The following is a 57,671-nucleotide window of genomic DNA, read 5'->3' as shown; positions in this document are numbered from 1 at the left end:
CGGTCGCGGTCATGACGCTGTGGAAGAAACTGCCGGCCAAGGCGCAGTTGCTGCCCGGTCCGCTGGCCGCCGTCGGCGCGGCGACCGGTGCCACGGTCCTGTTCGATCTGCCGATCGCCCGCGTGGAGGTCAACGGTCTGCTGGCGTCCGTCCAGCCTCCCGGCTCGGCCGACTTCGGGCGTCTGGCGGAGCTCGGACTGGTCGGGACCGTCGTCGCGTTCACGCTGATCGCGTCGGCCGAGTCGCTGTTCAGCGCGGCGGCCGTGGACCGGCTGCACGACGGGCCGCGCACCGACTACGACAAGGAGCTGATGGCCCAGGGCGCGGGCAACACGGTCTGCGGGCTGCTCGGTGCGCTGCCCATGACGGCGGTGATCGTGCGCAGTGCCGCCAACGTCCAGGCCAGCGCCCGCACCAAGCTCTCCCGAGTGCTGCACGGCGTGTGGCTCCTGCTGTTCGCCGCGCTGCTGCCCGACGCGCTCGGAGTGATCCCGACGGCGGCGCTCGCGGGCGTCCTCGTGCACGCCGGGTTCAAGCTGCTGCCGGTGAAGGAGATCGGCCCGCTGTGGCGTGAGCACCGCGGCGAAGCAGTCGTACTGCTGGCGACGGCGCTGGCGATCCTCGCCACCAACATGTTCGAGGGCGTGCTGATCGGACTACTCCTGGCCGTGGCCAAGACGGCGTGGGACACCTCGCACGTCCACGTCGAGATCACCGACCCGGGCGTGGGCCCGGTGCGGATAAGCATGATCGGCAACGCGACCTTCCTCCGGCTGCCCCGCATCCTCGACGCCCTGGATCAACTGCCCCGTGACCGCAGCGTCGACCTCAACCTCACCGGCCTGCGCCATCTCGACCACGCGTGCATGACCGCCCTGCAGAGCTGGGCCGACCAGCACAACGCGCACAGCGGCCAAGCCGTACGTGTGATCCGCGCCGGCTGATCTCCGGCCACCGGTCTCCTCGTCCCTGCCACGGGGCGAGGAGACCACCCCGACTCATCAGCCCGACAGGGCCTCCGCGAACGCTCCGTCCTGCTGCTGGACTCCGCTGCAGTCGGTCGACGCCCCGTCGGAGGCGGAGGCGGTCTCGTCGCACTGCTTGTCCCGGAAGGTGGCCCACATGGACAGCCAGGCGAGGCTCTTGTCCTCGGCGAACGACCGCACCTGGGCCGCGTCGGAGAGGGTGAAGGTCTCCCCGGCGACATCGTTGACGCCGATCATCGAGGTGAGGGCGAGGCCGTGCCAGGCGTTGTCGTCGGAGAGCGCGAAGACGTCCTTGAGTTGGTCGTGGGTGGCCTTGGCCGCGGAGATGGCGTAGTCGCTCATGTCGCCGGTGTACGAGGTGCCGTAGTCCATCGCCATGATGTTGACGGTGGAGACCATGACGGCGTTGGTGTTCGCGGAGTTCAGGACGGCGAGGCTGTCGTCGCTGAGCCCGTCCGGGAAGACCGGGAGCGTGAAGGACACCTTCAAGTCGGTGCGTTCCTTCTGGAGGATCGCGATCGCCTTGGAGCGCAGGGCGATCGAGGCGGAGTCGGTCAGCGCGTCGCCCTCGACGTCGAAGTCGGCCTGGGTCGAGCCTGCCGCGTCCAGGGCCTTCCCGTACGCCGCGGCAAGCGCGGACGCGTTGTCGCAGACGGTGGCCAGTTCCGTCCCGGTCGCCCCGCCGAAGGAGACGCGCACCGCGGCGCCGGACTCCTTGAGCGCGGAGATCCTGGACCGCACCGCGGAGTTGGTGATGGGGTAGGTGCCGCTCCACTTCGGGGCGCAGTTGCTGCCGTTGGAGAGCACGAACTCCAGGTTGTACGTGGACGGGGCGCCGGCCGAGTCGGTGTCCGCGGCGGTGGTGGCGCTGACGTACGGCTGGAAGGGGGGCGACGAGGCGCTCGTCGCCGCAGAGGCGCTCGACTGCGGTGCGCCGCCCGCGACCGCGGTCCCCGAACCGTCCCCGCCCGACGAGCAGCCCGTGCAGGCCAAGGTCAGCAGGCTGGTGAGCCCGACGGCCGACTTCACAGAACGCCTCACGCGCATGTACCCGCTCCCGATGTCCGGAGTCGGAGCGAAGGGCTCGCTCCGAGGCACCATGATTCGCACACTTGCCTGTGACGTCCGGACAGGGGGCCCATAGCTCAGGCATATGAGCGCGCTCAACAGGTCGGAGCCTGGGGCACGTCCGTGCCGTACTTCGTCAGGGAGCACACGGTCTTCTCGGTGACCTTCCACGTGTCGTCCTGGCGTACGGACTCCCCGGGGTTCTCCGGCCCCACCTTCCGGCCGTCGGAGAACAGGGTGTAGCCGACCCTCGCGCGCAGGTCGGAGACGAAGGTCACCGAATCCACACGCACCCGCAGGAGACGACTCTTCCGATCCTTGGCCAGCGCCTCGATCATCAGCTGGTACTGGCCTCCGTTCTCCGCCACGTCCGCGCGATCCTCGACCGAGGACTCCGGGCTGAAGAAGCGGGCCCAGGACTCGCGGATCTCCTCCTCGGCCCGAGCGGGGTCTTCCGGGGCTGCTGCGGTCGGGACCGGGGACGAGATGATCGATTCCTTGGGCGACAGCGGTCGTTCGGAGGGCGTGGGCGACGAGGTGGTGGCGGGCGGCGGGGGCGGTGTGTCGTCCGTGCCGCAGGACACGGCCAGGAGAACCGTCGAAGCCGCCGCGACGGCGCCGTTCCGCAGCGACCGGCGCCTTCTCCGCGGCCCTGCTGGTCTCCGCTGCCACCGGCATTCCGATCGGCCGCGTCCTCGACAGGCGTGGCCCACACAAGGTCATGACATGCGGCTCGGTACTCGCCGCGGCCGCCGTTCTGGCCGTCGCCGCTGCCCCCAACGTGCCGGTCTTCTACGCCGCCTGGTTCCTCGCCGGCACCGCGATGGCGGCCACCTTCTACCAGCCCGCCTTCGCCGCCGTCACCCGCTGGTGGGGACCGCACCGCGTCCGCGCCCTCACCGTCATCACCCTGGCCGGCGGCCTGGCCTCCACCGTCTTCGCACCCGTCACCGCCGCCCTCGCCGACCACTTCAGCTGGCGCACCACGTACGCGATCCTGGCCGTGATCCTTGCCCTGTTCACCATCCCCGCACACGCACTCGCCCTACGCGCCCCATGGCCACCGCCACCGGAACAACCCACCCACGCCACCTCGCCGGACGAGCAGGACACGGTCGCCCGGTCACGCCCCTTCCTTCTTCTCGCGGCCGCCTTCGCCCTCTCCGGATTCGCGGTCTACGCGGTCGTCATCTGCCTCGTCCCGCTCCTGACCGAACGCGGCGCGAGCACTACAACAGCCGCATGGGCCCTGGGACTTGGCGGCGCAGGCCAGACTCTGGGCCGCACCCTGTATGCACGTCTCGCCAGGCACACCACGGCCGCCACTCGCGCGGTGCTCCTCATCGCCGCGGGCGGCGTCACCACCCTCGCCCTGGGCCTGGCTCCCGGCCCCAACCCCCTCCTCGTGGTTCTGGCCGTCGCCGCCGGCATGGTCCGCGGCAACCTCACGCTCCTTCAAGCCACCGCCGTCACTGATCGCTGGGGTGCCACCCACTACGGCAAGCTCTCCGGCCTACTGGCCGCACCCGCAACTGTCGCCGCAGCGATCGCGCCCTGGGCGGGTGCGAGTCTCGCCGAGACCTTGGGCGGCTACCCGCACTTGTTCACCGTGCTCTCCGTCGCCTCCCTTGCCGCGGCGGTCACGGCCGCCGCCTCATCCGCAAGCGCCTCGCGGCTTTCTCTTGCCGGTAAACGGTTGCCTCGGCGGCGTCCGTCGGATTCGCGCACGTAAAGATTCCTTTCCAACCTGGCTGCGTTGAGCACGAGTTGGACAGGTCCAGCGGAACGAAGAAGCTCCTGGCAGCACGGTGTCACGACCAAGATCCACCGTGCTGCCAGGAGCTTCGCGTGCTTGTCCACCCGTCGGCGATCGACCTGTCCAGCCGCACCCTGCGCTACCTGACCGGGCAACTGGCCGTGCGATGACGCGAGATCGGCACGTGGTGGCGACGCCCGGCAGCCGACCGACAGGCCCTGCTCGCCCTGGCTCATCTGCGGTGCGGTGACAACTACGCCCGGCTCGCCGCCGGGTTCGGTATTGGCGTCGCCACGGTCTACCGCTACATCCCCGAGGCCGTCGACTTCCTGTCCCGCCCGCGCTCCCAGCCTGGCCGAGGGCGCCGACACGGCCGGGAAGAAGGCATTCGTGATCCTGGACGGCACCCTCCTGCCGATCGACCGGATCGCCGCCGACACCACGTACTGCAGGGAAATACAAACGCCACGGCATGAAAGTCCAGGGCCTGACCGATCCGTTCGGCCGTCTGCTGTGCGCCTCGCCTGCCCTGCCCGGCTCGGCCCATGACCTGACGGCCGCCGGACGCCACGGAATCATCGACGCGGTCGCGGCCGAACGGCTCAAGTGCTGGGCTGACAAGGCGTACCAAGGTGCCGGACATCCGGTCCACGTACCGTTTCGAGGCCGTCGGCTCAAGCTGTGGAGGCGGCGCCACAACACCACCCACACGAAGATCCGCTGCGTCGGCGAACAGGCCATGGCCCTCCTGAAGGGCTGACGCCTCCTGCGAAAACTCCGCGCAGTACGACCCCGGATCGCCGACATCGTGAAGGCGGTCCTCGTCCTTCACCGCGCATCAACGTGAGGATGGAAAAGCCTCAATGCCGGTCACGGGTGGACGAGGAGTCAACTCATCGCTATCCCGTCCAGAGCAGGTTCAGTACCGGTTCGGACGAAGTCTCCCGGGAGCGGTCGGGTCGTGCGGTTGCGCCGGGGGCAGTGGGACGGTTGCGTAACACCGTGCCGGACGGGGGTCTGACTCATGACACCTTTGACCGAAGTGTCCTGTCACAGGTATGTCGACTGCCGTTGCGGGATGATGCCTGCTGTCACCGAGCCACAGGGTGTGTCCCAATAGGGGCCTTGCCGTCTTCCAGGCGCCATCACGGTTCAGACCACCCGACCGGGCAGGTGCCAGCCACCCAGCACATCACCACGCGGGAGGCGGACCAGCATGACGACCAGACAGCGCAGCACCTCTTCCACCAGCACAGGCCCGCCCGCTTGGGGCGAGGTCGTCCTGGGGGTGGACACACACGGCGAGGATCATGTCGCCGCAGTGGTCTGCCCACTGGGCCAGATCCTGGGCACCAAGTCCTTTCCGGCCACAGCGGTCGGCTACCGTCGGCTGCTCGCCTGGGCCCGCAAGTCGGGAGTGGTGCGGCGGGCCGGGGTGGAGGGGACCGGTACCTTCGGCGCGGGCTTGTCCCGCTGCCTGCTGGCGCAGCAGGTCGTGGTGTTCGAGGTGAATCGGCCCGACCGCTCGGCCCGTCGTCTGCTGGGGAAGTCGGATCCGCTCGATGCGCAGGCAGCTGCGCGGGCCGTGCTCAGCGGTCGCGCCCGGGCGCGGGCGAAAACTGGCGACGGTCCTGTGCAGAGTGCTCGGATGTTCAAACTCGCCAAGGATTCCGCGGTCAAGGCCCGCACCCAGGCGATCAACCAACTCAAGGCCGTCCTGGTCGTAGCCGACCCCGCCCTGCGGGAACGACTCTCCAGCCTGGGCAACCGCGAACTATTCCGCACCTGCGCGGGCCTCAGCCCGCGCGAGGGCGGGGCCGGCGGGGGCGATGAGGACACCGTAGCTGAGGCCACTCTCATGACGCTGAACCTGCTGGCTCAGCGTATCGAGCAGCTGACCGGGCAGATCGATGAGCTGAATCAGCGACTGACCGGGCTTGTTGAACGACATGCCCCGCAGCTGCTCGCGCCGGTTGGTATCGGCCCGGACTCCGCGGTCACGCTCCTGATCACCATGGGCGACAATCCCGAGCGGCTGAGCAGCGAGGCGTCTTTCGCCGCTTTGTGCGGAGTCAGCCCCATCGAGTACTCCTCGGACGGTCGGAGCTCGCGTCGGCTCAACCATGGTGGCGACCGGCAGGCGAACGCCGCTCTGCACCGCATCGTGTTCACCCGGCTGCGCCACGACCCGCGCACCCAGGCGTACTACGAATGCCGCACCCAGGAGGGCAAGACCCGGCGTGAGATCATCCGGTGCCTCAAGCGATATGCCGCCCGCGAGGTCTTCAACCTGGTCAGGACGGTCTCTACCGACCCCCGTTATAGGGGCGTCCGTGACACCTGATGGTCATTGAGGCCCCCGCCGGGCAGGTGCTGGCAGGGAGCCTCAGTTGTTAGGCGCGGAAGGTGCGGCGATAGGTGTCGGGTGGGACCCCGACGCTGCGGTGGAAATGGCGGCGCAGGGTGGTGGCGGTGCCCATACCGGTGGCCACGGCGATGGTGTCCACGGTGGCGTTGGTGGTCTCCAGCAGTTCCTGGGCGTGGCGGATGCGCTGGGTGTGGAGCCACTGCAGCGGTGTGGTGCCGGTGAGGTGTTTGAAGTGCCGGCCGAGGTGGCGTGAGCTCATGCGGGCCTGGCGGGCCAGGTCTTCCACGGTGAGCGGTTGGTCCAGTCGCTCCAACGCCCAGGGGAAGAGTTCGCTCAGGGGGTGGTTGCCGGGGGCGGGGAGGGGGGTGGCGATGAACTGGGCCTGGCCGCCGTCGCGGTGGGGTGGGATGACCAGACGTCGGGCGATCTTGTTGGCGTTGGCCGAGCCGTGGTCGAGGCGGACCAGGTGCAGGCACAGGTCCATGGCGGCGGCCTTGCCCGCGGAGGTGAGGACGTCGCCGTTGTCGACGTAGAGGACGTCCGGATCGACGGTGGCCGCTGGGTGGCGCCGGGCCAATTCCCGCGTGTGGGCCCAGTGTGTGGTGGCGCGCCGGCCGTCGAGCAGTCCTGCCGTGCCCAGGACGAAGGCGCCCGTGCACAGTGAGGCCACGCGGGCACCGGCCGCGTGAGCGGCGCGCACCGCCTCGACCAGTTCGGGTGGCGGTTCGCGGTCCGTGTCGGCCCAGCCGGGGACGATCACCGTGTCCGCGTGCGCGAGGTGGTCGAGTCCGTGGTCGGGTTCAAGGCGGAAGCGGTTGACGCGCACCGGGCCGTTCCCGCAGAGGGAGAAGTCGTACCAGGGGTCCACGATGTGGGTCAGGTCGGACCCGAAGATCTCGACGGCCACGGAAAGTTCGTAGTGGAGCATGCCATCGGTGATGGCCAGCGCGACAGTGGGCATGTCCGAAACTGTACGTGGCATGTCGTTTCCGACGCTCGTGCGGGGTGCTGCCGCGAGGACAGGATGGGGGTGTCAGGCCGCAGCGGATCAACATCGCAGCGGGCGTCCGGGTGCAGGGGAGCAGTCTCATGGGGTCAGGTCAGCTGGTGGCGGTTTTCGGCGCGTACGGTCACACGGGACGGTTCGTGGTCGCCGAGCTGGCCGCGCGAGGGTTCGTCCCGGTGCCGTCGGGGCGTAATACGCAGGCTTTGGAGGAGCTGGCCGGCGAGCACGGGCTGGAGGCCCGGGTGGCGTCGGTCGGGGACCCGGCTTCGCTGGACCGGGCTCTGGCGGGAACGGCGGCGGTCATCAACTGCGCCGGCCCCTTCGCCTCGACCACCGGCCCCGTCATCGAGGCCGCGCTGCGCGCGGGCATCCCGTACCTGGACGTGGCCGCCGAACTCGAGGCAAATCTCGACACCTTCGCCCACTACCGCGAGCGGGCCCGGGACGCGGGAGCGGTGATCGTCCCGGCCATGGCCTTCTTCGGCGGTCTCGGCGACCTCCTGGCCACCGCGGCGATGGGCGACTGGACCGAAGCCGACGAGGCTCACATCGCCTACGCGCTCAGCAGCTGGCACCCCACCGCCGGCACCCGGCTCTCGGGCGCGGTCTCCCGCGAGCGGCGCGGCGACCACCGCCTGCGCTACAGCGGCGGACAGTGGGAGCGCCGCACCGACCAGGCACCCACCCTGGAGTGGACCTTCCCGGACCCGATCGGGCCCCGGCAGGTGATCGGGGAGTTCACGATGGCGGACGTCGTCACCGTCCCCCAGCACCTGTCCATCCCCGAAGTGACCACCTACATGACCGCCGAGGCCGTCCGCGACATCGCCACCCCCGACACACCGGCCCCGACCGCCGCCGACCAGAGCGGGCGCTCGGACCAGACCTTCCTCGTCGACGTCGTCGTGCGCTCGGGCGGAGCCGAACGCCGGGCCACGGCCGGCGGCCAGGACATTTACGCGGTCACCGCGCCCCTGGTCGCCGAGGCCCTCGAGCGCGTCCTGACCGGCCGCACCAAGACCACCGGCGTCGCCTCCGCCGGGCAGATCTTCGACGCCCCGGACTTCCTGCACGCGCTCGCCCCACACATCACCCTCGACCTGAACCCACAGAAGCAGATCGCCTGACCCCACCCCTCCACCCACGAGGCTGTCGTCTGCTTCCTACGCGCCGAGCGCGCCGCGGCCCCCAGGGCTCAGTCCCTCCAAGTCATCTATTCGGTTGCATAGAACAAGCGCCTCAGACGTCGACCTCGGCAAGAACCCGCTACCCCGCACCTCGAACCGAGGGAGTATCACCGCGATGACCGCCCTGCCCACCCGTGCCACCATGACCTTCGACGGTCGCACCCTGTCCTACCTGGACTACGGCGGCAACGGCCGCCCCCTCGTAGCACTGCACGGCCACCTCTCCGAAGGCGCGTCCTTCGCCGCCCTGGCCTCCGCCCTCGGCCCTGAGTGGCGCGTGATCGCCCCTGACCAGCGCGGCCACGGCGACTCCCAGCGCGCCCGCGAATACACCCGCATCGGCTACCTCACCGACCTCCTCGCCCTCCTCGACCACCTCGGCATCGACCGGGCGGTCTTCCTCGGCCACTCCCTCGGAGCGATCAACGCCTACCACCTGGCCTCCGAACGCCCCGAACTGGTCGAGGCCCTGATCAATATCGACACCGCCGTCGACCTCCCCGACCACGGAACCAGCCCCCTCGCCTTCGTGCTCAACTTCCCCTACACCGCTGCCACCCGCGAGGAACTGGCCGCCGCCTGCGGACCCCTCGCCGCCGTTGTCGGCCCCGTGCTGCGCCCGCTGCCCGGCGGCGCCGGCTGGCGGCTGCCTTTCCACCCGCAGGACACCGTCGACTCCGAGAACCTTGTCCACGGTGACCACTGGAAACAGTGGCTCGCCACCGACTGCCCCGCGCTCCTCATCCATGGGCTGCGCAGCCAGGTCCTGCCCGCCGAACAGGCCCATGCCATGTGCTCCAGGCGCCCCGGCACGGTCTACCGCCGGCTGGACACCGACCACTTCGTCCAACAGGCCGACCCCGAGGGCTTCGCCACCGCGGTCCAGGAGTTCCTCGCGGGCATCTGAACCACCGAGATGGTTCGAAGGCGGCGAGGACCTCGCGGTAGCCGGGCGGCAGCGGCTCGGGCGGTTCGATGCCGTCCTCGGCAGCCAGTTCCAGCATCGTCTCGCGAGTGATGTCCAGGCGTTCCGTGGTGCGTTCGGCGGCGGTGAGTTGTTCGGTGAGGAGTTCGTCCACACCCACAGCGCTCCGTGCTCTCGGCCAACGGTGAAGCCCTCGAACCGGACCACCCGCCTTCCAGCACTACCAGCTGCTTTGTGCGGGGTCAGTCCGGTCGAGCGTTCCTCGGGACGCCGACAGTACCGTCGTCTCAACCGCGGCGGCGACCGTCAGGCCAACGCCGCGCTTAATCGCATCGTGTTCACCCGCCTGCGGGTCGACCCGCGCACCCAGGACTACTACGAGCGCCGCGTCAAGGAGGGCAAGACCCGGCGCGAAATCGTCCGCTGCCTCAAACGCTACGCGGCCCGGAAGGTCTTCCACCTGGTCAAACAGCTACAGCCAGGACCCCGCTCATAGGGGCTGTCGTGACAGATGAGAGGGTCGGGCGGGTGAGTGAGTCACCGATGAACACCCTGCAATACCGCTTTGACGGGCCAGAAGACGCTCCTGTCCTGATCTTGGGTCCCTCACTGGGTACCACATGGCACATGTGGGACCGGCAGGTCCCGGAGCTCGCGAAGACCTGGCGGGTCTTCCGGTTCGACCTGCCGGGACACGGCGGAGCGCCCGCGTATCCGTCGGGCTCCGTCGGCGAACTCGCCGGGCGGCTGCTGGCCACGCTCGACGGGCTCGGAGTGCAGCGGTTCGGGTACGCGGGCTGCGCGTTCAGCGGGGCCCTCGGGATCGAGCTGGCCCTGCGCCATCCGGAGCGGATCGCCTCGCTCGCGCTCATCGCCGCCTCGCCGCGGTTCGGTACGGCCGACGAGTTCCGGCAGCGCGGTGTGATCGTGCGCACGAACGGGCTCGACCCGATGGCGCGTACGTCGCCCGAGCGCTGGTTCACGGGAGGGTTCGCCGCGGCCCAGCCCGCGATCACCGAGTGGGCCGTGCAGATGGTGCGCACCACCGACCCCGGCTGCTACATCGCGGCCTGCGAGGCGCTCGCCGCGTTCGACGTACGCGCCGAACTCGGACGGATCGGCGTGCCGACCCTCGTCCTCGTCGGCTCCGACGACCAGGTCACCGGGCCGGCCGAGGCGCGCACGCTGGTCGCCGGGATACCGGACGCCCGGCTCGCGGTGGTGCCCGGAGCCTCGCACCTGGTCCCCGTGGAGCAGCCCGCCGCGGTCACGGACCTGCTCGTACGGCACTTCTCCACCGCCTGGCAGCCCGCCTTCGACTCGACCACCGGCCAGATGGCGATCCCCGCGGCGCCGGTGAAGCCGGTGCTGGCCGCGCCCCCGCCGGTCGCACCCCTCGCCGAGATCGCCCCGGCCGCCGCGCAGCCCGCGCCGATGGGCATGGGCCGCCCCGATCCCTACGACGCCGGGATCAAGGTCCGCCGCGAGGTGCTCGGGGACGCGCACGTCGACCGGGCGCTGGCGACGGCGGACGAGTTCTCGGGGGACTTCCAGGAGTTCATCACCCGGTACGCGTGGGGCGAGATCTGGGACCGGCCCGGACTCGACCGGCGCTCGCGCAGCTGTGTCACGCTCACCGCGCTGGTCGCCGGCGGTCACCTCGACGAGCTGGCCTTCCACACCCGCGCGGCCCTCCGCAACGGTCTCACCCCGGTGGAGATCAAGGAGGTACTCCTCCAGGCCGCCGTCTACTGCGGCGTACCGGCCGCCAACAGCGCCTTCAAGGTGGCGCAGCAGGTCATCCGGGAGGAGACCACACCCCAGGAGTGAGCCCCCGGACCGGGGCAGGGGCAGGATGGACCCATGAAGCTCACGAAGAAGTCGCACGCCTGCGTCCGTCTTGAGAAGGACGGGCGCACACTCGTCATCGACCCCGGCGGTTTCAGCGAGGAGGACGCCGCCCTGGGCGCGGACGTCCTCCTGGTCACGCACGAGCACGCCGACCACTTCGACGAGGGGCAGCTGCGGGCGGGCCTGGAGTCCAACCCGGCGGCGGAGATCTGGACCCTGAAGTCGGTCGCGGAGAAGATCTCCGCCGCCTTCCCGGGCCGCGTGCACACGGTCGGCCACGGCGACACGTTCAGCGCCGCGGGCTTCGACGTCCAGGTGCACGGCGAACTGCACGCCGTGATCCACCCGGACATCCCGCGCATCACCAATGTCGGCTACCTCATCGACGGCGGCCGCGTCTTCCACCCGGGCGACGCGCTGACCGTCCCCGACCGTCAGGTCGAGACGCTGATGCTCCCGGTCATGGCCCCCTGGAGCAAGATCGCCGAGGTCATCGACTACGTCCGCGAGGTCAAGCCGCAACGCGCGTACGACATCCACGACGCCTTGCTCACGGACCTCGCCCGGCCGATCTACGACCGGCAGATCGGCGCCCTGGGCGGCTCCGAACACCTTCGGCTGACACCGGGAGCGTCGGCCGAGCTCTGAGCGTCACCGCTTTGAGCGGCGTCGGCTTCTCGTCGGCCGGCGCCGTTCCGGCGGTTCGAATCCACCACCCGCGCGCCACCGCCGGACCCGTTGTCGTACCCGCCCGGTAGGTTGTGAGTCATGCGCATCGCGACCTGGAACGTGAACTCGATCACCGCCCGCCTCCCCAGGCTGCTGGCCTGGCTGGAGAGCAGCGGCACGGACGTGCTGTGCCTCCAGGAGGCCAAGGTCGCCGCCGAGCAGTTCCCCACCGACCAGCTCCGTGAGCTGGGCTATGAGGCGGCGGTGCATGCGACGGGGCGGTGGAACGGCGTCGCGGTGATCTCCCGCGTAGGCCTGGAGGACGTCGTCAAGGGCCTGCCCGGCGACCCGGGATACGACGGCGTCGAGGAGCCCCGCGCCATCTCCGCGACGTGCGGCCCGATCCGCGTCTGGTCGGTGTACGTGCCGAACGGACGCGAGGTGGACCACCCCCACTACGCGTACAAGCTCCAGTGGTTCGACGCCCTCAGGACGGCGGTCGCGGGCGACGCCACGGGCAGCCGGCCGTTCGCGGTGCTGGGTGACTACAACGTGGCGCCCACGGACGACGACGTCTACGACGTGGCCGCCTTCGAGGGCCTCACCCACGTCACCCCGGCCGAGCGCGCCGCCCTGGCCGACCTGCGCGAGGCGGGCCTGACCGACGTGGTCCCGCGGCCCCTCAAGTACGACCACCCGTACACATACTGGGACTACCGCCAGCTCTGCTTCCCCAAGAACCGCGGTATGCGCATCGACCTCGTCTACGGCAACGAGTCGTTCTCGAAGGCGGTCACCGACTCCTATGTGGATCGCGAGGAGCGCAAGGGCAAGGGCGCCTCGGACCACGCGCCGGTCGTGGTGGACCTGGACGTCTAGGCCCTGTCGTCAAATTCCCGTCTGCCAGGCGTCGCCCGGCAGACGGGAATTTGACGACAGGGCCTAGGGGACCGACGATCTCCGCGCCACGCGGAGCTGCTTCGCCGGTCCCCGAGCCGAAGTCGGCGGCGTCACACCGTCGGCACGGGCGCCCCCGCGACCACGGGGTGGTCGCGCTCGACCGGACCGAGACCCGAGGCGCCGCCCGGCGAGCCGAGTTCGGCGAAGAACTCGGTGTCCGCCCTGCGGAAGTCCGCCCACTCCTGAGGGGTGTCGTCCTCGAAGAAGATGGCCTCGACGGGGCACACGGGTTCGCAGGCCCCGCAGTCCACGCACTCGTCCGGATTGATGTACATCTTGCGGGGGCCTTCGTAGATGCAGTCGACGGGGCATTCGTCGACACAGGCCTTGTCCTTCAGATCAACGCAGGGCTGCGCGATGACGTATGTCATGAGTGCTCTCCACGGTCCAGGTGTCGTTGCCGGTCAGGAGGGCGGCGAGATCGCCCTTGCCGTTCTGCTCGACGGCGGTGTCGAGCTGGGCGGCCATGAGCGCGTCGTAGGCCGGGCGTTCGATGTCGTGGAAGACACCGATCGGTGTGTGGTGCAGGGTGTCGGGGTCGGCGAGCCTGCTGAGCGCGAAGGCGGTGGTCGGGGACGCGGAGTGGGCGTCGTGGACCAGGATCTGGGACTCGTTGTCCGGGGTGACGGTGACGACCTTCAGGTCGCCGGTGCGCTGATCCCGTACGACACCACGCGCGCCGTCCGGCCCGAAGCGGATCGGCTGTCCGTGGTGAAGGCGGATGACGGCTTCCTCGGCCTGCTGCTTGTCCTTGAGGACCTCGAAGGCGCCGTCGTTGAAGATGTTGCAGTTCTGGTAGATCTCCACCAGTGCCGTGCCGCGGTGGGCGGCGGCTTCGCGCAGTACGCCGGTGAGGTGCTGCCGGTCGGAGTCGACGGTCCGGGCGACGAAGGAGGCGCCGGCGCCGATGGCGAGGGAGACGGGGTTGAAGGGCGCGTCGAGGGAGCCCATGGGCGTCGACTTGGTGATCTTGCCGACCTCGGAGGTGGGGGAGTACTGGCCTTTGGTAAGGCCGTAGATCCGGTTGTTGAAGAGCAGGATCTTCAGGTTGACGTTGCGGCGCAGGGCGTGGATGAGGTGGTTGCCGCCGATCGACAGGGCGTCGCCGTCGCCGGTGACGACCCATACGCTCAAGTCCCGGCGGCTGGAGGCCAGTCCGGTCGCGATGGCGGGTGCGCGGCCGTGGATGGAGTGCATGCCGTAGGTGTTCATGTAGTACGGGAAGCGGGACGAGCAGCCGATGCCCGAGATGAAGACGATGTTCTCCTTGGCCAGATCCAGTTCGGGCATGAAGCCCTGGACCGCGGCCAGGATCGCGTAGTCACCGCAGCCGGGGCACCAGCGCACTTCCTGATCGGACTTGAAGTCCCGGGCGGTGAGGGCGACTTCGCTCCTCGGTACCAGGGACAGTTCCTCAATGGGCATGGAGGGCCTCCGAGAGAGCCTGCGCGAGCTGTTCGGCCTTGAACGGCATGCCGTTGATCTGCGTGTGGCTGTGGGCGTCGACCACATAGGCGGCCCGGATGAGCTTCGCCAGCTGCCCCAGGTTCATCTCCGGGATCACGACCTGGTCATAGCGCTTCAGCACGGTGCCCAGATTCCGCGGGAAGGGGTTGAGGTGGCGCAGATGGGCCTGCGCGATGTTCTCCCCGGCAGTGCGCAGCCGGCGTACGGCGGCGGTGATGGGTCCGTAGGTGGAGCCCCAGCCCAGGACGAGGGTGGTGGCCTCGTCGGAGGGGTCGTCGACCTCGATGTCGGGGACGTCGATGCCGTCGATCTTGGCCTGGCGGGTGCGGACCATGAAGTCGTGGTTGGCGGGGTCGTAGGAGATGTTGCCCGTGCCGTCCTGCTTCTCGATGCCGCCGATGCGGTGTTCCAGGCCGGGTGTGCCGGGGATGGCCCAGGGGCGGGCGAGGGTCTGCGGGTCGCGCTTGTAGGGCCAGAACACCTCGGTGCCGTCGTCCAGGGTGTGGTTGGGTCCCTGGGCGAACTGCACGCGCAGGTCCGGGAGTTCGTCGGTGTCGGGGATACGCCACGGCTCGCTGCCGTTGGCGAGGTAGCCGTCCGAGAGCAGGAACACGGGGGTGCGGTAGGTGACCGCTATGCGGGCCGCTTCGAGAGCCGCGTAGAAACAGTCGGCCGAGGTCTTGGGGGCCACGATCGGTACGGGGGCCTCGCCGTTGCGGCCGTACATCGCCTGGAGCAGGTCCGCCTGCTCCGTCTTGGTGGGCAGACCGGTGGACGGGCCGCCGCGCTGGATGTCGATGATCACCAGCGGCAGTTCGAGCGACACCGCGAGACCGATGGTTTCCGCCTTGAGCAGGATGCCGGGGCCGGAGGTGGTGGTGACCGCCAGCGAGCCGCCGAACGCCGCACCGAGGGCAGCGCCCACGGCCGCGATCTCGTCCTCGGCCTGGAAGGTGCGTACGCCGAAGTTCTTGTGCTTGCTGAGCTCGTGCAGGATGTCGGAGGCCGGCGTGATCGGGTACGAGCCGAGGAAGAGGGGCAGATCCGCCTGCTGGGAGGCGGCGATCAGGCCGTACGACAGCGCCAGGTTCCCGGAGATGTTCCGATAGTTCCCGGCGGGGAACGCCTCCGCCGCGGGTGCGACCTCGTAGGAGACGGCGAAGTCCTCGGTGGTCTCACCGAAGTTCCAACCCGCCCGGAACGCGGCGATGTTGGCGGCCGCGATGTCCGGCTTCTTCGCGAACTTGGCTTGCAGGAACCTCTCCGTGCCCTCGGTCGGGCGGTGGTACATCCAGCTCAGCAGGCCCAGCGCGAACATGTTCTTGCAGCGGTCCGCGTCCTTGCGTGTCAGCCCGAAGCCGGCGAGCGCCTCCACGGTGAGGGTGTTCAGGGGGACGGGATGGACGTGATAGCCGTCCAGCGAACCGTCCTCCAGCGGACTCGTCCCGTAGCCGACCTTCTGCATCGCCCGCTTGGTGAACTCGTCGGTGTTGACGATGAGTTCACCGCCGCGCGGCACGTCGCCGATGTTCGCCTTCAGGGCGGCGGGGTTCATCGCGACCAGGACGTTCGGCGCGTCGCCGGGCGTGAGGATGTCGTGGTCCGCGAAGTGCAGCTGGAAGCTGGACACGCCCGGCAGGGTGCCTGCGGGGGCGCGGATCTCGGCCGGGAAGTTGGGCAGCGTCGCCAGGTCGTTCCCGAAGGACGCCGTCTGTGAGGTGAACAGATCACCAGTGAGTTGCATGCCGTCGCCGGAGTCACCCGAGAAACGGATGATGACCCGGTCGAGCTGATCCGTCTGTTTCGTCACCTGCAAGTGCCTCTCCCTGGGGCGGAAATGCGCGTGCGCGGGCATGCACCCGCAGAGCCGTCGCACTGAACGAGGGTTGGGCGCCCGCTGCGAGCGTAGGGGGATCGCAGAGGAATTTCAATGGGCGTTGAATTGTGTGGGAGGGGTCGGTTGCCGCGCCGATCGGTGAGCCCACCGGATGTCGCTCACGTGTGCTGGTACGGTGCCAAATGCCTGGTGGTGCAAGGGTGTTGAGGGTCGCCGCGGATGCCGCGAAAGCTTTGACCTGAGAAGTCACTGTGTGTAGACTTCATGGCCGAGTGAATTAATGTGAGGGCTCGGCGTCACGCTGTCCCGTCGTCGTGGACACCCGTGTCGGGACCGGGCGGGAAGCACGTCCTTCGGGGGACTCGTGATCGAGAGGAAGTGCCGCCATGGCCGAAAGTAGGGGCACGCCCGGTAGCCGTCAGGTCATCATGCGGTCCGCCGCGGATCTCTTCGCCGAACTCGGTTACCGCAACGCTTCGTTGCGCGCCATCGCCGCGGACGCGGGCTGTGACCCCGCGCTGATCGGACACTACTTCTCCTCCAAGGAAGCGCTCTACGACGCCGTCGTCGCGGAGACGGTCAGGCCGGCCGAGGTGTTCCGGGAGGCGGTCGGGCGGCGGGATCCGGACGCGGCGGAGTGGCTGCTGCGCCATGCGGTGGCCGACTGGGGCGACCCTGTGCAGCGACGGCGCATCCTCGGTGTGCTGCGCTCCGCGCTCGATCTGCCCGCGGCCAGGGAACGGTTGAGCCAGTCACTGGTCCCGGAGGGCGTGGCGGGGGCGGACGAGGTCAGGCTTGCGCTGATCAGTAGCCTGCTGGTGGGCGTCATGACGTCCCGTCACATGGGCTTGCTGCCGCCTGAGTTGACGAAGGACGGCAACTCCGCAGAGCTGGTGCGTGCGCTCGCGCCGGCGGTGGCCGCGTTTCTTGCCGCCGACCCGTCGGGGGTTGCTCGCCCTGATTCGGGTGAGTGACTGGGGCGCGTGACGACCGCTGCCCGTGATGACCGCTGCCCGTGATGACGGCTGCCCGTGATGACGGCGGCATGACGCCTGTCGCGTATGGCGTCAACTTGCCCTGATCAACGCCTGCTTGGGCGCCGCGATTCCGGGTGGATGGGCCAGGCCCTCGCCAAGGCGCCTGACGGTGCTTTCGTCGACGTACCCCTTAGTGATCTTGAACGCTGAACGGCTCCCCGGTGTACGCCGGTTCGGCGGATGTTGACCGCGTGTGCCGCTCATGGTTGCCGAGGCGTTCGATCGGGCCGCTCCCACCTGATCCGGAACTCCTCGCGGCGTAGCCGCTTCTGACCTTCCCGCAGGTGTTGCCGCACGTCAACACGTCGTTCCTGTACAGCCGTTGGGGCGTGCGGCCCTGTCCGGAACACGGTCATCGAGCTTGCGGTATGGAATTCAGTACTCGTAGACTTCATTGGAGAATGAAATAACTCGCGGGTGCTGTCAGCGGACGGCGACCCAAGGAGGAAACATGGAATCGATTGACACGGGCGTGAAGGCGGCAGCCCCGCCCGGTACTTCGCCCGGCCCGGGAGCCATCGCGAACTCGGCGCGCTGGGTGATCCTCGCTGTCACGCTGTCCGCCATCTTCATGCAGATGCTGGACACCACGATCACGATGGTCGCCCTGCCCTCGCTGCAGAGCGACCTCGGCTCGACCTTCGCCGAGATCCAGCTGGTCGTGGCGGTCTACTCGCTCGCCTTCGCCTGTGTGCTGGTGACCGGCGGGCGGCTCGGCGACATCTATGGCCGCCGCAAGGTCTTCCTGATCGGCATGCTGGGCTTCACGCTCGCCTCGGCGCTGTGCGGCGCGGCTCCCAGCTCGACCTTCCTGATCGCGTCCCGGGTGCTCCAGGGCATGTGCTCCGGCCTGATGTTCCCCCAGGTGCTGTCGATCATCCAGGTCACGTTCTCGGCGAAGGAACGCCCCAAGGCCCTTGCGATGTACGGGGCTTCGGTGGGACTCGGCACGGTGCTCGGGCCGGTGCTCGGTGGCTGGCTGATCCAGCTGAACATCCTGGACACCGACTGGCGGGCGATCTTCTACGTCAACCTGCCGGTCGGTCTGATCGCCCTGCTGCTCGGCCTGGCCAAGATCCCGGAGTCCTCGGCGGACGGCGCGCGGCGGCTCGACGTCACCGGCGCGGTGATCCTGAGTGCCGGGCTCTTCAGCCTGATCCTGCCGCTGGTCATCGGCCGTGAACACGACTGGCCCGGCTGGAGCCTGGTGCTCCTCGTGCTGAGTCCGCTCGTGCTCGCCGAGTTCTTCGTGTACGAGAACAAGTTGTCGAAGCTGGCCGACAAGTCACCCCTGGTGCCGAGCGGGCTCTTCAAGGAGCGGTCGTTCACCGTCGGGCTCTTGATCAGCGTGGTGTTCTTCGCCGGAATCCCGTCGTTCTTCATGGTCTTCTTCATGAGCCTGCAGATCGGCTTCGGCTACACCCCGATCTCGGCCGGGCTGGTGAGCCTTGGCTTCGCCCTGCTCATCGCGGTCGGCTCGGCCCGCTCGGCGGCCGTGGTCAAGCGGCTCGGTACCAAGACGCTCGCGCTCGGCACCGGGCTGGCGCTGGTCGGCATGTCCGGTGTGATCGGCACGCTGCACTGGGCCGGATCGGACCTGCACGGCTACCAGTTGATTCCCTCGCTGATGGTCGCCGGGCTCGGCGGTGGCTTCTTCCTCGCTCCGTGCACCGGGATCATCCTGGCCGGCATCCGCTCCCGTGAGGCCGGTTCGGCGTCCGGCATGCTCGCCACCGTGCAGCAGGTCGGTATCGCCATCGGCATCGCGGTCGCGGGCATCCTGTTCTACGGTCTGCTCGGCTCGAACGCCGACGGAGCCAGCCAGACGGCGCTGCCGCAACTGCGCAGCGACCTGGCGGCGGCCGGCCTTTCCGAGGCTCAGCAGACGCAGGTCACCACCGGTTTCCAGACCTGCTTCCACGACAAGATGAACCAGAAGGACCTCACCGCGACGCCGGCGAGCTGCGCGCGCATCGAGAAGGAGATGGCGAGCGCCCCCGTGCCGGCGGAGACCAAGGCGCAGGTGCAGGCCGCGGTGCTCGGCAAGGCCGTGCCCGAGGCGCGCAAGGCCAACTTCGGTGACAGCTTCGAGCAGGTCGTGTACTGGCAGATCGGCTGCTTCGGCCTGTCCTGCCTGCTGGTCCTCGCCCTGCCGAAGATCCGTCCCGAGGACGTCCAGGACGTTCCCGGGGGCGCGTGACCTCGGCCGTACGTCCGGGCGCCGCAAACGAGTGGCGAGTAGCGAGTAACGGGTAACGAGTAGCGAATAGACGAAGAACGAGGGCCGGGGGCCGGGGAAGGCGCGCCCCGGTCCTCCCTCTCCTTTCGCGACCGGCTGTCCGTTGGGCCCAGTTGGGCCTGTTGCCGTGTTGCCCGATCGCGTCCCGCGCCCCCCGCCGCCGGCCGCCCGCCCGCCGTGACTCCACGCCCCCAACACCCGCGCCCCCCGCGGTGAAAGGACGAACCGTGTTCCCGGTTCTCACGCTCGGCGTGGCCTCGGCCCTGGCGTACGCCGGTGCGGCCGTGGCCCAGCGAGCGGTGGCCTCGTCCGCGAGTGGGCGGGGGCGCCGAGGGGTGCTGCGCGGCGCGACCTGGTGGGTGTCGCTGCTGCTCAACCTGCTGGGTGCGGCGCTGCACACGGCGGCGCTGCGCTTCGGCTCGCTCGTCGCCGTGCAGATGCTCGGTGTGCTCACTCTGGTGACGGCGCCCCTGTTGTCCGCCGCCGTGCTGCGGCGTCGTACGACCGCCGCTCAGTGCTCCGGCATCGCCTTCACCGTGGCCGGTGTCGCCGGGCTGCTCTTCCTGACCCGGTCCGCGCAGTCGAGCCGGACGCTCGCGCCGTCGGAGACGGTGGGTGTCGTCGGACTGACCGTCGTGGTGCTCGGGATCTCCACGGTGGCGGCCGCCGTCGGCCGCAGCAGGATGACCACAAGCCTGTGGTACGCGGTCGCCGCCGGGGTCGCCTTCGGTGCCGCGTCGGCGCTGACCCAGACCGCTGTCCTGAAGCTGACGGACGGCGGCGCGTTACGGCTGCCGGTCTCGGCCGTCCTGCTCGTGGTCGGCGTGATCTGCCTGGCGGTGGCGGGTCTCGTACTGTGTCAACTCGCCTACCGGGGCGGCCTGGAGGCCCCGCTCGCCACCCTCACCCTCGTCAATCCCGTGTTCGCCGCGCTCATCGGCGTCGTCGTCCTCGGCGACCGCTACGCCACCGGAATTCCCGGCGCGCTGGCGGGACTCGCCGCTGCGGCCGCGGCGGGGCGCGGCGTCTTCGTACTGGCGCACACGCGCTCCGAGCCGGCCGCGCCGGAGCGGCGGCCGGCTCGGGGGTGGCGGCCAGGGCCTGTCCTAACTCTGGGACAACCGGTCGAAGTGCACTTCGAGGGCGGGCACGAACCACTCGATGAGTTCCTCGAAGTCGAGCGAGGCCAGCGGCTCCATCCGCAGGACGTACCGCAGCATCACCAGGCCGGCGAGCTGCGCGGACACCAGTGAGGCGAACGCGGGGGTGTGGTCGCTCTCGCCGGGCACGAGCCGCCGGACGCAGTCCGCGAAGCTGTCCTCGATCTGGTCCCGGAAGGTCTTCGAGGTGGCCTCGTCCGACAGCCCGGTCCGGTAGATCGCGATCAGCGCGGGCCGGGTCGACTCGTCCTCCCAGAAGGACAGGAACGTCCGCGCGACCCGCTCGCCGCGGCGCTCCAGGACCGGCTCCGCGTCGTCCTCCGTCAGGGAGTCGAAGAGGGCCGACACATCGAGCCGGGACGAGACCGCGTCCTGGAACACGCCTTCCTTGTTGCTGAAGAAGTGGTGGATGAGGGCCGGGTCGACCTGCGCCTGCTGGGCGATGCCGCGCATGGTGGTGCCCGAGTAGCCCTTGGCCGCGAAGAGTTCGAGCGCGGCCGTGAGGATCTGCTCCTTGGTGCTGCTCTGGCCCGGGCGCCGGCCGCCACCGCGCGACGGTGACCGGCCCCTGCGGGTGGCAGCGCCCGGCTGTGCGTCGGCCTGCGTGGCGCAGGGGATCCCGTTTCCGGTGCTCACCAGTCCCCCTTCGGGTATTAATTCATGGGTGCAGGAAATCGACGATATCAGCATCCCACATGGGAAGACTCCCCGGTAGGGAGCATTCCGGCAGTCCGCCGCGGTGTCGAGGCCCCCTCGCGAACCGGTGCGCGGGCTGGCCGGATTCGATCAGAGTCCGTGCCGTCATGGGTGTCGCGGGGTGCCCGCGCGACAAGGAACCGCCGTCCCGGGCCCGCGCGGGCGAGCCTTGGCGGGACGGCGGTTCCTTCGCCCGAAATCCTTTCAGTGGCCTGTGAGTTGGCTGTCTATCGTTCGACGTCGGGCAGGACGGTGGCCCCCCGGGTGAGAACCCGCTGAACCATGTACGGCGCCCGGCGTTTGGCCCACAGCAGTACCTTGACCCGTTTGAGCGGGGTGAAGTTGTAGTAGCGGTCGGTGGGGTCGCCGAAGGCGAAGAGCGGCGGGACGAACGACGCGCTCCGCAACTGGCCGAAAATCCGCTCGGCCGCCGCACCCGGCGCCAGCCGGCCGTCCGCGACCTGCCGCGCCAGCCGCTCCATGTCGTCGAACAGGGCGACGAAGCCGGGGTAGACGGGGAACCACAGCCCCGCGCCCCGGCAGCGCTCCAACTCCCGCCACTGGTCCGGCCGTCCGGGCGTGGCCAGCGCGTCGTTGCGGGCCCGCTTGAGGGACAGGGCGGCGAACATGGAGTGCAGCAGCCAGACCCGGCAGAAGGCGTTCCAGAGCCGGAAGTCGGTGGTCGCCGTCAGCGCCGTACGCAGCAGCCGGTCCCCGTGCTCGATCAGCGAGGCCTGGAAGGACTCCAGGGGCCGGAAGCGCTCCACCGACCAATCACCGCTGCCCGCCGCCGAGATGAGGTGCGCGGCCGCCTCGTGGACCAGCTCCGCGGTCAGGGTGACATCCCGGGAGAGCGTGAAGTCGCAGCGGACGGCGGAGCGTTCGAGGACGACGAAACCGTCACCGGCGGCCGCGTTGGCGCCGTACTGCCACGGCTCCGAGCCCGTCCACGGCCGGACCGCCGTGGCCTCACCGAACTGCCACTCCAGGTCCGGGAATTGGCGTATGAGCTGCTGGAAGTCGTCCTCCGGCGACGCCGACCGCTGCGGCCACAGTTTGGCGTCGAGGCTCACCGACACGCTGGTCAGCGAGGTCTCGCCGGTGCGCTGGTCGCCGAACGGGACGAGCTGGATCCACCCGCCGGGGAAGACCACCTGCGTCGTGCCGCCCGTCCAGGGGGTGCCGCCCGTGCCCGGGTCCACCCGCCGCTCCAGCGGCCGTACCCCCCGCAGATGCGCGGTCAGCACCCGCGAGGAGTGGCGCAGCGGGCGCAGGGCCGGATCGGGCCCGAGGCGTCGCAGCATCGGTGCGTCGGGTCCTGACATGTCGACCACGAACGCCGCCGCGACGCTGCTCCCGTCCGCCAGCTCGATGGTGAAGTCGCCGGCCTCGCCCCGTACTTCGGTGAATACGGAGCGGCCCTGCGGCACCTTGGCGCCGTAGCCCGTGGCGAGCCGTTGCACCCAGGCGTCGACGTCGGGCCGGTACAGATGCGACTCGCCGTGCTCGCTGGGCACGTTGAACTGCACCACGTGGTGCGGCCGTACGGGGGCGCCGGGGCGCGCGTACACGAAGCCGATGCTCGACTTGATCCCGGAGGTCCGGCGGACCTCGGCGGGCAGCTGCCCGAAGTGCCCGAGCGCGGACAGCTCCGGTACGCCGTAGCGGCGCGCGAGCAGTTCGAAGACCTCCGCGGTGTACGGGACCGTGGTCTCGCCCGAGGGGGCCGTGGCGTCGTGCGGTGAGTCCACGAGGACCACGTCGATCCCGGCGCGGGCCAGGATCGCGGCGAGCATGCCGCCGCCGAGGTGGGCGCCGAGCACGGCGACGGTGTGGCGGGCCGCGCTTTTGGGCCGTGCCGAGCGCTCTGCCGGTGAGGCGGTTCGTTCGCTGCGGGCCGGTGGGGGCTGGTCGCGCAGTTCCCCGCGCCCCTTACGGGGCACGGTTCCGCTCCCGGCTTCACCAGGCGAGGGTGCGGCCGTCGGCTCGTACGGCAGTGCCGACTCGGCCGCCGTCACCGTCTCGGCGCCCTCCGCCCAGACCGGGTCCGCCGGTCGCGCGGGGCCCGCGGTGGGTGGTCGTTCCGTGGGTTCTTGCGGGGACATGGGCCCGTCCTTCCTCATGAGTGCCTGCGCAGCCGGGAGCGCAGGAAGCCGCCGAGCGCGCCGGCCACCACGGGGCCGGTGTCCGCGGCGGCAGACCCGCGTTTGGCCCAGTGCATGGTGCGGATCATGCGGGCCGGGTTGGGGTTGTAGAAGCGGTTCGCCGGGTCGTGCAGACCGAACGGCGGCGGCGCGTAGCCGTCGTCCTGCAACAGGTCGAACAGCTCGCCGGTGGCCCGGTCGGGTGTCATCAGACCGGCCTCGACGTCCCGGCAGGCCGCCCACGCGGCATCGGTGATCTTGTTGAAGCCGACGCTCGCCGGGAACAGCGCGCCGGGGTGCGGCTGCGCTTCCAACTCCCGCCAGATCAACGGGTCCTTGGTGCGCTGGAAGCGGACGAGGGCGTCCTGGGCGTTGAGCGTGCCGAGCACCGTGCCGAGCGCCCACATACGAAACGTGCCGTTCCACATGCCGTAGTCGCGGAAGGAGGTGAAGGAGGACGCCACCACCTCGTCGTGGGCCCGTACGAGACCCTGCTGGAGCGTCTCGATGTGCCCGAACCGCTCGGCGGAGAAGTCGTCGTCCTTGGCCGCCTCGATCAGCCGCCAGGCCAGCGAGTTCACCACGTCGGTGGTGTTGGTCAGACCGCGCGAGTACAGCGCGTCCACGAATCCCGCGGCGTGCGAGGTCAGGCAGTAGCGGTCGCCGACGACCTGGTGCGAGGAGTACTGCAGCCGCCCGGTGGACACCCAGGGGCGGGCGGCCTTCGCGTGCTTGAACTGCGGGGCGATGTCCGGGAACCGCTCCAGGAACTGCGCGAACTCCTGCTCCGGCGGCAGATCCGTCTTCGGGTGCTTGCGCGGGTCCAGGGTCAGACCGACGCTGCACAGCCGGTTGGTGGCACCCCGGTGGTTGTCGAACGGGATGACCCACACCCAGCCGCCGTCGAAGACGTGGTGCAGGGTGCCCTGATGCCAGGGGCTCGGGTTGCCGTGCGCGCGCCCCGCCGGGCAGTCGTCGTACGGGCGCACCCCGATCATGTGGGTGAACAGGGTCCTTGAGTGCGTGCGCTGCTGCGGCACCTCGTCGCGCAGCGCGAACTTCTTGGCCAGCGGCGAGTTGTGACCGCCCGCGTCGACCACGTACCGGGCGCGGATCGCCGGCCCGTTCTCCACCGCGAGGGTGACCCCGGATCCGTCCACCTCGACGTCCGAGACCCGGGTGCCCAGGCGCGGGACGGCGCCGTAGCGCACCGCGACGTTGAACATGTACGAGTCGACGTCCTGACGGAACATGTGGGACTCGGTGGACAGCGCCACCGGGATCACGAACTGGTTGATCTCGTCCGGGACCTGGCGTTCACCCTCGCGGTGGTAGACGAAGCCGAAGTTGCGCTTCTGGCCGGAGTTCGAGGACACCTTGGAGCGCATCGTGGAGAAGTGGCTCAGATGCGCGATCTCCGGCACCCCGTAGCGCGCGGCGAGGATCCGCAGCATCACCGAGGTGTACGGGATGGTGGACTCGCCCACCGCGAAGCGCGGGTGGGTGCCGGCGTCGATCAGGACCGTCTTCACCCCGTTGCGGGTCAGGATGGCCGCGAGGATGGAGCCGGCGATTCCGGCGCCCAGAATGGCGACGTCATGGACGGCCTTGTCGGGCGAGCCGGACGCGGGCAGCGGTTGCATGATGCTCGTTCCTCCAGAGGTCGGGGCTCAGTGGTGGTGCCGGGGACCCGGGCCGCGAGCGGCTCCCGCAGCGTGGCGCGGGCCCCGGGCGGTCATGCCTGGTCCTGGACCGCCGGCCGCTCGGGGCCGGACGCGTCGGTGGTCGCCGGGTACCTCTCCTCGATCAGCTCGTGGAGGAAGGAGCCCCAGTGGATGCCGGGGCAGGCGAAGAAGTCACGGCTGTTGATCTCCAGGCCCAGATCGTCCCGGCAGCGGCTGATCAGCTCCATCACCATGAGGCTGTCCAGGCCCATGTCGGCGAGCCGGGTGTCCTCGGTGAGGGTGTCCAGCTCCAGACGCAGGATCCCGGAGAGCTGGACGCGGATGTACTCGTTGAGCTCGGCGAGGCGTTCGGTGCGGCCGAGGCCGATCAACCGGGCGGTCAGCGCGCCCAGTTCGGCGTCCTCGGCCTGGTCGGCGGCGGGCGCGCTGCGGATCTCGCTGAGGATGGGCCGCTCCCGCCGCGCCTCCATCAGGTCCCGGAACAGGGCCCAGTCCGCCGAGCACACCGTACGGTGGGCGACCTTCTCGACCACCGCCTCGCCGAGCAGCTCCAGCGCGTGGTCGGGGTTGAGCTGGTGCAGCCCGATGGAGCGCAGGAACGCCATCACCGAGTCGTCCGCGAGCCCCGACCGGGCGGCCCACGGCCCCCAGCTGACGGTCGTGGCGGCCAGGCCCTTCGACTGCCGGTAGTACGCGAAGGAGTCCAGGAAGGCGTTGGCCGCCGAGTAACCCGCCAGGTGCTGCGAGCCCCAGACCGAGGCGATCGACGAGAAGGAGACGAACAGATCCAGGTCCTGGTCGACGGTGGCGTTGTGCAGCGCCCAGGTACCGTCCACCTTCGCGTGCAGGCAGCGGTCGTACGTCTGAGGGTCGCTCTCCCGCAGGAACTGCGGCTCCGACAGGCCCGCCGCATGCACCACACCGCGCAACGGCCGTCCGGACAAGCCCAGTTGGTCGGTCAGGGAACGCAACGCCGTCTCGTCGGCGGCGTCCAGCGCCACCACGCGTACGTCGGCGCCCTGGGCCTCGATCCGGCGCACCCCGGCCATCCTGGCGGCGGTCGTGTCGTCGTGGTGCGGGTCGTCCCAGGCGGAGCGGTCCGGCAGACCCGTGCGGCCCACGAGGACGACGGTGCCCGCGCCATTGCGGGCGAGCCACTCGCCCATCAGCAGGCCGAGGCTGCCCAGACCGCCGGTGACGAGATAGCTGCCGAGGTCGCTCAGCTCCGGTGCCGGACGCGCTGTGCTTGCCTCGTTCCCTCCGTTTCCCTCGCCCGACCCGGCGGCCACCAGCCGGGGCACCAGGACGGTGCCGTCGCGCCGGGCCGTCAGGTCCTCGGCGGTGCGGGTCGCGAGGAGCTCGGCGATCCGCTCCGCCTCGTCGAGCTCGCCCGCCGGATCCAGGTCGAGGAGGCCGCCCCACAGTTCGGGGTGCTCCAGGGCGGCCACCTTGCCCAGACCCCACAGCGGGGCCGCGGGCAGGCAGATCTCGTGCTGCCCGGGCCCGGTCCACTGGGCGCCGCGGGTCACCACCCACAGCTGGGTGGCGGCCCCGTCGACGGCCAGCTGCCGGGTGGCGGCCAGGAAGACGTGCTCCGCCTCGGCCCTGGCCTGGCCCACGGACTCGGCGCCGTAACCGGCCACCGGCAGCTCCAGGCCGCTCAGCAGGACCAGATGCCCGTACGGCCTGCCCGCGTCCAGGGCCCGCAGCACCGCCTCCGTGGACGGCCCGGCCTGGCTCACCACCGCTCCGCGCAGCGTCAGTTGCTTGGACACGTCCTCCAGCAGACCGGTGTCCGTACCGGCCGTGGCGGCGCCGGAGCCGATCAGCAGCACCCGCTCGCCCAGCAGGCTCCGCTCACCGAACGCCTCCGGGCCGGCCGGCCGCCAGATCTGCTCCCACACGGTCTCCGCCCGCGCGCTGCGCGGCACGTCCGGCACGGGCGGCGTCGACGACCGCAGATGGACGTCCCGCATCATGATCAGCACACTGCCGTCGGAGCCCAGGATCTCCAGGCCGCCCCTCAGCTCGCCGTCCTCCTCGGCCGGGTCCAGCCAGCCGTGGATGTAGCGGCGGGTGCCCTCGGGGACGGCCGTGGGCGTGCGGGTCCCGCCGGTGAGCGGGGCTTTCTCGGACTGGCGCAGCAGCCCGAGCGTCAGATCGAGCAGGGCGCCCCGGGGCAGTTTCTCGGCGGCGCGGTTGACCTCGGCGAGTACCTCGCCGGGCCCCTGGTAGACCTCGTTGAGGACCGGCTCGGCCCAGCCGGGCACCGCGATGTCGGCCGGGTCGACCGGCACACAGCGGGCCCGTACGGCGTCGAGGTCGCCGCCCGCCCGCCGGGTGTCCGTGGGGCGGCGGACCAGGACACCGCGGGCGTGCAGACGCCAGCTGCCGCTCTCGGCGGAGTCGATGCCGTGCCGGGAGAAGCAGAGGAACAGCGAACGGCCATCGTCGTCCTGGGGCAGTACGTAGACCCGTATCTGCGCGGGCCGGTGCTCGGGGTCCAGAAGCAGCGGTTCGCCCACCACGAAGCGGTCCACGAGCCGCGGCTGCGCGCCGGGCAGCCTGGCGGCGCCCGCCAGGGCCCAGTTGCAGAAGCCGCCCGCCGACACGGACCGCCGGCCGTCGGGGCCCGTCTGGACGAACACCTCGGACAGATCGTTCAGTTGGGGCGAGAAGGTGGGCGCGCCGGACAGCAGATGACCCTCGAAGAGCGCCCCTGGGGCGTCGTCCGCGGCGAACTCCGGGGAACTGCCCCGCGCGTCGTCGTTGAACCAGTACCGCTCACGCTGCCACGGGTAGCTGGGCAGCGAGGTGCGGCGCGGCTTCTCGTCGCGGTGCACCGCGCTCCAGTCGACCGGTACACCGCGGTGGTGCAGCGCGCCCAGGGCCTGGCCCACGATGTGCGTGTCCTCGCGGTCCCGGCGCAGTGACGGGATCCAGCCGACGCCGTCCTCGGGCAGGCAGCGGGCGCCGAGACCGAGGAGCACCGGGGCCGGGCCGAGTTCGAGGAACGTGCGGCATCCCGTCTCGTACAGGGCGGTGACGCCCGCGTAGAACCGCACCGGCGCCAGCACGTGCTCGGACCAGTAGGCGGGCCGCAGTTGTTCGGGCCCCCACTCGCGGCCCGTGACGTTGGAGATGATCGGGTACTTGGGCTGATGGAACGTCAGGGTGTCGGTGACCTTGCGGAATTCGTCGATCATCGGGGCCATCAGCGGGGAGTGGAAGGCGTGCGAGACGACGAGCCGGCGGTGCTTGACACCGCGTCCGGCCAGGACGTCGACGACCTTGGCGATCTCCTCCTCGGGCCCCGAAAGGACCACGTCCGTCGGACCGTTGACCGCCGCCACCGCGACCTGCGGCACCGGACCGGCCTCGGCGATCGCCGCGCGCACGGACTCCTCGTCGCAGACCAGGGTCTCCATCACACCGCCCGAGGGCAGCGCCTCCATCAGCCGGGCGCGGGCCGTGACCAGCCGGGCGGCGTCGTCGAGCGAGTGCACCCCGGCGACGCACGCCGCGGTGATCTCGCCCAGGCTGTGCCCGATCAGCGCGGTCGGCCGGATGCCCCACGACTCCCACATCCGCGCCAGCGCGTACTCCACGGCGAAGAGCGCGGGCTGGGTGAAGCCCGTCCGGTTGATGCGCTCGCCGTCGAACAGGACGGGGCCGAGCGGCTCGTCCAGGTAACGGTCGAGGGCCTCGACCACCTGTGCGAGGGCGTCGGCGAAGACCGGCTCGGCGGCCGTCAGCGAGGCGGCCATCCCGGCGTACTGCGAGCCCTGGCCGGTGAACAGCCAGCCGAGCCGCCGCGCCTTCGCACCGGTCGGGCCGTGTGTGGTGACCTGGTCGGCGCGCTCGCCGGCGGCGAACGCGGCCAGCCCTGCTGCGAGTTGCTCGCGGTCGCCGGTCACGCTGAGCCCGTGCTTCATCCGGGCCCGCCCGATGTGCGACGAGTAGCAGATGTCCGACAGGGTCCGTGCGTCCGCCGCCCGCACCCGGCTCTCGTACGTGCCCGCCATCGCGCGCAGCGCCTCCGGGCTGTTGGCGCTCAGGGTGAGCAGACCCACCTCGCGCGGGGTGCCCTCGCGGGGTGCGGCCTGCGGTGCCTCGGCGAGCACGGTGTGCGCGTTGGTGCCGCTGGCGCCGAAGCTGCTCACCCCGGCGGTCCGGGGCCCCTCCGGCCAGCGGGTCTCCTCGCTGGTCACCTTCAAGTTGATGGCGTCCCAAGGGACTTGAGGGTTCGGGTTGTCGAGGTGCAGATGCTTGGGGAGCGTGTCGTGCTGGAGGGCCAGGACGACCTTCAGCAGGCCCGCCGCACCGGCGGCCGGCTCCAGATGGCCGATGTTGGTCTTCACCGAACCCACGAGCAGCGGCCGGTCGGCCGGACGCCCGGTGCTGGTGACCGCGTTCAGGGCCTTCAGCTCGATCGGGTCGCCCAGCTGGGTGCCGGTGCCGTGCGCCTCGACATAGGTGAGGTCGGCGGGGGAGACCCCGGCGTCCTTGAGCGCGGAGGTGATGACGTTCTGCTGCGCGGCCGGGTTCGGAACCGTCAGACCGCTGCTGCGCCCGTCGTGCTCCGTCGCCACGCCCCGGACCACCGCGAGGACGCGGTCCCCGGCGGCCTCCGCCTCGTTCAGCCGCTTCAGCACGAACAGCGCGCCGCCCTCACCACGCGCGTAACCGTCCGCGGAGGCGTCGAACGTCTTGCAGCGCCCGTCAGGCGACAGCGCGCGCAACTTGCTGACCAGGACGAAGCCGTACGGGGACAGCATCAGGTTCACCCCGCCGACCAGCGCCATGTCGCACGCGCCGGAGCGCAGCGACAGGACGGCCTGCTCCAGCGCCACCAGCGAGGACGAGCACGCCGTGTCGATCACCATGCTGGGGCCCTGGAAACCGAAGGTGTACGAGATCCGGCCGGCCAGGAAGCTCGGCTCACCGATCAGCTGATAGGCGTCGACGTCCGCCATCGAGCCCTTCTGCTGCCGCATCCGCACGTAGTCGCTCGTACTGGCACCGAGGAAGACCCCGACCCGGCTGCCCTCCAGCTCGCTCGGCGGCAGGCAGGCGTTCTCCATGGCCTCCCAGGCGAGTTCGAGCACCAGCCGCTGCTGCGGATCCATGCCCGCGGCCTCACGCGGCGAGATGCCGAAGACGGTCGGGTCGAAGGCGTCCACCGGGCCGTCGAGGAAGTTCCCCGACAGGGTGTACGCGGTGCCCGGGTGGTCCGGGTCCGGGTTGTAGAAGCCCGCGATGGAGTGCCGCTCCTCGGGGAACTGGGACGTCGCGTCGCGGCCGTCGGCCAGGGACTGCCAGAACTCCTCGGGCGTGTCGCCGCCCGGCAGCCGGCAGGAGAGACCGATCACCGCGAGTGGCTGTGGCTGGGAGAGCTCCTGGACCCGCGCGCGCAGACTGCGGATGGTGCCGAGGGAGTCCTTGAGCCGGCCGCGGAGAACGTCCTGGCTCGGCTGCTCGGCGTGGCTCTTCGTCATCAGTTCTCCTCAAATCCAAGCGCCTGTGAGCCGGAGATCTCCGCCTCCAGTTGGCGTAGCAGTTCGTCGTCGTCGAGGCCGTCCAGGTCGTCGGCGGCCTCGGCCTGGGACGCGTCGGGGCCGGCCGGATCCGCGGCGGTGTCCTCGGCGCCGGCGGCCGGGTGGCCGAGCTGCTCCAGGAGGTGCGTGGTGAGCGCCAGCGTGGTCGGATGCTCGAAGGCGACCGTCGAGGACAGCTCGGTCTCCAGCTCGCGGGACAGCCGCAGCCGCAGCGTCAGCGACATCACCGAGTCCATCCCGAGCTCGAAGAAGCCCTGGTCGGCCCGGAGGTCGTCCTCCGGCAGGCCGAGCACCGCGGCGACCTGCGCGCACACCCAGTCGAGCATCCGGTCGCGGCGCTGCATGGGGTCGAGCCCGCTGAGCCCGGCCACGAATTCGGTGCCGCCGGTCTGCTTCGCCGCCCCCAGGACCGTACGGAACAGCTCCCGGTGCGGGGCGTCGGCCAGCGCGCTGCCGAACAGCTCCCAGTCCACGTCGGCCACGCACGCGTGCACGGTGTGGTCCCAGGCCAGCAGGTCAAGGGCGGTGACCAGGTCACGCTCCCGCAGCGGGGCGACCCCGCTCGACTTGAGCAGTAAAGTCGTCCGTTCGTCGAGGAGGTGGCTGCCTTCGAGCGGCATCAGCTCGATGTGCGCCACCGGCAGCCCGCCGGCCCGGCGCCGCGCGGCCAGCGCCCGCAGCGACCAGTCGGCCGGCGCCGCCGCACCCGTGACGGCGCCGCCCCAGGTGCCCGGCACCGAACCCAGCAGGACGAAGAGGCGCACCGGATCCTTGGCGGTCAGCCGGTGCAGCAGCTCGGCCGTCTCGGCGCGGTTCCACTCGGCCCGCAGCGCGGCCTCGGTGGTCTCCTCCAGCGGGGCCGCCAGCTCCGGAGCCGCCGCGCACACCACGCCCGCGATCCCGGAGTCGGCCCGCAACTCCTCGACCAGCGCGGCCAGTTCGTCCCGCGAGCCCTGGGTGCGCACGGTGCGGACCTCGGCGCCCGCGGCACGCCACCCCTCGATCCGGTCCTCGACGGACACCCGCTCGCCCTGCCCGGGTTCGGTGTCGGCGAGCACGATCCGCCGGGCGCCCGCGCCGACCAGCCAGTCCACCACGGGCGGCACCAGGGCGCCGCCCGCGCCGGTCACCAGCTGCCAGCGCTCGGCGGACAGCGGCCGCTGCCCGGCCCGGTCCGGCGCGTCGGCGCGCACCAGCGAACCGACCTGCACCGACGAGTGCTCCACGCGGATGTGCTCGTCGCCGGGCGAGCACAACAACCGCGTCACCAGCGTGCGCAACTCCTCCGCGCTGCCCCGGCTCAGGTCGACATGGCCGCCCCAGGCCTCGGGTCGTGTCATCGCCAGCGTGCGGCCGAGCCCGGCGTGCGCCCCCTGGTTGCCGTCCGGGAAACCCTCGTGACCGGACGGCAGCAGGGCGTGCCGGGTGACCAGCCACAGCCGGGGCACCGTGCCCTCGGCGCCCGCGAGAGCGCCGGTGAGCGCGGTGGTGACACGCCATCCGTCGGGGCGCGAGTCGAGGTCCTCCAGCGGCCACAGGTCGCAGATACCGGTGGTCGCCTCGTTGGCGTGCACCGCGAGCAGCGTCTCCCACGCCTCCCGGTCGGCCGGGTCGACGACGAGCCCCTCGCTCCCCGGCACGTCCACCGAGCGCACCCGGCGCACCTCGCAGCCCGCCGCCCGCAGCCCCTCGGCCACGGCACCCGCCAGATGCTCGGTGTCGCCGCACACCAGCCAGCGCGTCGCGGGCGCCACCTGCGCACCGTCCCGGCCGGCCGGGCGCTGGCCCGCGGCGTGCCACACCATCCGGTACAGCAGCCGCTCGATCCGGCCTCCGTCGCCGTCCCCGTCCGGGTCGGCCGAGGCCGGTTCGGGGGTGGCGGCCAGGCGCAGCCCGGTCAGCTCCACCACGGCACGGCCCGCCGCGTCGAGCACGGTCACGTCCGCCTCCGGCTGCCCGCCCGCACCCGCGCGGACCGGACCCCGGCACACCCGTACGGTGCCCTCCACGGCCGCCCTGACCCGGACCGACGCGAGACCGGCGGGCAGCGGTTCGAAGTCCGGCGCTTCGGCGCCGGAGTCCGGCACATCCGCCACCAAGTGCAGTGCCAGACGCAGCAGTTCGGCGGGCATCCGGTGGCGGGAGGCACCGTCGGGCAGCTCCACGGTGACATCCGCGGCGCCCCGGCCACTGCCGGCCGACCGCACCCCGAGCGCCGGGAAGCGGTCGGCCAGCGCGGCCCGGAGGGGCTCGTCGTCGGCCAGCGGACCGAGGGCGACAGCGTCCGAGGCGGGCCGGGCCGATACGTCGGTCGACGCGCTCAGTGCGGGCGTGTCCCCGCCGCTCGCGTCCCCGGACAGCGGGCGCAGCACGACCGTGCTCTGCCGGGTGTCGACCACGGCCTGAAGGCCGGCCCGTCCTTCGTCGTCGGCGCGGGGAGGAGTGCCGAACCGTACGTCGTCCAGTGCCGGCGCGGGGGAGCCCGTCGCGGCGGCACCGGCGAGCGCGGCCTCCAGGAGCGCGGGCGCCGACACCGTAGTACGGGATCCGGAACCGCTGACCTGCCAGGGGCTGCGGGTTCCGTCCACCGTCACCGGGAGCAGCGCCGTCCACGCGGCGGTCGTCGGCCGCACCGGCGCCCCGACCAGGGCGCCCGAGCCGGCGGGGCGGTCCACGGAGGTGTCCGGCAGCCAGTGCTCCTTGCGCTGCCAGGGATAGCCGGGCAGATCCACCACGGTGCGGCCGGGGCCCGCGAACGCCGCCCAGTCGACCGGGGCGCCCTGCGCGTGCAGCGTGCCGAGGCTGGTGAGCAGGGTGCCCACCTCGTCCTCGTCGCGCACCAGCGAGGGCAGCACCACGGGGCGTTGCACCCCGGCGGCCTGCAAGGACTCCTCGGTGCCGGAGACCAGCACCGGATGCGGGGACACCTCGACGAACACCCGGTCCTGCGGGTCCTCGACCGCGCTCACCGCGTCCTGGAAGAGCACGGTGTTGCGCAGATTGCGGCCCCAGTACTCGGCGGTGAGCGCGGAGCCCGCCATCTCGCCGCCCTCCACGGAGGAGTACAGCGGGACACGGGCCTCGGACGGCACGAGGTGCGCGAGGCCGGACACCAGCCGCTCCCGCAGCGGTTCCATCAGCGGTGAGTGCGGCGCCACCAGCACCTTGACCCGGCGGACGAACACATTCGCCTCGGTCAGCTCCTCGGCCAGTTCCTCCAGGGCGTCCACATCACCGGCGACGACCGTGGTGCGCGGGCCGTTGACCGTGGCGATGCCCAACTTGTCCTCGTACAGCACCAGATACGGTGCGAGGGCCTCGCGCGACAGCCCGACGACGATCGAGCCGCCGGTGCCGACCAGCGTGTCCAGGAGCCGCGAGCGCAGGCACAGGATCTCGGTGGCCTGCGCCAGGGTCAGCGCCCCGGCGGCCCAGGCGGAGGCGACCTCGCCCATGCTGTGCCCGACGACCGCCGCCGGCACCACACCCCAGCTGCGCCACAGCTCGACCAGGCCGACCTGCATCATGAAGATCAGCTCCTGCGGGACGCCCTCGTCGAAGGGGCGGCTGTCCGGCTCACCGCGCAGCGAGGCCAGCGGGGACCAGGCGATCCACTTCCGCATCTCCTCCTCGCAGGTCAGCACGGCATCCCGGAACACCGGCTCGCTCTCCAGGAGCTGACGCCCCATCCCGGCCCACTGGGAGCCGAACCCGGAGAAGACGAACACGCAGGAGCGCTCCAACTCAGCGGTTCCCGTGAGGACTTGGGAGTGCTCCTCACCCTTGGCCAGCGCGCGCAGCGCCGAGCGGACGCCGACGACGTCCTGCCCCACCACGACGGCCCGGTGGTCGAGATGACTGCGCCGCGCGGACGCCGTGTACGCCAGGTCGGCGAGGGCGTTCGCGTCTCCCGATTCCAGCACCGCGAGGTACTGCTTCGCCGCGTCGGGCAGCGCCGACTCCTGAGCGGCGGACAGCGGCAGCGCGAAGCGCGCCGGGGGTTCGCCGGCCGCATCCCCGGGAGCCGGGGCCTCGGCCACCAGGATGTGCGCGTTGGTTCCGGTGAAGCCGAAGGAGCTGACGCCCGCGATCCGGCGCCGCCCGTCCTCGGGCCACCGCTCCGCACCCTCGGCGATCGCCAGCCCCAGCCGCTCCCACGGCACCTGGCGGGTCGGCGTGGTCGTCACCCCGATGTGCGGGGCGATCCGCCCGGAGTGCACCGACAGCACCGCCTTGATGAGCCCGGCCATACCGGCCGAGGCCTCCAGATGTCCGATGTTGGGCTTGGCGGAGCCGACAAGCAGCGGTGCGCCGTCGGGCCCCTCGGGACGCAACGCCTGGGCGAGCGCCCGCAGTTCGATGGGGTCCCCGAGCGGGGTACCGGTGCCGTGCGCCTCGGCGTAACCGACGTCGCGGCCGCTCAATCCGGCCTGTACCAGGGCCTGTTCGATCAGGGCGCGCTGCGCGGTGCCGTTCGGCACGGTCAGTCCGCTGCTGGCGCCGTCCTGGTTCACCGCGCTGCCGGGCAGCACGGCGTAGATACGGTCACCGTCGGCGAGCGCGGTCGACAGCCGCTTCAGTACGACCGCTCCGGAACCCTCGCCGCGCAGATAGCCGTCGGCCGCCTCGTCGAACGTACGGCAGTGGCCGCTGGGGGAGAGGGCGCCGCCGGCCGAGACCGCCACCGGGATCACCGGGCTGAGGATCACGTTGACCCCGCCGGCCACCGCGAGGTCGCTCTCGCCCTGGCGCAGACTCTGCATGGCCAGGTGCACGGCGGTCAGCGAGGACGAGCAGGCGGTGTCCACGGCCATGCTGGGTCCGGTCAGGCCCAGGAAGTAGGAGAGCCGTCCGGACGCCCCGGCGAAGGAGTTGCCGGTGCCGTAGTAGAGGTCCACGTCCTGGAGGTGGCTGCCGATGTGCTGGGCGTGGTCCGCGCTGTTCATGCCGACGAAGACACCGGTGGCGGAGCCGCGCAGCCGGTCCCTGGTCGCGCCGGCGTCCTCCAGTGCCTCGTAGGCGACTTCGAGGAAGAGCCGGTGCTGCGGGTCGAGGCTGCGTGCCTCACGGGGCGAGATACGGAAGAACGCCGCGTCGAAGCCACGTACGTCGTCGAGATAGCCGCCGCGCAGCGAGGTCATGGTGCCGGGTGTCCACGGCCCGTCGGACAGGAACGCCTGACCGTCCCAGCGGTCCGAGGGCACGTCGCGGATGACTTCACGGCCGTCCAGCAGGAGCTGCCAGTAGTCCCGCACGGAGGGGCTGCCGGGAAAGCGGCAGCTCATGCCGACGACGACGATCGGGTCGTCGGCAGGGGCAGCGGCGGCGCCCGATGCCGAGGGCGCGGTCTCCCGCTCGTGCGGCTGTGCCGGTGCGGTCGCGGGCGGCTGCGGTGCCTTGTGTGCGATCACCTGCGGCAGCAGATGGTCGACCAGCTCGTCCAGGCAGGGGCGTTCGAAGGGGGTGGACAGGGGGATGTCCAGGCCGAGCCGCAGACCGAGGCGGTCGACGAACTCCACGATGCTCAGCGAGTCCAGACCGAGGTCGGCGAAGCCGCGCCGGGGCGGGATGCGCCGCCCCGGGTCCTGGCCGAGGATCTCCGCCAGCACCTCGGACATCAGCCGCATCAGCGACCTGCGCTCGCGCTCGACGCTCGCCGGCTCGGAAGCGACGGGCGCGCTGCCGGACTCCGTCGAGCTGGCGGGGGTTCCGGTCCCGTCCGCCACCGCTCCCGCAGGGGGAAGGAACGGGACGGTGGCGGACGAGGCGGCTTCCCGGTCGGTCCCCAGGGGGGTCGGGACCATGACCGGGGCTGCACCGCCGGAGCCGAGCGGCTCCGGCGGAGTCGTGGGCGCGCCGCTGGGCGCGCCGTTCAGTTCGAGCTGCTGCGCGGGCCCGAGCGGCCTGCCCGACGGGTCGAGCAGCTGCACGGCGAGCCGGGCCGGCGCGACCTCCGCGCCCGGCACGGCGCCCGGGGCGTACTGCGTGCCCGGAGTCACCTCGGGCAGCCAGAACGACTCGTGCTGCCACGGATGCCGGGGCAGCTCGGTGAGCCGGCCCGGAACCAGATCGGCCCAGCGGACCTCGGCACCGGCACAGTGCAGTGCGGCGAGCGAGGAGAGCAGCGTCGCGGGCCCGTCGGCGTCCCGGCGCAGCGAGCCGACCGCGACCCCCTGGCGCCGCAGCGACTTCAGTGCCTCCGTCAGAGGGCGTACGAGGGTGGGGTGCGGGCCGATCTCGATGAAGTCGGCGCCCATGTCCTGGAGCAGGTCCCGCACGGCGGGCCAGAAGCGGACGGGGCGCAGCACATTGGCGGCCCAGTACGCCGCGTCCAGCGTGGCCGGTGGCTCGTCGGGCCAGACGGTGGACACGAACGCGGCGGGCCGGTCGACCGGGGCCAAGTCGCCGAGTTCCGAGCGGAGTTGGTCGGCGAAGGGTGCCATCGCCGGGCTGTGGAACGCGTAGTCGCCGGGCACGAACCGCGCGGTGACGGACCGTTCGCGCAGCAGCGAGGCGATGGCCGTCAGATCGTCCTCGGAGCCGGCGAGCACCGTCGAGGCGGGCCCGTTGACCGTGGCGACGGTGACCGCCCGCCCGGTTCCGGCGGCGATCTGGACCGCCTCGTCCTCGGGAAGGGCCACCGCGAGCATCCGCCCGGTGCCCGCGGCGGCGGCCATGACGCGCCCGCGCCGCACGGCGAGGTCGAGCGCCGTGGGCAGGTCGAGGGCGCCGGTGAAACAGGCGGCGGAGATCTCGCCGAGGCTGTGCCCGACGACCTTGGACGGCTCCACACCGCGCGAGCGCCAGACCTCGGCGAGCGCCAACTGCAAGGCCACGACGGCCGGTTGGGCCAGCTCGGTGGCGGCGAGATCGCTGCCGCCCAGCAACTCCCGCAGACCCGGCAGGCCCGCCTCGCGCAGCACCGCGTCGCTGTGTTCAAGGCTCGCCGCGGCGACCGGCTCGCGGTCCCACAGGTCCAGTCCCATGCCCCGCCACTGCGAGCCCTGCCCGGAGAACACGAAGACGGTGCGGTGGCGGCGCCGGGGCTCGGCGGTGCCGGTGACGGTGCGCTCGTCGGGGTTGCCCTCGGCGAGTTCGCGCAGCGAGGCGCAGAGCTCCTCGACGTCGGCGCCGATCACGGTGGCCCGCGCCTCGTGGTGGGTGCGCCGGATCGCCGCGGTGTGCAGGACGTCCGCGACGGACCGCTCTCCGTCGAGGGTGCCGGCCAGGTCGCGGGCGCGTTCCTGGAGGGCGGCCTCCGTGGAGCCGGAGAGCAGCAGCACCCGTGGGGCGTCCGCCTCGGGCGTGCTCGCCCCGGGTGCCGGCTGCTCGGCGGGCGAGGACAGCAGAAGGTGGGCGTTGGTGCCGCTGAGGCCGAAGGCGCTCACACCGAAGAGGGTGTCCTCGGTCGCGTCCAGCGGCCTGGCCTCGGCCGAGATGCTCAGCGGGCCGTCGGCCCAGGGGATCGCCGGGTTGGGCGTGCCGAGGTGCAGCTGGGGCGGCACCACCCGGTGCCGTGCGGTCAGGACGGTCTTGATCAGGGCGGCGACACCGGCGGCCGCGTCCGTGTGCCCGAAGTTGGCCTTGTGCGAGCCGATGTGGAGCTTGCGCCCGGCGTCACGGCCGGGGCCGAACACCTGCGACAGCGCGTACGCCTCGATCGGGTCGCCGAGCGGGGTACCGGTGCCGTGTGTCTCGACGAACGCGACCTCGTCCGGGCCGGCGTCCGCACGGTGCAGGGCCTCCCGCAACAGAGCTTCCTGCGCGGAGGCGTTGGGCACGGTCAGGCCCGCGCTGCGGCCGTCGTGGTTGAAGGCGCTGCCCCGGATGACCGCGAGCACCTGGTCGCCGTCGGCGAGCGCGTCGTCGAGCCGCTTCAGTACGACGACGCCGCAGCCCTCGCCGCGCACGATGCCGTCGGCGTCGGCCGCGAACGGCTTGCACCGTCCGGTGGGGGACAGGGCCTGCACCTTGCTCATGAAGATGGACAGTTCGGGGGCGGCGAGCACGTTGACGCCGCCCGCGAGCGCGGTGTCGGCCTCGCCACTGGCCAGCGCGCGGCAGGCCAGGTGGACGGCGACCAGGGACGAGGAACACGCGGTGTTCACGGCGAGCGCCGGCCCGTGCAGCCCCAGGGTGTAGGCGACCCGGCCGGGCGCGAAGCTGAACTCCTTGCCGCTCGCGTAGTACGGGTCGATGCCCTTCACACCGCGCGTCTTGGAGTGCAGCAGCGTGTAGTCCATGCCGAGCATGCCGAAGAACACGCCGGTACGGGAGCCCGCGAGCTGGGGCTTGGTGAGCCCCGCGTGCTCCAGGGCCTCCCAGGACACTTCGAGCAGGAGCCGCTGTTGCGGGTCCATCTCGCGTGCCTCGCGGAACGAGATGCCGAAGAAGTCGGCGTCGAACTGGTCGAGCCCCGGCAGTACTCCCGCGTAGCGGCAGTACCCGGTGCCCGGTGCGGCCCCGTCCTCGCTGATGTACTCCGGGCCCCACCGCTCGGGGGGTATCTCCCCGATCACGTCGACGCCGTCCCGCAGGACGTGCCAGAAGGACGCGGGATCGGTCACCCCGCCCGGATAACGGCACCCGATGCCGACAAGGGCTATGGCCGGATCGGTGGTGATTCCGCTGCGGGCGGGCATGGATCCCCTCCAGGAGTGCGTCAGACGGTGGGTGCGGACGGAAGTCCGGGGCCGGACGGTGCGGGCGGAAGTCCGGGGCCGGGTGGCGGGAGGGGCGTCCACGCCACCCGGGTCGTGACCGGCAGCGATCGGCTGCCGCGGTGCCGCGGCGTCAGAACTTGGCCGCCGCGGAGGGGGCCTTGAGCGTCCCCAGGTACTTGTGCCAGAGGTGGTTCGGGTCGGCCTCGACCGCCTCGACGATCTCCCGCATCGCGGCCAGGGCCTTGGGCTCCCCGTCGTACACATCGCCCTGGAGCATCTTGAGGACGTCCAGGCGGTAGCGCGGGTCCTGGACGAACGCCGTGAAGAGGATGTTGAGGCGGTAGTAGATCGAGATGAACTCGTACCAGTTGTTGACCGCGCCGCGGAGCGTGTTGACGTACCCGTCGAACCGCTCCTTGCGAAAGTCCCCGGCCTTGTGCGCCGCGATGATGTCGGCAGCGGCCAGACGGGCGCTGTTGAGCGCGACGCTGACACCGCTGGAGAAGATCGGGTCCACGAACCGGGCCGCGTCACCGATCATCACGAGCGAGTCGTCGGCGACCTTGCTCAGTGAGTAGCTGTAGTCGCCCTCGGCCTTGAACTCCTTGACCCGCTTGGCGTTCTTCAGCGCGTCCTGGAGGGCCGGGCGGCTGCCGATGGTGTCCCAGAAGAAGGTCTCCAGGTCGTTCTTGGCCTCCTTGAACCGGGCCTTCTGTGTCACGACACCTATGGAGGTGATGGTGTCCGTGATCGGGATCTGCCAGACCCAGGTGTCCTCCAGCGGGAGGAAGTGGATGAAGATGTAGTCCGCCTGGTCCTTGTTGACCGCGAGGGCCTTGCGGTCGAAGTCGTCGAACCAGGTGTGCACCGCGTACTGGTTGAAGACCGGGTCCGGCTCCTTGACCTTGAGCTGGCTGCCCATCATGGTGCGGCGGCCGCTGGCGTCGATGACCATGCGGACGGGGACGCCGACGGACTGGTTGCCGACCTTCGCCTGGATGACCGGGCGGTCCCGGTCGGTGAAGTCGACGCGGTTGACGCGGACACCGTGGTAGACCTTCGCGCCCAGGCTCTCCGCGTGCTGGAGGAGGATCTGGTCGAACTTGCCGCGGTCGACGTGGAAGGTGTGGTCGCGGTCGACGCCGGCCTGGTCGCGCTCGCTGAAGAGGACCTCGGCGGCGCGGAAGTCGTGGTCCAGGCCCTGGAAGCCCAAGTGGTCGATGTTCCGGTCCTCGGCGGAGGTCCAGGCGGCGCCGTACTTCTTGGGGAAGCCCGCGGCCTCGACCTTCTCCATGGCGCCGGTCTCGATGAGCACCGGCGTCGTGGCCGGGACCAGCGACTCGCCGACGTGCTCGCGCGGAAAGGTCTCCGATTCGAAGACCACCACGGACAACCCCTCCTTGGCGAGATAGGAGGCGGCGGTGGAGCCGGCCGGACCGCCGCCGATGATGCCGATGTCGTAGTCGTAGTTCGCCGATGTCTCGGACACGTGATCTCCTGTCGCGAATTCGGGTGGGTGACGCCGTGCCGTGGCCGCTGGGACCTGTCCGGCGGGCAGGCCCCGGTCAGTGAGCGGGCGTACGCAGGGACAGCAGCAGGTCGGTGATGCTGTCCAGGTTCTGGAAGTTGGTGCCGGTCAGCTCGGTCGGCGGGATGTTGGTTCCCAGCTCGTCCCGGATGAAGGTGAGCAGCTGAGCGGTGTTGATCGAGGTGAGGATTCCCCACTCGAGCAACGGGGTGTCCGGGGCGATGCCCTGCGAGTCGGGCTCCGCGAGAAGCCGGTCCTGGACGAACTCGGTGAGCTGGGCGATCAGTTCGTCGCGGTCACTGGCCACGCCGTACCTCCTGGGGATGCGTTGAGGGGCGGGCGGTCCCGCCGGGATCCAACGGGGGTCCAACGGAGTTCAACGCCCGTTGATTTCAACACCTGATGATGTCATTTCCTGATGAACTCTACTAGTGTTGAGTTCATCGTCAAGAGGCCAACGGGCAGTGATGACCGAGTGGTTGGAGAAGCGATGACCCAAGCCATGACTCAACTGGCGGCCCGACCGGTGACCGCGCGCCGGCCCGGACCGCCGACCGGAGAAGTGCACGTCTGGTCGGTACGGGAGCCCGGCCCCGGGCAGGAAACGGCACTGTGGCGCTGTCTGGAGCTGCTCTCGCCGGACGAGCTGCGGCGGTGGCGGCACATGGTGCCCTCGCAGCGCACGCTGTACGCCTCGGCGCATGCCGCGCTGCGTACCGTGACGGCCGCGTACGCCGGACTTACCGCGTCCCAAGTCACCTTCACCGCAGGCAGGTTGGGCAAGCCCTATGTGTCGGGTGACCCGGGTCTGCGGGTCAGCCTGGCGCATACGGAGGGGATGTCCCTGGTGGCGGTGAGCCGTGACGGGCCCACCGGCGTCGACGTCGAACGGATCAGACCCCTCAGGGATCCGGCGGGCCTGCGCCGCCAGGTGCTCTCCGACCACGAGGCGGCACAGTGGCCTGCGGACCGCGAAGGCCCCCTGAACAGCGGCCTGTTCACCCACTGGGCGTGCAAGGAGGCGGTCCTCAAGGCTCTCGGCAGCGGCCTGGCGGGAGATCTCACCGCGGTGCGGGTCACGCCCGGCGCGCGACGTGCGGGTCCGGTACGGGTGCAGTCGGCCCCCGGCTCGGCCGCACGGACATGGAATCTCCAACTCATCGACGTAGGACCCGAGTTCAGGGCCGCCGTGGCGGTCGCCGGGGGCGGCGGCGTCGTACGCGTGTACCCGCTCGAACCCGGTGAGTGGCCCGAACCGCCGCCGCTCCCTTCGAGTCCCGCGACACCCACGACCCCGACCGGAAGCCCTCGCACCCACCTCACCAGGGAGATCCCGCGATGCAGCAGTTGAGCACGCCCGGACCGGCCGCCACCACGTCCGCGCCCGGCGGCGCCCGCCAGATCCGCCCCACGCTGCTGTGCCTGCCGCACGCGGGCGGTGCCGCGCGGGCCTTCGCCGGCCTGGAGGCCGCGCTGCCGGGGGCCGCGAGGATGACGCTGCTGGAGCTGCCGGGGCACGGCAGCAGGATGACCGAGCCGCTGCGTGAGGACTTCGACGCGGTCATGGAGGACCTGATCCGCGGCTCCGCCCCGCACACCACGGGACAGTACGTGCTGCTCGGGCACAGCATGGGCGCGGCGTTCGCCTACGAGATGGGCCGCTACTGGAGCGCCCTGGGCCGCCCTCCGGCCGGAGTCGTCGTGGTGGGGCGCAACGGCCCCACCGCACGCCGCACCCTGCCGGACCTGCACACCCTGTCGGCGTCGGCGTTCCTGGAGTCCGTGCGCCGGCTCGGCGGCACCCCGCCGCAGCTCTTCGAACACCCCGAACTGGTCAAGCTGTTCACCCCCGTGCTGCGCGCCGACTTCACCATCTCGGAGACGTACACCCCGCTGCCCGGACCGCCGCTGGCGTGCCCGCTGTGGGTGTGCGCGGGCGTGGACGACCCCATGGTGGACGATCCGGGCCTGCGGGACTGGGAGAACCACGGCGCCGGCGACGTCGCCATCGAGTGGCTGCCCGGCAACCACTTCCTGCTCGACGACCCGGCGTTCCACGCGTATGTGGCGGGGGTGCTGCGGGCGTTGCCCGAAGCGGGGACGGGGGCCTGACCGCCAGGCCCTGTTCTCGTATGGCTACGGCGAAGGGGCATGCAGCGTTGTGTGACTTCCTCGGCCTCGTTTCCCCTCGGTGGGCGCCTCGCTGAGCTGTGGGCCGCTACAGCTCCCATGCCGCCATCCCTGTCGGCGGGAGCCTGCGGCCGTTGCGCGATCCGCAGGCGGCCGGGCTCGGCGACGATGAGGACGGTGGCTGCACTGACCGGTCGGGGCGGGTGGGTCAGAGGGTGAACTCGACGGGCTCCTTGCCCTGCGTGACGAGGCTCTTCCACAGGTCGCTGGGGCTGCCGGTGGAGGCGTTGCGGAACTCCTCCCAGTACCAGTCGGCGCCCAGGAGCTGCTTGACGCGGGGTACGGCGACTCCGTCGGGTCCGGTGTAGTAGCGGACCTTCTCGATCTTGCCGTCGGTGACGGCCTCGTAGATGGCCTTCGCGGTGACGGCCGGGCTGGAGCCGGTGCCCTGCATGCCGAAGAAGCGCTGCATGCCGGACAGGTAGTCCTCGGGGACGTCGCCCGCCTGGTCGATCTTGGTGAAGATACGTGTGGCGTGGGCGCCCGGGAAGATCGCCTTGACCGCGACGCCGAAGTCGGCCATCTCGACGTTGAGGCCCTCGGAGAAAGCCGCGACCGCGGCCTTGGAGGCGGCGTAGACGGCGGTGTAGGGGTAGCCCTGGTCGGCGCTGATCGAGGCGATGTTGACGATCACGCCGGAACGCTGCTTGCGGAAGTACGGCACGAAGGCTTTGGTCAGGGCGATCAGGCCGAAGACGTTGGTCTGGAACTGGTCGTGGATCTGCTCCATCGACGCGGCCTCGACGGGGCCCATGTGGTAGTAACCGGCGTTGTTCACCAGCGCGTCGACGCCTCCGAACTGGGCGGCGGCCTGTTCGGCGAAGGCGGCGTCGGCCGCCTCGTCGTTGACGTCGAGCAGCAGGGTCTTCACGTTCGGCAGGTCATGGTGGATGGCGAGGTCCTTCTCCTTGCGGACGGTCGCCACGACGTTCCAGCCCTGGGACGCGAACAGGTGGACGCTGTCGCGGCCGAAGCCGGAGGTGGTGCCGGTGATGACAACGGTGCGGTTCATGAGGGGAACTCCTTCACTACTTTCTGTGCTCGATTGGTACGCATGCGCAACTGTGCTCGGTTTGAGAGGGGGGAGCGCGGACGCTTCACGTCGGGAAGATCGCGGCGGACGGCACAGGCCACACGGAGGCTGCTCCGAGGAGACCCGTAATTTCAGACCGCCGGTCTGTTGCGATGCGTCCAACGTAAGGCACCCCCGGTCTGATGTCAAAAGACCGGGGGTCTGTAATATGGAGGCATGAATACTTTCCAGCGTGCGCGTAGTGAGGAGCAGCGGGACATCCGGCGGCGGGCGATCCTCGACACCGCCGCCGCCATGCTCGACGAGATGCCCGCGAGCGCGGTCAGCCTCAACGAGCTGAGCCGTCGTGTCGGGCTGGCCAAGTCGAACGTACTGCGCTACTTCGAGTCCCGCGAGGCGATCCTGCTGGAGCTGCTGGACCACGCCTGGAAGCAGTGGACTGCCGACCTGCCGGAACCGCTGGCCGCCGGCATCGACGCGAAGCTGTCGGGGGACGAGCGTGGCGAGCAGCTCGCCGCGGTGGTCACCACCTCCCTCGCCGAGCGCCGCGTGCTGTGCGACCTGCTCAGCGCACAGGCCGGCGTACTGGAACACAACGTGTCCCCGGAGGTTGCTGCCCGCTACAAAAGAGCCGCGCTCGCCAACGTCGACACGCTCGCGGCCCTCGCCCGCGTTCACCTGCCCGAGCTGGGCGATCGGGCTCACCAGCTGGCCGCGTCCATGATCATGGTGATCGGTGCGGTGTGGACCCACGCCCGCCCGTCACAGGCGATGCTCGCTGCCTACGAAGCCGACCCGACCCTCGCTGTCCTGAAGATGGACTTCGCCACCGCCCTCCAGGAGATGCTGGCGACCCTCGCCGCCGGCACCCTCGCCCGTACCTCGTCCTGACCCCCCACCTTCCTAGGAGCAGTCGTGCGCGTCATTGTCTTCGGAGCGTCCGGCATGATCGGACACGGCGCACTGCGTGCCTGCCTTCTCGATGACACCGTCACTGAGGTACTCGCCGTCGTCCGGAGCCCTCTGTCCGCCGCCCACCCCAAGCTGCGGCAGATCGTCCACACCGACTTCACCGACTACACCGCCATCCAGGACCAGTTGAAGGACCTGGATGCCTGCTTCTACTGTCTCGGCGTCTCCGCGGTCGGCCGCCGGGAGGAGGAGTACACACGCGTCACCCATGACTACGCTCTCGCCGTAGCCCACGCCCTGTACGCCGCCAGTCCCGCGCTGACCTTCGTCTACGTCTCCGGCGAGGGCACCGACAGCACCGGACGGAGCCGCCAGATGTGGGCACGGGTCAAGGGCCGCACCGAAAACGATCTGCTGGCCATGCCGATGACGGGGTACATGTTCCGCCCCGGCTACGTCCAGCCCGTGGACGGAGTCACCTCCCGCACCCGTGTGTACCGCGTCCTGTACCGCGTCACCGCAGGCCTCTACCCGCTCCTGCGGCGCGCCTTCCCCCGCCATGTCACCACCACCGACGCCGTCGGCCGCGCCATGCTCGCCGCCGCCCGCCTGAACGGCGCCGGCCCCACGGTGCTGCGCAACCCCGACATTAACCGCCTCGCCGCGGTCGGGCCAGGACAAGCGCCCTAGCCTCCGCACGCCTGACTGCCCTGGAGGCCGCACCAGGTGACCTCCGGTCACGGGTGCGACGCCCCGGAATTCTCATGAATGACCGGCTGCGAGAGTTCCGCGAGACAGGGAGCCCGTGCCGCACCCGAGGCAGGAGACGCGGGCCTACCGCGCCGCCGGCCCTCGCCCCTGCTCGACAGGGGGAGGGCCGGCGGCGGAATGGTCCGGGTCAGGCGGCGGGGTGCGCACGTACCTCCGAGAACTGCGCCCGCCAATAGGCAAGCGGCGCAAGACCGGTGGAGATGTCGCCGTGCACCAGGCGGCCGATCAGTACCTGGTGGTCGCCCGCCAGATGACTGCTCGTCAGGATGCACTCCGCGAACGCCACGGTGTTGTCGAGCAGCGGCGCGGAAGTGCGCTTGCCCTGGGTCCAGGGCACGCCCTCGAACCGCTCGGGCACCGGGGAGGCGAAGGTGCGGGCCGTCTCGGCCATGCCGGCGGAGAGGAAGTTCACCGCGAAGACCGAGCTCTGGTGGATGGCTTCGAGTGTCGCGCTGGGCTGCTTGACACAGACCAGCAGCAGCGGCGGCGAGGCCGACACGCTGCACACCGCGCTACAGGTGAGGCCGCGCGGTTCGCCGTCGGCCGTGAGGCTGGTGACGACGCTCACCCCGGTCGGCAGGGAACCCATCACCGAACGGAAGGTGTGCAGGTCCACCTGGTCCAGCAGGGTCTCGGAGGTGCTGAGTCGTTCAGGCATGGGCAGGTCCTCGTCTCTGAGGCCGAGGCGGGTCAGGGCCGCGGAGGTCATCGGGGTTCACCGGGTGACTGTCGTCGGGAAGCGCCGTACGGCGGGCAACGGGAAGCGCCGTCCGCCCGGCACAGGGAATCGCGGTGTGCCGGGCTCCGGGAATCGCCGTATGTCAGACATCGGATGCGCCGTGCGTGGGCCGGGCATCACGGCTCACCGCGCGTCGAGGGCGGTGATCTGCTTCAGCAGGGCCTGCCGGTCCGTCTTGCCGTTGCCGGTCAGGGGCAGTTCGGGGACGACATGGACCGCGTCGACCACCATGTAGAGGGGCAGCCGGTCGGCGCACTCGCGCTTGAGTTCGAGCAGGCCGGGACCCTCCGGGCCCTCTGGCACCACCACGGCGTGGATCTTCGCGTCCAGACCGTCGCCCACCACGACACACGACGCCGAGGCGACCTTGGGATGGGCGCAGACCACCGTCTCGATGTCGCCGAGCTCGATGCGATGCCCGCGCACCTTGACCATGTGGTCGCGCCGGCCCACGTACTCCAGCATCCCGTCGGGCCCCATCCGGCCGATGTCACCGGTGTAGTAGGCGCCCTTGTGAGGCTCCTGGCCCCAGTAGCCGAGCATCACCGTCGGACCGCTGACCACGATCTCGCCCTCACGCTCGCGCGGCGGGTGTATCCGGATGCGGTCGCCGCTGACGGCGGTGCCGATCGGCAGCGGACGGGTGCTGCCCAGATCGCGGTCGGTGACCTCGTAACTGGTGCACACATTGGTCTCGGTCGGCCCGTACCAGTTGAGCATCCGTACGTCCGGCCACGCCTTGCGCAGCTCGTGGACCTGCTGGATGGGGAACGGCTCCCCGGCGAACACGCACACCCGCAGATCGGCGGGCGGCTCGTCGCTGAGCAGCTCGCCGCGCTGCATCATCAGGACCAGCGCGGACGGCACCGAGTACCAGACGGAGATCCGTTCGCGGCGCATCAGCGCGCCCAGCTGGGCGGGGTCGTACGCCAGGCCCTCGGGGACCAGGACGACCGAGGCGCCGGCCAGGAAGGTGGCGTACAGGTCGAAGACGGAGAGGTCGAAGTTGAACGGCGCGTGGTTGGAGAGCCGGTCGTCCGCGGTGACGCCCACCTCGTCGGCGGCCCAGCGGATGAAGGAGAGGGCGTTCCTGTGGCTGATGCACACGCCCTTGGGCTCACCGGTGGAGCCGGAGGTGTAGAGGATGTACGCCGGCTCGTCGGGCTCGTTCTCGTACGGCGCCGGCGCGTCGGCCGCCGGGGCCTCCTCGCGGACCTCGTCGAAGGAGGTGAGCGGCAGGGAGTCGTCCCAGCCGGCGGCCGTGGCGCGGCGGATGCCGTCGGGGTCGGCCACGACGAGGGCGGGCGTGCAGCTGGCGGCGATCCGCCGGACCCGGGCGGCCGGGTTGTTGGCGCTGACCGGTGCGTAGATCGCGCCGACGCGCAGCGCGCCCTGCATGAGGGCGATGGCGTCGAGGGTCTTGTGGGTCCACAGCACGACCCGGTCGCCGGGGCGCACGCCGCGGCGGTGCAGCGCCGCCGCGTACCGGTCGGCGAGGTCGTCCAGCTCCCGGTAGCTGAACACCCCCTGGGACGAGCGCACGGCCGGGGCGTCCGGGGCGCGCCGGGCGGAGTCGATGACGAGCTGGTGGAGCCTCACAGGCCTATCTCCTTCACTATCAACTGACGCTGGATGTCCGAGGTTCCCGAGAAGATCGTGCTGGGCACGGCGTCGCGCAGCGCGGCCTCGATGCCGTCCTCACGCAGATAGCCGCGGCCCCCGAAGACCCGCACCGCGTCGGCGGCGGACGCCAGCACGCCCTCGGACACGGCCAGCTTCGACAGGGCGATCTCCAGTACGGACGCGTCGCCCTGGTCCATCGACCAGCAGGCGCGGTACAGCAGCAGCCGGGCGCTCTCCAGGCGCAGCTTCATGTCGGCGATGCGGTTCGCCACCGACTGGAACTCGCCGATCCTGCGCCCGAACTGACGGCGCTCCCGGGCGTGCGCGACGCACTGTTCCACGAGCCGGTCGAGCAGACCGAGGTAGAGGGCGAAGAGGCACGCGCGCTCCCAGCCCATGGAGTGCTGGAAGATCGCCGCGCCCGCGCCGACGCCGCCGAGCACCTGCTCCTCGGGCACGAAGCAGTCCTCGAAGGTGACCGGGCCGGCCGGGCAGGAGTGCAGGCCCATCTTCTCGTAGGGCTTGCCCACGACGACGCCGGGCGTGTCCCGGTCGACGACCAGCCCCGTGACCCCGAGGAAGCCCATCTTGGGATTGACGGTCGCGTAGGTCACGTACACATCGGCGGCCGGTCCGTTGGAGACGAAGCTCTTCGTGCCGTTGAGCACGAACCCGCCGTCGGTGGGCGTCGCGGTCATGCCGAGGCGCGAGGAGTCCGAGCCGGCCTCCGGCTCCGTCATCGCGTTCCCCGCGATCAGCCGGCCCGCCGCCAGCTCGGGCAGCAGGCGCCGGCGCAGGGCATCGCCGCCGAACCGCGCGAGGGGTACGGCGCAGGCGAAGGTGTGCGCCGCCGCGCCGAACACCAGACCGGTGTCGGCGCAGCCACGGCCCACGGCCTCCACGACGCGCGCGGTGTCGAGCGCGCCGAGGCCCTGCCCGCCGTACTCCTTGGGCAGGCAGGACCCGAGCATGCCGATCTCGCCGAGCCGCAGCCAGTCCTTGCGGGTGTAGAAGCCGTGGCCCGCGCCGGGCGCCGCGGGGAACGCGTCCCGCGTCGCGTCCAATACCTCGTCGTAGCGGGCCTGTTGGCCCTCGTTCCAGCCGAACTCCACATCTGCTCCTGGGGTACGGGGGAAGGGGGCGCCCTCCCTCATCGGATCGCTGGTCAGTCGGACTCGGAGAAGTGACGCAGGTTGCGCGGGCCGACGTAGCGCAGCCTGGGGTGGATGCGCCCCTGCTGGGCCCGCTGCTCCTCGACGTGGGCGAGCCAGCCGGGGACCCGGGCCGCCGCGAACATCGGGACGAACAGGTCGGAGGGCATGCCGAGCAGGTGGTAGATCGCGGCGGCGTAGCAGTCCACGGTCAGATAGGGGCGGGGCCCCTTCGACGGGTGGGCGGCGGCCCGTACGGCATCCAGCACCTGGAGGATGCGATCGCTGCCGGGGCCCGCGTTGAACCGGCGGGCCGCTTCGCGCAGCGGCCTGACCCGGGGGTCCTCCTCGGCGTGCGAGCCAGGCCTGGCGCGGGTGGCGGAGGCCTGGTCGGCCCGCCCGCGCAGATAGGCGGCGGTGGTGCCCGGGTCTCCGTCCTCCCGGGCCACGTCGATCACCTGGTGGGCGGCGCCGCCGTGCAGCGGCCCGGTGAAGGTGGCGAGCGCGACGGTGATGGTGGCGAAGGTGTCGGCGCCGGTGCCGGCCGCGACCCGGGCCGCGAACGCCGAGGCGTTGCAGCCGTGTTCGGCCTGGAGGACCAGGCAGAGGTCGACCAGCCGCACCCGCTCCGGATCGCGGGGCAGGCCCAGCATGTAGAGGATGTTCTCGGCGTGCGACAGCTCGGGCGCGGGGCTCGGCAGCCGCCGTCCGGCGCGGGCCGCCTGCTGGGTGGCGAAGATCGTCGGGATCCGCGCGATCAGGCGTTCCCGCAGGTCGATGTGGGCCGCCGGGTCGGCGTTCGCCTCCGCGGCGACGCCGAGTGCGGGGACCGCGGTGCGCAGCACGGACGACGTACTGGAGTTGGCGTTGAGCACGAGGTTCGTCGCGACCATGGGCGGCAGTTCACGGGCCGCGGCGAGCCGGGCCCTGAAGGCGCTGAGCTCCTCGGTGTCCGGCAGCCAGCCGCGGATCAGCAGATGGACGACCTCCTCGAAGGTCACCCGGCCGATCAACTCCTCGATGGGATAACCCCGGTAGGCCAGCCGGCCGCGGACCGGGTCCACCTCGGAGATCCCCGTCTCGCCGACGACCACCTGGGAGATGTCGGTCAGTTCCTGCTCGCTGCCCGCCGGTACCGGGCCCGGCAGCGCGGGGGCGATGGACGAGGCATCCGGGGGGACCTTGATCGGGGAGAGTTCGGCGAGCCGTTCGTCGTAGAAGGCGCGCAACTGCCCCACCGAGTCGATGTGTTCGATGAGATGGTCGTCGAGGGTGGTGCCCAACTCGTGCTCCAGATGGACCTGGAGTTCCACGGCGGTGAGGTTGTCCCAGCTGGCCACGGCGCGAAGCTGCATCTCGTCGCCGATGAACTCCGACGGCATGTCGAAGACGCGGGAAAGAGTGCTGATGACGGGGTGCACCTGGGCCTTCTCCTTGTCTGAGCGTCGCTTCTCCTGTGGGTGCCGAGCGACGAGGGGGGTGAGGTGTCGCGGCGCGGACCGGGTGCGCGGCCGGAGCCCCGCGCGGAGCCGGGCCGGCCCCGAGGCAGGCCGCGCGTGCTGCCGGACCCGGCTATCCGGCCAGGTCCGAGGCCTGCTCGCCGGCCGGCTCAGGCATCCGGACCACCGAGGAGGCCGGGGCCGGCGTTGCGGGCGTAGCGGGTGTGGCGATCAGATCCATCCGGGAGCGAGGGAAAAGGAACGGGAGGAGCGGGCCGGTCATGGCCGTGGTGATCAGCGCCATGAGGACCATCTCGGTGAAGAGGGTGTGGTCGAGCACCCCCAGGCTGAGCCCGACACCGAGGATGATCAGCTCGGTCAGGCCCCGGGTGTTCATCAGGACGCCGACGCCCGTCGACTCCCGCCAGCCGAGGCCGAAGGACTTGGCCGGCAGACCGGCGCCGAGCAGTTTGCCGAGGACGGCGGCGGAGAGGATCAGGCCCAGCTCGCCCCAGGCGGTGAGCGACATGGCGGCGACGTCGACCGAGAGCCCGGTGACGATGAAGTAGACGGGCAGCATCAGTTCACCGGCGTGCTGGAGCGGGCGCAGCATCTTCTCCTCCAGCAGGGCCTCCGGCTTGCGGGGCATCACCAGGCCGAAGGCGAAGGCGCCGAAGATGGGGTGGATGCCGATCCTCGACGTGGTGTACGCGGAGAGCAGCAGGCCCGCCGTGACCAGCGTCGCCAGATAGGCGCCCGTGCCGCGCTTGGATATCCAGGCGACCCCGCGGGCCAGCAGCGGACGGACCACGACGATCATCGCGGCGCCGTAACCGGCGGACATCCAGAGGGTGTCGGTGAAGCCGGAGGGGCCGGACGCGGTCACGATCGCGACCACCCCGGCGAGCAGGCACCAGGCCAGTACGTCGCCGAAGGCCGCGCTGGTCAGCGCGAGCGCGCCGATCTTCGTACGGCCGAGGTTGTTGTCCTTGAGGATGCGGGCGAGCACCGGGAACGCGGTGATCGACATACTGACACCCAGGTACAGGGCGAACGAACTGAACGGCACCTTGTCGCCGTTGACGTGCGAGTGGCTGTGGTAGATCAGCGCGGCGACCCCGAAGCCGAGGACCATCGGGGCGAGGATGCTGCCCGCGGTCACTCCGGCGACCGAGCTCTTGCGGCGCTTCATGGTCGTCCAGTCGAGCTCCCAGCCCACAGTGAACATGAAGAGCAGCAGCCCGAGTTGGGCGACCATCGAGAGTAACGGGCGTACCTCGTCCGGAAACAGACGCTGCGTCGGGTTCCCGGGGAGCAGTCCCAGCAGGCTGGGGCCCAGCAGGATGCCCGCGGTGATCTCACCGATGACGGCGGGCTGGCGCACGCGTCGCGCGAGACGGGCGAGAACCGTACCCGCGATCAGAATGCCGGCGATGCCGGCTATGGCGGTGGCCTGCAGTGCTTCGGCGGTGTGCGGATGCGTCACGGCATCTCCTCCGGCATCGAAACTGGTCAGATATTGAACTTAATTCACTGACTGTTGAACTCAACTGATGATGAGTTTTGCATGCGCCGTGGTGCGCGCACAAGGGGCGTCGGGGTCTGTCGGGGCTTGTCGAGGTCACGCCTTCGTGCGAAACTCCCTCCTTGTTGAGTTCAACGTATGTTGAGTTCATTGATGGTTGAGTTTTCTTGTCGAGCGTGAACCGCGGAAGGTGGTGCCTGACCATGCGCGAACTGGTGGAGGTGATCGAGTCCCCGGACTCGGTGCCGGCCGATGTGGCGGCCCTGGGAGTCCCCGAGTCCTTCCGGGCGGCCGTCCTCCACAAGGAGGAGGCGGGGATGTTCGAAGGAGTCGAGCTGCGCGACCGGCGCCCCGCCGACTCCATCCACCTTCAGGACGTGCCGACCCCCACCCCGGGCCCCGGCGAAGTGCTGGTGGCGGTCATGGCGAGCGCCGTGAACTACAACACCGTCTGGAGCGCCCTGTTCGCGCCGGTGCCCACCTTCGCCCTCCTGGAGCGCTACGCACGCCTCGGCGGCCTCGCCGCCCGGCACGATCAGCCGTACCACGTCATCGGCTCCGACCTGGCCGGCGTGGTCCTCAAATGCGGGCCTGGTGTGCGGCGTTGGGGCGTCGGTGACCGGGTGGTCGCGCACTGCGTCTCCGTCGAGCTGGAACACGCCGAGGGCCACGGCGACCCGATGCTCGACCCCGACCAGCGCATCTGGGGGTACGAGACCAACTACGGCGGACTCGCCGAACTCGCCCTGGTCAAGGCGACCCAGCTGCTGCCGAAGGCCGCACACCTCAGCTGGGAGGAGGCCGCCTCGCCCGGACTGGTCAACTCCACCGCGTACCGCCAGCTCGTCACGCAGAACGGCGCGGGCATGAAGCAGGGCGACAATGTCCTCGTCTGGGGTGCCGTCGGCGGACTCGGCTCGTACGCCACCCAGCTCGCGCTCGCCGGTGGAGCGAACCCGATCTGCGTGGTCTCCTCACCCGAAAAGGCCGCCCTGGCCCGCGAGTTGGGCGCCGAGCTGATCATCGACCGCAAGGAGGAGGGCTACCGCTTCTGGCGGGACCCGCACACCCAGGACCCCAAGGAGTGGCGCCGACTGGGCGCCCGCATCCGGGAGTTGACCGGCGGCGAGGACGTCGACATCGTCTTCGAGCACCCGGGCCGGGAGACCTTCGGCGCGTCCGTGTACGTCACCCGCAAGGGCGGCACCATCGTGACCTGCGCCTCCACCGCCGGCTACACCCACGAGTACGACAACCGCTACCTCTGGATGAGCCTCAAGCGGATCGTCGGCTCGCACTGCGCCAACTACCGCGAGGCATGGGAGGCCAACCGCCTTGTCGCCAAGGGCCGCATCCACCCGACACTGTCGCGGACGTACGCCCTCGACGACGTGCCCCAGGCGGTCCAGTCCATCCACCGCAACGAACACCACGGCAAGGTCGGAGTGCGCTGTCTCGCGCCCGCCGAGGGACTGGGCATCACGGCCCCCGAGTTCCGCGCGCTCCACGAGAGCGCCATCAACCGCTTCCGCACCCCGCCGCCCCAGGCCGTGGCGCCCGTACTGAGCGAGGTCGCGGCATGAGCGCGCGGCACGGCACGGTAGGCGTCGTCGGCCTCGGGACCATCGGCGGAGCGCTCGCTCGCAGGGCCGCGACAGCCGGGCACACCGTCCTCGTACTCGATTCCGACAAGGGGGCGGGGGAGCGGCTGCGGCAGCTTCTCGACGAGACGCCCGAGGCCCGCGGACGCATCCGGCTCGTGGACCACTGGGAGGAACTCGCCTCCGCCGCAACGGTGTTGGAGGCAGTGCCCGAACGCCGCGACACCAAGGTCGCGGTGCTGCGCGCCCTCGACCGGGCCTGCCCGCCCGAGACCGTCCTGGCCAGCAGCGCCGCGGCCCTCTCGCTCACCGACCTCGCCGCCGCCTCCGGACGTCCGGGCCGGCTCGTCGGCCTCCATCTGGCTCTGCCGACGGCGGGCCTCGCGGAGATCGGCCGTACGGTCATGACCGACGAGTCCGCCCTCACCCAGGTGCGGGACCTCGCGGACGGCATCGGGCTGAGCCGGGTGACCGTCGGCGACCGGGCGGGACTGATCTCCACCTCGCTCCTCTTCGGCTTCCTCAACCAGGCCGTCACGATGTACGACCAGCGGCTCGCCGGGCGCGACGACATTGACGCCGCGATGCGCCACGGCTGCGGACTGCCCCTGGGACCCCTCGAACTCCTCGACCTCATCGGCACCGACACCGCCTGCGACATCCTCGACGTCCTCGCCGCGCGCTGGTCCGAGCCGACGCTCCAACCCGCCCGCCGACTACGGCACATGGCCCTCGCCGGACTCCTCGGCCGCAAGTCCGGACGCGGCTTCTACGACTACCGGGAACCCGCGGGCGCCCCGCCCGCCCCCGAGCGGCCGTCGCCCGCCGAAGCGCCGATCCGCACGGTCGGCATCGTCGGCACCGGCACCATGGCCACCGGCATCGCGGAGGTCTTCGCCAAGGGCGGCGTCGCCACCGTGCTGGTCGGCCGCACCGACGAACGCGCCAAAGCCGCCTGGGAGGCGGTCGCCACGTCGACAGCCCGTGCCGTACGACGCGGCAAGCTGGCCGAGGCGGAGCGCGAGGCCGCCCTGGAGCGGCTCACCCCGAGCGGCGTTCTCGCCCAACTGGCCGACTGCGACCTGGTGATCGAGGCCATCGCGGAAGACCTGGACGTGAAGAAGGAGCTCTTCCGCACGCTCGGCGAGCTCTGCCGGCCGGGCGCGCTGCTGGCCACCACCACCTCCAGCCTGCCGGTGATCGAATGCGGTCTGGCCTCCGGACGCCCCGAGGACGTGATCGGGCTGCACTTCTTCAACCCGGCCCCGCTCATGCGGCTCGTCGAGGTCATCCCCTCACTGGAAACCGCGCCCCAACACATCAATGTCGCACGGGAGTTGTGCCACCGGCTCGGCAAGCACCCGGTGCGGTGCATGGACCGCCCGGGCTTCATCGTCAACGCGCTGCTCTTCCCCTACCTCAACGGCGCCGTCCGGCTGACGGAGAGTCACTACGCCACCCCCGACGAGATAGACGACGTGATGAAGCTGGGCTGCGGCTATCCGCTCGGCCCGTTCGAGCTGCTCGACATCATCGGCCTCGACATCTCGCTGAGCATCCAGCGCGTGCTGCACGACGCGGACCGTCATCCCCGTAGCGTCCCCGCACCCCTGCTGGGGCACCTGGTGGCCGCCGGCCGGGCGGGCCGCAAGTCCGGCGCCGGGTTCCGGGTCTACGGCTGACCGTCCGACTCAAGGAGGAAGCACACGATGAACACCAACGCCGACCGAACCGCCGCCGCCGACGCGCTCGGCTGGGCCATGCTGGCGGAACTGACCGGCTGCGCCGATCTGGTCTGGGCCCTCGGGGGACCGGCGCCCGGGGACGCGGGGGACAGCACCGACTCCGCACCGCACGACGGAGCCGAACGGTGACGGCCCCGACCGAAGCCGCCGAGTCCGGGGGGACGGTGGCCGCGCAAGCCGCAAGGTCCGTGCGGACGGCCGTCACGGAACCCTCCGCGTCCATGGGGACGGCCGTCACGGCATCCTCCGGGTCCGTGGGGACGGCCGCCCCTGAACCCACGCTGACCACCCCGCCCACCACGACAGCCGCCTCCGAAGCCCTCTCGACCACCGCCACCGTGCGCGACGCGGCCCTGGCCGCCCGTGCCGCGGCGACCCGGCTGTCCACCACCACCGGTGCCGAGCGGGACGCCGCGCTGACGGCCATCGCCCGTCGGCTGACGGCCAGTTCGGGGCGGATCCTCGCGGCGAACCGGCAGGATGTGGCGGCGGCCCGGGAGGCCGGGCGGTCCACGACCGTGCTGGACCGCCTGACCGTCACCGAGCGGCAGCTCGAAGCGCTCGCGGGGACGGCGCGCGCCCTGGCGGCCGAGGCCGACCCGGTCGGTGAGGTCGCGAGCGGCTCCGTCATGCCGAACGGCCTGGAGGTACGCCGGATCAGGGTGCCCCTCGGCGTCGTCGGCATGATCTACGAGGGCCGGCCGAACGTCACCGTCGACGCCGCCGCCCTGTGCCTCAAGAGCGGCAACGCGGCTCTTCTGCGCGGCTCTTCGACCGCGCGGCACACCAACGCGGCCCTCGTCGACGTCATGAGGGAGGCCCTCGCGGACACCGCCGTACCGGTCGACGCCGTACAGCTGGTCCCGGGCACGACCCACGCCTCCGTCCACGAACTCATGTCCCTGCGCGGCCTGGTGGACGTCCTCGTCCCGCGCGGTGGGCACGACCTCATCCAGACCACCGTGCGCGACTCCTTGGTCCCCGTCATCGAGACGGGCGTCGGCAACTGCCATGTCTACGTCGACGAACACGCCGACCTGGACAAGGCGTTGGCGATCCTGCTCAACGCCAAGGCGCAGCGCCCGTCCGTCTGCAACGCCACCGAGTCGCTGCTCGTCCATGAGCGCGTCGCGCCCGCCTTCCTGCCCCGGGCCCTGAGCGCGCTGGCCGGCCACGGAGTGACCGTGCACGGGGACGAGCGGGTGCGGTCCTTCCACCCCGCGGTGGTGCCCGCCACCGAGGAGGACTGGGGACGGGAGTACCTCTCCCTGGACCTCGCGGCCGCCGTCGTCGGCTCACTGGCATCGGCGATCGACCACATCCGCCGGTACGGCAGCGGACACACCGAGGCGATCGTCACCGACTCGCAGAGCGCCGCGCGCCGGTTCGTCGTGGCCCTCGACACCGCGGTCGTCGCCGTCAACGCCTCCACCCGCTTCGCCGACGGCGGGGAACTCGGGCTGGGCACCGAACTCGGCATCTCCACCCAGAAGTTGCACGCGCGCGGCCCGATGGGGCTGACCGCGCTGACCACCACGAAGTACGTCCTCGTGGGCGACGGGCACATCCGGGGCGGAGCCGCCGCCCCGTTGCCGTAGATCAGGAGGTCCGGTCATGTATGTACGCATCATCACCGCGACGGAGCCGTCCGGCCGGATTCTGTACGCGGAGGAGCCGCGCGGAGAACGGAAACCCGCGACGGCTCCCCGGCCCTGGCCGGGGCTGGCCGGAGTCGACGACGACCCGGCCGAGTTCCACATCGTCCGGGGCATCGACTAATCGACTAGTTGTCGGGCCGCCAGGCCGCTCGTTCTTTCGGTCTTTCGTTCTCGCGTCGGCGCCCGCCTCCCGATCCGGAGGCGGGCGCCGACGCGACAACGAAAGACGCCGTGGAAGGCGGCGGTCACCCCCGTGGGGCGGCCGTCGCCTTCGGCGTGCCGCACCAGGGCTCCAGCAGTTCAGCCAGGGTCCGGGCGCCGACGCGGTCCGAGGCGGCCGCCTCGTGACAGCTGTCGAGCAGCCACTCCGGTGCCTGCCCGTGCCCGGCCGCGGCCGGCTTCCAGCCCAGGTTCATGCCGTCCTGGACACCGGTGTTGAGGCCCTGGCCGCCGGCCGGGGAGTGCACATGCGCGGCGTCGCCGACCAGGACGAC

The 57,671-nt window shown here is 71.0% G+C and carries 39 protein-coding genes and 3 pseudogenes (2 of these 42 cut by a window edge); 22 read left to right on the top strand and 20 right to left on the bottom strand.

Features of this window, described 5'->3' with window-relative positions; all coding sequences use genetic code 11:
• Nucleotides 1–944, top strand: partial view of a SulP family inorganic anion transporter gene (locus tag OIC96_RS08525; RefSeq protein ID WP_330308467.1) — the 3' portion only. 529 nt of this gene lie to the left of the window's left edge; 944 of the gene's 1,473 nt are visible here — the last part of the coding sequence; its start codon lies beyond the left edge, outside the window; its stop codon occupies nucleotides 942–944.
• Between the two features lie 57 nt (nucleotides 945–1,001).
• On the opposite strand, the gene OIC96_RS08520 is transcribed toward OIC96_RS08525, so the two are convergent.
• Both OIC96_RS08520 and OIC96_RS08515 read right to left on the bottom strand, forming a co-directional pair.
• The gene (locus OIC96_RS08520; RefSeq protein ID WP_330308468.1) at nucleotides 1,002–2,027 is read right to left on the bottom strand and encodes a chitinase; all 1,026 of its coding nucleotides are present in this window, start codon (nucleotides 2,025–2,027) and stop codon (nucleotides 1,002–1,004) included.
• A 122-nt stretch (nucleotides 2,028–2,149) separates the two neighbouring features.
• The gene (locus OIC96_RS08515) at nucleotides 2,150–2,638 is read right to left on the bottom strand and encodes a hypothetical protein (protein ID WP_330308469.1); all 489 of its coding nucleotides are present in this window, start codon (nucleotides 2,636–2,638) and stop codon (nucleotides 2,150–2,152) included.
• Here OIC96_RS08515 and OIC96_RS08510 point away from each other — a divergent pair.
• From OIC96_RS08510 to OIC96_RS08500, 3 genes and pseudogenes are all read left to right on the top strand, one after another.
• On the top strand, nucleotides 2,548–3,786 hold the full coding sequence (locus OIC96_RS08510; RefSeq protein ID WP_406502293.1) for an MFS transporter: 1,239 nt from the start codon (nucleotides 2,548–2,550) through the stop codon (nucleotides 3,784–3,786). The genes OIC96_RS08515 and OIC96_RS08510 overlap by 91 nt on opposite strands.
• Before the next feature lie 116 nt (nucleotides 3,787–3,902).
• Nucleotides 3,903–4,657, top strand: a pseudogene (locus OIC96_RS08505) (transposase family protein).
• Between the two features lie 369 nt (nucleotides 4,658–5,026).
• The gene (locus tag OIC96_RS08500; protein ID WP_330308470.1) at nucleotides 5,027–6,154 is read left to right on the top strand and encodes an IS110 family transposase; all 1,128 of its coding nucleotides are present in this window, start codon (nucleotides 5,027–5,029) and stop codon (nucleotides 6,152–6,154) included.
• A gap of 49 nt (nucleotides 6,155–6,203) precedes the next feature.
• Here OIC96_RS08500 and OIC96_RS08495 read toward each other — a convergent pair whose 3' ends face one another.
• Nucleotides 6,204–7,139, bottom strand: a complete 936-nt coding sequence (locus OIC96_RS08495) for a helix-turn-helix domain-containing protein (RefSeq protein WP_330308471.1) — start codon at nucleotides 7,137–7,139, stop codon at nucleotides 6,204–6,206.
• Between the two features lie 128 nt (nucleotides 7,140–7,267).
• On the opposite strand from OIC96_RS08495, the gene OIC96_RS08490 reads away from it, so the two are divergent.
• From OIC96_RS08490 to OIC96_RS08460, 6 genes and pseudogenes are all read left to right on the top strand, one after another.
• Nucleotides 7,268–8,311: a saccharopine dehydrogenase family protein gene (locus OIC96_RS08490; protein ID WP_330308472.1), complete on the top strand. Its 1,044-nt coding sequence runs from the start codon at nucleotides 7,268–7,270 to the stop codon at nucleotides 8,309–8,311.
• 175 nt (nucleotides 8,312–8,486) lie between these two features.
• On the top strand, nucleotides 8,487–9,278 hold the full coding sequence (locus OIC96_RS08485) for an alpha/beta fold hydrolase (protein WP_330308473.1): 792 nt from the start codon (nucleotides 8,487–8,489) through the stop codon (nucleotides 9,276–9,278).
• Between the two features lie 244 nt (nucleotides 9,279–9,522).
• A pseudogene (locus OIC96_RS49840) lies at nucleotides 9,523–9,792 on the top strand (transposase); the annotation flags it as partial.
• Nucleotides 9,793–9,839: 47 nt separating this feature from the next.
• Nucleotides 9,840–11,126, top strand: a complete 1,287-nt coding sequence (gene pcaDC, locus OIC96_RS08470; RefSeq protein ID WP_406502163.1) for a bifunctional 3-oxoadipate enol-lactonase/4-carboxymuconolactone decarboxylase PcaDC — start codon at nucleotides 9,840–9,842, stop codon at nucleotides 11,124–11,126.
• A 33-nt stretch (nucleotides 11,127–11,159) separates the two neighbouring features.
• Entirely contained in the window at nucleotides 11,160–11,795 is a 636-nt protein-coding gene (locus OIC96_RS08465; RefSeq protein ID WP_330308475.1) for an MBL fold metallo-hydrolase, read from the top strand.
• Nucleotides 11,796–11,915: 120 nt separating this feature from the next.
• On the top strand, nucleotides 11,916–12,695 hold the full coding sequence (locus OIC96_RS08460; RefSeq protein WP_330308476.1) for an exodeoxyribonuclease III: 780 nt from the start codon (nucleotides 11,916–11,918) through the stop codon (nucleotides 12,693–12,695).
• A gap of 131 nt (nucleotides 12,696–12,826) precedes the next feature.
• Here OIC96_RS08460 and fdxA read toward each other — a convergent pair whose 3' ends face one another.
• Genes fdxA through OIC96_RS08445 form a run of 3 tightly spaced genes read right to left on the bottom strand, consistent with a single transcriptional unit; the run spans nucleotide 12,827 to nucleotide 16,053 of the window.
• A complete protein-coding gene (fdxA, locus tag OIC96_RS08455) occupies nucleotides 12,827–13,147 on the bottom strand; it encodes a ferredoxin (protein ID WP_327433122.1) in 321 nt (106 codons plus the stop codon).
• Entirely contained in the window at nucleotides 13,116–14,201 is a 1,086-nt protein-coding gene (locus OIC96_RS08450) for a 2-oxoacid:ferredoxin oxidoreductase subunit beta (protein WP_330308477.1), read from the bottom strand. Before OIC96_RS08450 ends, fdxA begins: the two co-directional genes overlap by 32 nt.
• Nucleotides 14,191–16,053, bottom strand: coding sequence for a 2-oxoacid:acceptor oxidoreductase subunit alpha (locus tag OIC96_RS08445; RefSeq protein ID WP_330308478.1), 1,863 nt, complete (start codon nucleotides 16,051–16,053; stop codon nucleotides 14,191–14,193). Before OIC96_RS08445 ends, OIC96_RS08450 begins: the two co-directional genes overlap by 11 nt.
• Nucleotides 16,054–16,466: 413 nt before the next feature.
• Here OIC96_RS08445 and OIC96_RS08440 point away from each other — a divergent pair, with 413 nt between their 5' ends.
• The 3 genes and pseudogenes from OIC96_RS08440 to OIC96_RS08430 form a co-directional block, all read left to right on the top strand.
• On the top strand, nucleotides 16,467–17,054 hold the full coding sequence (locus tag OIC96_RS08440) for a TetR/AcrR family transcriptional regulator (RefSeq protein WP_330308479.1): 588 nt from the start codon (nucleotides 16,467–16,469) through the stop codon (nucleotides 17,052–17,054).
• A gap of 514 nt (nucleotides 17,055–17,568) precedes the next feature.
• Nucleotides 17,569–19,317: an MFS transporter gene (locus OIC96_RS08435; protein WP_330308480.1), complete on the top strand. Its 1,749-nt coding sequence runs from the start codon at nucleotides 17,569–17,571 to the stop codon at nucleotides 19,315–19,317.
• Between the two features lie 251 nt (nucleotides 19,318–19,568).
• Nucleotides 19,569–20,360, top strand: a pseudogene (locus OIC96_RS08430) (DMT family transporter); the annotation flags it as partial.
• A 102-nt stretch (nucleotides 20,361–20,462) separates the two neighbouring features.
• On the opposite strand, the gene OIC96_RS08425 reads toward OIC96_RS08430, so the two are convergent.
• From OIC96_RS08425 to OIC96_RS08395, 7 genes are all read right to left on the bottom strand, one after another.
• Entirely contained in the window at nucleotides 20,463–21,152 is a 690-nt protein-coding gene (locus tag OIC96_RS08425; protein ID WP_330308481.1) for a TetR/AcrR family transcriptional regulator, read from the bottom strand.
• A 287-nt stretch (nucleotides 21,153–21,439) separates the two neighbouring features.
• Nucleotides 21,440–23,317 (bottom strand): NAD(P)/FAD-dependent oxidoreductase, encoded by a 1,878-nt coding sequence (locus OIC96_RS08420; RefSeq protein ID WP_330308482.1) that lies wholly within the window; start codon nucleotides 23,315–23,317, stop codon nucleotides 21,440–21,442.
• Nucleotides 23,318–23,331: 14 nt separating this feature from the next.
• On the bottom strand, nucleotides 23,332–24,999 hold the full coding sequence (locus tag OIC96_RS08415) for an NAD(P)/FAD-dependent oxidoreductase (RefSeq protein WP_330308483.1): 1,668 nt from the start codon (nucleotides 24,997–24,999) through the stop codon (nucleotides 23,332–23,334).
• 92 nt (nucleotides 25,000–25,091) lie between these two features.
• A complete protein-coding gene (locus tag OIC96_RS08410) occupies nucleotides 25,092–30,539 on the bottom strand; it encodes an SDR family NAD(P)-dependent oxidoreductase (protein ID WP_330308484.1) in 5,448 nt (1,815 codons plus the stop codon).
• A complete protein-coding gene (locus OIC96_RS08405; protein WP_330308485.1) occupies nucleotides 30,539–39,241 on the bottom strand; it encodes a type I polyketide synthase in 8,703 nt (2,900 codons plus the stop codon). The genes OIC96_RS08410 and OIC96_RS08405 overlap by 1 nt, the downstream gene beginning before the upstream one ends.
• A gap of 151 nt (nucleotides 39,242–39,392) precedes the next feature.
• Nucleotides 39,393–40,751 (bottom strand): NAD(P)/FAD-dependent oxidoreductase, encoded by a 1,359-nt coding sequence (locus tag OIC96_RS08400; protein ID WP_330308486.1) that lies wholly within the window; start codon nucleotides 40,749–40,751, stop codon nucleotides 39,393–39,395.
• Between the two features lie 76 nt (nucleotides 40,752–40,827).
• Nucleotides 40,828–41,097, bottom strand: coding sequence for an acyl carrier protein (locus OIC96_RS08395; RefSeq protein ID WP_327433133.1), 270 nt, complete (start codon nucleotides 41,095–41,097; stop codon nucleotides 40,828–40,830).
• Nucleotides 41,098–41,280: 183 nt separating this feature from the next.
• On the opposite strand from OIC96_RS08395, the gene OIC96_RS08390 reads away from it, so the two are divergent.
• Nucleotides 41,281–42,141 (top strand): 4'-phosphopantetheinyl transferase family protein, encoded by an 861-nt coding sequence (locus tag OIC96_RS08390; RefSeq protein WP_330308487.1) that lies wholly within the window; start codon nucleotides 41,281–41,283, stop codon nucleotides 42,139–42,141.
• Nucleotides 42,129–42,902 carry a thioesterase II family protein gene (locus OIC96_RS08385; protein WP_330308488.1) on the top strand — a complete coding sequence of 258 codons (774 nt, stop codon included), beginning with the start codon at nucleotides 42,129–42,131 and terminating at the stop codon, nucleotides 42,900–42,902. The genes OIC96_RS08390 and OIC96_RS08385 overlap by 13 nt, the downstream gene beginning before the upstream one ends.
• 226 nt (nucleotides 42,903–43,128) lie before the next feature.
• Here the strand turns inward: OIC96_RS08385 and OIC96_RS08380 are convergent, their stop codons facing one another.
• Nucleotides 43,129–43,992: an SDR family NAD(P)-dependent oxidoreductase gene (locus tag OIC96_RS08380; RefSeq protein WP_330308489.1), complete on the bottom strand. Its 864-nt coding sequence runs from the start codon at nucleotides 43,990–43,992 to the stop codon at nucleotides 43,129–43,131.
• A 237-nt stretch (nucleotides 43,993–44,229) separates the two neighbouring features.
• Between OIC96_RS08380 and OIC96_RS08375 the strand changes: the two genes are divergently transcribed.
• Both OIC96_RS08375 and OIC96_RS08370 read left to right on the top strand, forming a co-directional pair.
• Nucleotides 44,230–44,904, top strand: a complete 675-nt coding sequence (locus OIC96_RS08375) for a TetR/AcrR family transcriptional regulator (protein WP_330308490.1) — start codon at nucleotides 44,230–44,232, stop codon at nucleotides 44,902–44,904.
• Nucleotides 44,905–44,928: 24 nt separating this feature from the next.
• Nucleotides 44,929–45,615 (top strand): NAD-dependent epimerase/dehydratase family protein, encoded by a 687-nt coding sequence (locus tag OIC96_RS08370; RefSeq protein ID WP_330308491.1) that lies wholly within the window; start codon nucleotides 44,929–44,931, stop codon nucleotides 45,613–45,615.
• Nucleotides 45,616–45,823: 208 nt separating this feature from the next.
• On the opposite strand, the gene OIC96_RS08365 is transcribed toward OIC96_RS08370, so the two are convergent.
• From OIC96_RS08365 to OIC96_RS08345, 5 genes are all read right to left on the bottom strand, one after another.
• A complete protein-coding gene (locus OIC96_RS08365; RefSeq protein ID WP_330308492.1) occupies nucleotides 45,824–46,354 on the bottom strand; it encodes a flavin reductase family protein in 531 nt (176 codons plus the stop codon).
• Between the two features lie 204 nt (nucleotides 46,355–46,558).
• Nucleotides 46,559–48,034, bottom strand: coding sequence for an amino acid adenylation domain-containing protein (locus tag OIC96_RS08360; protein WP_330308493.1), 1,476 nt, complete (start codon nucleotides 48,032–48,034; stop codon nucleotides 46,559–46,561).
• Entirely contained in the window at nucleotides 48,031–49,170 is a 1,140-nt protein-coding gene (locus tag OIC96_RS08355; RefSeq protein WP_330308494.1) for an acyl-CoA dehydrogenase family protein, read from the bottom strand. Before OIC96_RS08355 ends, OIC96_RS08360 begins: the two co-directional genes overlap by 4 nt.
• Nucleotides 49,171–49,223: 53 nt before the next feature.
• The gene (locus tag OIC96_RS08350; RefSeq protein ID WP_330308495.1) at nucleotides 49,224–50,630 is read right to left on the bottom strand and encodes a citrate/2-methylcitrate synthase; all 1,407 of its coding nucleotides are present in this window, start codon (nucleotides 50,628–50,630) and stop codon (nucleotides 49,224–49,226) included.
• Nucleotides 50,631–50,781: 151 nt separating this feature from the next.
• Nucleotides 50,782–52,134: a cation:proton antiporter gene (locus tag OIC96_RS08345; protein ID WP_330308496.1), complete on the bottom strand. Its 1,353-nt coding sequence runs from the start codon at nucleotides 52,132–52,134 to the stop codon at nucleotides 50,782–50,784.
• Between the two features lie 242 nt (nucleotides 52,135–52,376).
• On the opposite strand from OIC96_RS08345, the gene ccrA reads away from it, so the two are divergent.
• Genes ccrA through OIC96_RS08320 form a run of 5 tightly spaced genes read left to right on the top strand, consistent with a single transcriptional unit; the run spans nucleotide 52,377 to nucleotide 57,298 of the window.
• A complete protein-coding gene (gene ccrA / locus OIC96_RS08340) occupies nucleotides 52,377–53,756 on the top strand; it encodes a crotonyl-CoA carboxylase/reductase (protein WP_330308497.1) in 1,380 nt (459 codons plus the stop codon).
• Complete coding sequence (locus OIC96_RS08335; RefSeq protein ID WP_330308498.1) at nucleotides 53,753–55,456, top strand: 3-hydroxyacyl-CoA dehydrogenase family protein; 1,704 nt, start codon at nucleotides 53,753–53,755, stop codon at nucleotides 55,454–55,456. Before ccrA ends, OIC96_RS08335 begins: the two co-directional genes overlap by 4 nt.
• Before the next feature lie 27 nt (nucleotides 55,457–55,483).
• Nucleotides 55,484–55,648: a hypothetical protein gene (locus OIC96_RS08330; RefSeq protein ID WP_330308499.1), complete on the top strand. Its 165-nt coding sequence runs from the start codon at nucleotides 55,484–55,486 to the stop codon at nucleotides 55,646–55,648.
• Nucleotides 55,645–57,117 carry a glutamate-5-semialdehyde dehydrogenase gene (locus tag OIC96_RS08325; RefSeq protein ID WP_330308500.1) on the top strand — a complete coding sequence of 491 codons (1,473 nt, stop codon included), beginning with the start codon at nucleotides 55,645–55,647 and terminating at the stop codon, nucleotides 57,115–57,117. Before OIC96_RS08330 ends, OIC96_RS08325 begins: the two co-directional genes overlap by 4 nt.
• Nucleotides 57,118–57,133: 16 nt before the next feature.
• A complete protein-coding gene (locus OIC96_RS08320) occupies nucleotides 57,134–57,298 on the top strand; it encodes a hypothetical protein (protein WP_327433144.1) in 165 nt (54 codons plus the stop codon).
• Between the two features lie 124 nt (nucleotides 57,299–57,422).
• On the opposite strand, the gene OIC96_RS08315 is transcribed toward OIC96_RS08320, so the two are convergent.
• Nucleotides 57,423–57,671, bottom strand: the 3' portion of a protein-coding gene (locus OIC96_RS08315; RefSeq protein ID WP_406502165.1) for an FAD-dependent monooxygenase. Its footprint extends 93 nt past the window's final position; only the last 249 of its 342 coding nucleotides appear in the window; its start codon lies beyond the right edge, outside the window; its stop codon occupies nucleotides 57,423–57,425.

This window comes from Streptomyces sp. NBC_00775 (assembly GCF_036347135.1).
Taxonomy (GTDB): domain Bacteria; phylum Actinomycetota; class Actinomycetes; order Streptomycetales; family Streptomycetaceae; genus Streptomyces; species Streptomyces lutosisoli.
This window is presented reverse-complemented; position numbering and strand designations above follow the sequence as displayed.

Bases quoted from the DNA above. Each gene is read 5' to 3' on its own strand.
- OIC96_RS08500 (WP_330308470.1), top strand. From the start codon at position 5,027: ATGACGACCAGACAGCGCAGCACCTCTTCCACCAGCACAGGCCCGCCC.
- OIC96_RS08495 (WP_330308471.1), bottom strand. From the start codon at position 7,139: ATGCCCACTGTCGCGCTGGCCATCACCGATGGCATGCTCCACTACGAA.
- OIC96_RS08490 (WP_330308472.1), top strand. From the start codon at position 7,268: ATGGGGTCAGGTCAGCTGGTGGCGGTTTTCGGCGCGTACGGTCACACG.
- OIC96_RS08485 (WP_330308473.1), top strand. From the start codon at position 8,487: ATGACCGCCCTGCCCACCCGTGCCACCATGACCTTCGACGGTCGCACC.
- pcaDC (WP_406502163.1), top strand. From the start codon at position 9,840: ATGAACACCCTGCAATACCGCTTTGACGGGCCAGAAGACGCTCCTGTC.
- OIC96_RS08465 (WP_330308475.1), top strand. From the start codon at position 11,160: ATGAAGCTCACGAAGAAGTCGCACGCCTGCGTCCGTCTTGAGAAGGAC.
- OIC96_RS08460 (WP_330308476.1), top strand. From the start codon at position 11,916: ATGCGCATCGCGACCTGGAACGTGAACTCGATCACCGCCCGCCTCCCC.
- fdxA (WP_327433122.1), bottom strand. From the start codon at position 13,147: ATGACATACGTCATCGCGCAGCCCTGCGTTGATCTGAAGGACAAGGCC.
- OIC96_RS08450 (WP_330308477.1), bottom strand. From the start codon at position 14,201: ATGCCCATTGAGGAACTGTCCCTGGTACCGAGGAGCGAAGTCGCCCTC.
- OIC96_RS08440 (WP_330308479.1), top strand. From the start codon at position 16,467: ATGGCCGAAAGTAGGGGCACGCCCGGTAGCCGTCAGGTCATCATGCGG.
- OIC96_RS08435 (WP_330308480.1), top strand. From the start codon at position 17,569: ATGGAATCGATTGACACGGGCGTGAAGGCGGCAGCCCCGCCCGGTACT.
- OIC96_RS08420 (WP_330308482.1), bottom strand. From the start codon at position 23,317: ATGTCCCCGCAAGAACCCACGGAACGACCACCCACCGCGGGCCCCGCG.
- OIC96_RS08415 (WP_330308483.1), bottom strand. From the start codon at position 24,999: ATGCAACCGCTGCCCGCGTCCGGCTCGCCCGACAAGGCCGTCCATGAC.
- OIC96_RS08410 (WP_330308484.1), bottom strand. From the start codon at position 30,539: ATGACGAAGAGCCACGCCGAGCAGCCGAGCCAGGACGTTCTCCGCGGC.
- OIC96_RS08405 (WP_330308485.1), bottom strand. From the start codon at position 39,241: ATGCCCGCCCGCAGCGGAATCACCACCGATCCGGCCATAGCCCTTGTC.
- OIC96_RS08390 (WP_330308487.1), top strand. From the start codon at position 41,281: ATGACCCAAGCCATGACTCAACTGGCGGCCCGACCGGTGACCGCGCGC.
- OIC96_RS08385 (WP_330308488.1), top strand. From the start codon at position 42,129: ATGCAGCAGTTGAGCACGCCCGGACCGGCCGCCACCACGTCCGCGCCC.
- OIC96_RS08380 (WP_330308489.1), bottom strand. From the start codon at position 43,992: ATGAACCGCACCGTTGTCATCACCGGCACCACCTCCGGCTTCGGCCGC.
- OIC96_RS08375 (WP_330308490.1), top strand. From the start codon at position 44,230: ATGAATACTTTCCAGCGTGCGCGTAGTGAGGAGCAGCGGGACATCCGG.
- OIC96_RS08365 (WP_330308492.1), bottom strand. From the start codon at position 46,354: ATGCCTGAACGACTCAGCACCTCCGAGACCCTGCTGGACCAGGTGGAC.
- ccrA (WP_330308497.1), top strand. From the start codon at position 52,377: ATGCGCGAACTGGTGGAGGTGATCGAGTCCCCGGACTCGGTGCCGGCC.
- OIC96_RS08335 (WP_330308498.1), top strand. From the start codon at position 53,753: ATGAGCGCGCGGCACGGCACGGTAGGCGTCGTCGGCCTCGGGACCATC.
- OIC96_RS08330 (WP_330308499.1), top strand. From the start codon at position 55,484: ATGAACACCAACGCCGACCGAACCGCCGCCGCCGACGCGCTCGGCTGG.
- OIC96_RS08320 (WP_327433144.1), top strand. From the start codon at position 57,134: ATGTATGTACGCATCATCACCGCGACGGAGCCGTCCGGCCGGATTCTG.